Origin of the sequence: Nonomuraea sp. 10N515B, assembly GCF_052245915.1 — a bacterium.
Lineage (GTDB): Bacteria > Actinomycetota > Actinomycetes > Streptosporangiales > Streptosporangiaceae > Nonomuraea.
Genome location: NZ_JBQQBQ010000022.1, coordinates 1 through 53,946, shown reverse-complemented (window position 1 = coordinate 53,946; position 53,946 = coordinate 1). Strand labels below are relative to the sequence as shown.

At 69.8% G+C, this 53,946-nt stretch carries 56 protein-coding genes and 2 pseudogenes; 31 read left to right on the top strand and 27 right to left on the bottom strand.

The genetic code is table 11. The annotated features are described in order from the left end of the window. Positions 1 to 39: 39 nt before the first annotated feature. Positions 40 to 963 carry an AraC family transcriptional regulator gene (locus tag ACTWQA_RS29685; RefSeq protein WP_443162346.1) on the top strand — a complete coding sequence of 308 codons (924 nt, stop codon included), beginning with the start codon at positions 40 to 42 and terminating at the stop codon, positions 961 to 963. A gap of 117 nt (positions 964 to 1,080) precedes the next feature. Here ACTWQA_RS29685 and ACTWQA_RS29680 read toward each other — a convergent pair whose 3' ends face one another. Continuing rightward, a complete protein-coding gene (locus ACTWQA_RS29680; RefSeq protein ID WP_443162345.1) occupies positions 1,081 to 1,902 on the bottom strand; it encodes a class I SAM-dependent methyltransferase in 822 nt (273 codons plus the stop codon). 87 nt (positions 1,903 to 1,989) lie between these two features. On the opposite strand from ACTWQA_RS29680, the gene ACTWQA_RS29675 reads away from it, so the two are divergent. From ACTWQA_RS29675 to ACTWQA_RS29665, 3 genes are all read left to right on the top strand, one after another. Beyond that, entirely contained in the window at positions 1,990 to 2,592 is a 603-nt protein-coding gene (locus tag ACTWQA_RS29675; protein ID WP_443162344.1) for a TetR/AcrR family transcriptional regulator, read from the top strand. A gap of 292 nt (positions 2,593 to 2,884) precedes the next feature. Beyond that, positions 2,885 to 3,085 (top strand): hypothetical protein, encoded by a 201-nt coding sequence (locus ACTWQA_RS29670; protein ID WP_443162343.1) that lies wholly within the window; start codon positions 2,885 to 2,887, stop codon positions 3,083 to 3,085. Next, the gene (locus ACTWQA_RS29665) at positions 3,070 to 3,576 is read left to right on the top strand and encodes a hypothetical protein (RefSeq protein WP_443162342.1); all 507 of its coding nucleotides are present in this window, start codon (positions 3,070 to 3,072) and stop codon (positions 3,574 to 3,576) included. Before ACTWQA_RS29670 ends, ACTWQA_RS29665 begins: the two co-directional genes overlap by 16 nt. 357 nt (positions 3,577 to 3,933) lie before the next feature. Here ACTWQA_RS29665 and ACTWQA_RS29660 read toward each other — a convergent pair whose 3' ends face one another. Both ACTWQA_RS29660 and ACTWQA_RS29655 read right to left on the bottom strand, forming a co-directional pair. Then, complete coding sequence (locus ACTWQA_RS29660; RefSeq protein ID WP_305925053.1) at positions 3,934 to 4,347, bottom strand: SgcJ/EcaC family oxidoreductase; 414 nt, start codon at positions 4,345 to 4,347, stop codon at positions 3,934 to 3,936. A gap of 249 nt (positions 4,348 to 4,596) precedes the next feature. Continuing rightward, a complete protein-coding gene (locus ACTWQA_RS29655; RefSeq protein ID WP_443162341.1) occupies positions 4,597 to 5,388 on the bottom strand; it encodes an arginase family protein in 792 nt (263 codons plus the stop codon). A gap of 227 nt (positions 5,389 to 5,615) precedes the next feature. Here ACTWQA_RS29655 and ACTWQA_RS29650 point away from each other — a divergent pair, with 227 nt between their 5' ends. Together ACTWQA_RS29650 and ACTWQA_RS29645 are read left to right on the top strand one after the other, a co-directional pair. Continuing rightward, positions 5,616 to 7,046: a serine hydrolase domain-containing protein gene (locus tag ACTWQA_RS29650; RefSeq protein ID WP_443162340.1), complete on the top strand. Its 1,431-nt coding sequence runs from the start codon at positions 5,616 to 5,618 to the stop codon at positions 7,044 to 7,046. Positions 7,047 to 7,585: 539 nt separating this feature from the next. Further along, on the top strand, positions 7,586 to 8,158 hold the full coding sequence (locus ACTWQA_RS29645) for a hypothetical protein (protein ID WP_443162339.1): 573 nt from the start codon (positions 7,586 to 7,588) through the stop codon (positions 8,156 to 8,158). A 4-nt stretch (positions 8,159 to 8,162) separates the two neighbouring features. Here ACTWQA_RS29645 and ACTWQA_RS29640 read toward each other — a convergent pair whose 3' ends face one another. The 3 genes from ACTWQA_RS29640 to ACTWQA_RS29630 all read right to left on the bottom strand — a co-directional run bounded on the left by ACTWQA_RS29640 (position 8,163) and on the right by ACTWQA_RS29630 (position 10,833). Continuing rightward, complete coding sequence (locus ACTWQA_RS29640) at positions 8,163 to 8,360, bottom strand: ferredoxin (RefSeq protein WP_443162338.1); 198 nt, start codon at positions 8,358 to 8,360, stop codon at positions 8,163 to 8,165. 7 nt (positions 8,361 to 8,367) lie between these two features. Further along, positions 8,368 to 9,591 (bottom strand): cytochrome P450, encoded by a 1,224-nt coding sequence (locus ACTWQA_RS29635; RefSeq protein ID WP_443162337.1) that lies wholly within the window; start codon positions 9,589 to 9,591, stop codon positions 8,368 to 8,370. A gap of 309 nt (positions 9,592 to 9,900) precedes the next feature. After that, positions 9,901 to 10,833 carry an RNA polymerase sigma-70 factor gene (locus ACTWQA_RS29630; protein ID WP_443162336.1) on the bottom strand — a complete coding sequence of 311 codons (933 nt, stop codon included), beginning with the start codon at positions 10,831 to 10,833 and terminating at the stop codon, positions 9,901 to 9,903. A 235-nt stretch (positions 10,834 to 11,068) separates the two neighbouring features. On the opposite strand from ACTWQA_RS29630, the gene ACTWQA_RS29625 reads away from it, so the two are divergent. Continuing rightward, positions 11,069 to 11,920, top strand: coding sequence for an SDR family NAD(P)-dependent oxidoreductase (locus tag ACTWQA_RS29625; protein WP_443162335.1), 852 nt, complete (start codon positions 11,069 to 11,071; stop codon positions 11,918 to 11,920). 456 nt (positions 11,921 to 12,376) lie between these two features. On the opposite strand, the gene ACTWQA_RS29620 is transcribed toward ACTWQA_RS29625, so the two are convergent. Next, complete coding sequence (locus ACTWQA_RS29620; RefSeq protein ID WP_443162334.1) at positions 12,377 to 15,304, bottom strand: polysaccharide lyase family 8 super-sandwich domain-containing protein; 2,928 nt, start codon at positions 15,302 to 15,304, stop codon at positions 12,377 to 12,379. Between the two features lie 579 nt (positions 15,305 to 15,883). Here ACTWQA_RS29620 and ACTWQA_RS29615 point away from each other — a divergent pair. Next, the gene (locus ACTWQA_RS29615; protein WP_443162333.1) at positions 15,884 to 16,453 is read left to right on the top strand and encodes an RICIN domain-containing protein; all 570 of its coding nucleotides are present in this window, start codon (positions 15,884 to 15,886) and stop codon (positions 16,451 to 16,453) included. A 427-nt stretch (positions 16,454 to 16,880) separates the two neighbouring features. Here the strand turns inward: ACTWQA_RS29615 and ACTWQA_RS29610 are convergent, their stop codons facing one another. Further along, on the bottom strand, positions 16,881 to 17,453 hold the full coding sequence (locus tag ACTWQA_RS29610; protein WP_443162332.1) for an ArsR/SmtB family transcription factor: 573 nt from the start codon (positions 17,451 to 17,453) through the stop codon (positions 16,881 to 16,883). A 148-nt stretch (positions 17,454 to 17,601) separates the two neighbouring features. On the opposite strand from ACTWQA_RS29610, the gene ACTWQA_RS29605 reads away from it, so the two are divergent. Both ACTWQA_RS29605 and ACTWQA_RS29600 read left to right on the top strand, forming a co-directional pair. Then, positions 17,602 to 18,075, top strand: a complete 474-nt coding sequence (locus ACTWQA_RS29605) for an SRPBCC family protein (RefSeq protein ID WP_443162331.1) — start codon at positions 17,602 to 17,604, stop codon at positions 18,073 to 18,075. Positions 18,076 to 18,201: 126 nt separating this feature from the next. Continuing rightward, positions 18,202 to 18,924: a VOC family protein gene (locus ACTWQA_RS29600; protein ID WP_443162330.1), complete on the top strand. Its 723-nt coding sequence runs from the start codon at positions 18,202 to 18,204 to the stop codon at positions 18,922 to 18,924. Between the two features lie 426 nt (positions 18,925 to 19,350). On the opposite strand, the gene ACTWQA_RS29595 is transcribed toward ACTWQA_RS29600, so the two are convergent. After that, on the bottom strand, positions 19,351 to 19,764 hold the full coding sequence (locus tag ACTWQA_RS29595; protein ID WP_443162329.1) for a VOC family protein: 414 nt from the start codon (positions 19,762 to 19,764) through the stop codon (positions 19,351 to 19,353). A gap of 127 nt (positions 19,765 to 19,891) precedes the next feature. Between ACTWQA_RS29595 and ACTWQA_RS29590 the strand changes: the two genes are divergently transcribed. The 5 genes from ACTWQA_RS29590 (at position 19,892) to ACTWQA_RS29570 (ending at position 23,272) form a co-directional block, all read left to right on the top strand. Beyond that, a complete protein-coding gene (locus ACTWQA_RS29590) occupies positions 19,892 to 20,764 on the top strand; it encodes a sigma-70 family RNA polymerase sigma factor (protein WP_443162328.1) in 873 nt (290 codons plus the stop codon). Further along, the gene (locus ACTWQA_RS29585) at positions 20,761 to 21,240 is read left to right on the top strand and encodes a VOC family protein (protein ID WP_443162327.1); all 480 of its coding nucleotides are present in this window, start codon (positions 20,761 to 20,763) and stop codon (positions 21,238 to 21,240) included. The genes ACTWQA_RS29590 and ACTWQA_RS29585 overlap by 4 nt, the downstream gene beginning before the upstream one ends. 193 nt (positions 21,241 to 21,433) lie before the next feature. Continuing rightward, positions 21,434 to 21,883 (top strand): helix-turn-helix transcriptional regulator, encoded by a 450-nt coding sequence (locus ACTWQA_RS29580; RefSeq protein WP_443162326.1) that lies wholly within the window; start codon positions 21,434 to 21,436, stop codon positions 21,881 to 21,883. A 5-nt stretch (positions 21,884 to 21,888) separates the two neighbouring features. After that, complete coding sequence (locus tag ACTWQA_RS29575) at positions 21,889 to 22,299, top strand: VOC family protein (RefSeq protein WP_443162325.1); 411 nt, start codon at positions 21,889 to 21,891, stop codon at positions 22,297 to 22,299. 220 nt (positions 22,300 to 22,519) lie between these two features. Further along, positions 22,520 to 23,272 (top strand): ABC transporter permease, encoded by a 753-nt coding sequence (locus tag ACTWQA_RS29570; protein ID WP_443162324.1) that lies wholly within the window; start codon positions 22,520 to 22,522, stop codon positions 23,270 to 23,272. A 26-nt stretch (positions 23,273 to 23,298) separates the two neighbouring features. Here ACTWQA_RS29570 and ACTWQA_RS29565 read toward each other — a convergent pair whose 3' ends face one another. After that, positions 23,299 to 23,730 carry a VOC family protein gene (locus tag ACTWQA_RS29565; protein ID WP_443162323.1) on the bottom strand — a complete coding sequence of 144 codons (432 nt, stop codon included), beginning with the start codon at positions 23,728 to 23,730 and terminating at the stop codon, positions 23,299 to 23,301. A 102-nt stretch (positions 23,731 to 23,832) separates the two neighbouring features. Between ACTWQA_RS29565 and ACTWQA_RS29560 the strand changes: the two genes are divergently transcribed. Beyond that, positions 23,833 to 24,504 (top strand): GntR family transcriptional regulator, encoded by a 672-nt coding sequence (locus ACTWQA_RS29560; RefSeq protein ID WP_443162322.1) that lies wholly within the window; start codon positions 23,833 to 23,835, stop codon positions 24,502 to 24,504. Between the two features lie 25 nt (positions 24,505 to 24,529). On the opposite strand, the gene ACTWQA_RS29555 is transcribed toward ACTWQA_RS29560, so the two are convergent. The 6 genes from ACTWQA_RS29555 to ACTWQA_RS29530 form a co-directional block, all read right to left on the bottom strand. Then, complete coding sequence (locus tag ACTWQA_RS29555; protein WP_443162321.1) at positions 24,530 to 25,309, bottom strand: trypsin-like serine protease; 780 nt, start codon at positions 25,307 to 25,309, stop codon at positions 24,530 to 24,532. 65 nt (positions 25,310 to 25,374) lie between these two features. Continuing rightward, the gene (locus ACTWQA_RS29550) at positions 25,375 to 26,187 is read right to left on the bottom strand and encodes a TetR/AcrR family transcriptional regulator (protein ID WP_443162320.1); all 813 of its coding nucleotides are present in this window, start codon (positions 26,185 to 26,187) and stop codon (positions 25,375 to 25,377) included. Positions 26,188 to 26,235: 48 nt separating this feature from the next. Beyond that, the gene (locus ACTWQA_RS29545; protein WP_443162319.1) at positions 26,236 to 27,426 is read right to left on the bottom strand and encodes a DUF1266 domain-containing protein; all 1,191 of its coding nucleotides are present in this window, start codon (positions 27,424 to 27,426) and stop codon (positions 26,236 to 26,238) included. A 24-nt stretch (positions 27,427 to 27,450) separates the two neighbouring features. Next, positions 27,451 to 28,008: a dihydrofolate reductase family protein gene (locus tag ACTWQA_RS29540; protein WP_443162318.1), complete on the bottom strand. Its 558-nt coding sequence runs from the start codon at positions 28,006 to 28,008 to the stop codon at positions 27,451 to 27,453. 201 nt (positions 28,009 to 28,209) lie between these two features. After that, positions 28,210 to 28,785, bottom strand: coding sequence for a helix-turn-helix domain-containing protein (locus tag ACTWQA_RS29535; RefSeq protein WP_327581462.1), 576 nt, complete (start codon positions 28,783 to 28,785; stop codon positions 28,210 to 28,212). Continuing rightward, entirely contained in the window at positions 28,782 to 29,465 is a 684-nt protein-coding gene (locus ACTWQA_RS29530) for a hypothetical protein (protein WP_443162317.1), read from the bottom strand. Before ACTWQA_RS29530 ends, ACTWQA_RS29535 begins: the two co-directional genes overlap by 4 nt. Positions 29,466 to 29,523: 58 nt before the next feature. Here ACTWQA_RS29530 and ACTWQA_RS29525 point away from each other — a divergent pair, with 58 nt between their 5' ends. After that, positions 29,524 to 30,048: a GNAT family N-acetyltransferase gene (locus tag ACTWQA_RS29525; RefSeq protein ID WP_443162316.1), complete on the top strand. Its 525-nt coding sequence runs from the start codon at positions 29,524 to 29,526 to the stop codon at positions 30,046 to 30,048. Between the two features lie 93 nt (positions 30,049 to 30,141). On the opposite strand, the gene ACTWQA_RS29520 is transcribed toward ACTWQA_RS29525, so the two are convergent. Next, the gene (locus ACTWQA_RS29520) at positions 30,142 to 31,044 is read right to left on the bottom strand and encodes an alpha/beta fold hydrolase (protein ID WP_443162315.1); all 903 of its coding nucleotides are present in this window, start codon (positions 31,042 to 31,044) and stop codon (positions 30,142 to 30,144) included. Between ACTWQA_RS29520 and ACTWQA_RS29515 the strand changes: the two genes are divergently transcribed. Both ACTWQA_RS29515 and ACTWQA_RS29510 read left to right on the top strand, forming a co-directional pair. Further along, the gene (locus tag ACTWQA_RS29515; protein WP_443162314.1) at positions 31,007 to 33,112 is read left to right on the top strand and encodes an AfsR/SARP family transcriptional regulator; all 2,106 of its coding nucleotides are present in this window, start codon (positions 31,007 to 31,009) and stop codon (positions 33,110 to 33,112) included. The genes ACTWQA_RS29520 and ACTWQA_RS29515 overlap by 38 nt on opposite strands. A 398-nt stretch (positions 33,113 to 33,510) precedes the next feature. Further along, positions 33,511 to 33,669 carry a MerR family DNA-binding transcriptional regulator gene (locus tag ACTWQA_RS29510; protein ID WP_443162313.1) on the top strand — a complete coding sequence of 53 codons (159 nt, stop codon included), beginning with the start codon at positions 33,511 to 33,513 and terminating at the stop codon, positions 33,667 to 33,669. Between the two features lie 77 nt (positions 33,670 to 33,746). Here the strand turns inward: ACTWQA_RS29510 and ACTWQA_RS29505 are convergent. Together ACTWQA_RS29505 and ACTWQA_RS29500 are read right to left on the bottom strand one after the other, a co-directional pair. Further along, a pseudogene (locus ACTWQA_RS29505) lies at positions 33,747 to 33,875 on the bottom strand (transposase); the annotation flags it as partial. 148 nt (positions 33,876 to 34,023) lie between these two features. Next, complete coding sequence (locus ACTWQA_RS29500) at positions 34,024 to 35,223, bottom strand: pyridoxal phosphate-dependent aminotransferase (protein ID WP_443162312.1); 1,200 nt, start codon at positions 35,221 to 35,223, stop codon at positions 34,024 to 34,026. Between the two features lie 18 nt (positions 35,224 to 35,241). Between ACTWQA_RS29500 and ACTWQA_RS29495 the strand changes: the two genes are divergently transcribed. From ACTWQA_RS29495 to ACTWQA_RS29465, 7 genes and pseudogenes are all read left to right on the top strand, one after another. Then, entirely contained in the window at positions 35,242 to 35,787 is a 546-nt protein-coding gene (locus ACTWQA_RS29495) for a helix-turn-helix domain-containing protein (protein ID WP_443162311.1), read from the top strand. 82 nt (positions 35,788 to 35,869) lie between these two features. Next, on the top strand, positions 35,870 to 36,658 hold the full coding sequence (locus tag ACTWQA_RS29490; protein WP_443162310.1) for an SDR family NAD(P)-dependent oxidoreductase: 789 nt from the start codon (positions 35,870 to 35,872) through the stop codon (positions 36,656 to 36,658). Between the two features lie 225 nt (positions 36,659 to 36,883). Continuing rightward, positions 36,884 to 37,540 carry a maleylpyruvate isomerase N-terminal domain-containing protein gene (locus tag ACTWQA_RS29485; RefSeq protein WP_443162309.1) on the top strand — a complete coding sequence of 219 codons (657 nt, stop codon included), beginning with the start codon at positions 36,884 to 36,886 and terminating at the stop codon, positions 37,538 to 37,540. Between the two features lie 427 nt (positions 37,541 to 37,967). Beyond that, entirely contained in the window at positions 37,968 to 38,297 is a 330-nt protein-coding gene (locus ACTWQA_RS29480) for a hypothetical protein (protein ID WP_443162308.1), read from the top strand. Beyond that, positions 38,297 to 39,049, top strand: coding sequence for a class I SAM-dependent methyltransferase (locus ACTWQA_RS29475; RefSeq protein ID WP_443162307.1), 753 nt, complete (start codon positions 38,297 to 38,299; stop codon positions 39,047 to 39,049). Before ACTWQA_RS29480 ends, ACTWQA_RS29475 begins: the two co-directional genes overlap by 1 nt. A 187-nt stretch (positions 39,050 to 39,236) precedes the next feature. Then, a pseudogene (locus ACTWQA_RS29470) lies at positions 39,237 to 39,353 on the top strand (LuxR C-terminal-related transcriptional regulator); the annotation flags it as partial. Between the two features lie 318 nt (positions 39,354 to 39,671). Then, the gene (locus tag ACTWQA_RS29465; protein WP_443162306.1) at positions 39,672 to 40,658 is read left to right on the top strand and encodes an NAD(P)-dependent alcohol dehydrogenase; all 987 of its coding nucleotides are present in this window, start codon (positions 39,672 to 39,674) and stop codon (positions 40,656 to 40,658) included. 17 nt (positions 40,659 to 40,675) lie between these two features. Here the strand turns inward: ACTWQA_RS29465 and ACTWQA_RS29460 are convergent, their stop codons facing one another. Both ACTWQA_RS29460 and ACTWQA_RS29455 read right to left on the bottom strand, forming a co-directional pair. Further along, positions 40,676 to 41,038 carry a DUF1304 domain-containing protein gene (locus tag ACTWQA_RS29460; protein WP_443162305.1) on the bottom strand — a complete coding sequence of 121 codons (363 nt, stop codon included), beginning with the start codon at positions 41,036 to 41,038 and terminating at the stop codon, positions 40,676 to 40,678. A gap of 466 nt (positions 41,039 to 41,504) precedes the next feature. Continuing rightward, the gene (locus ACTWQA_RS29455) at positions 41,505 to 42,401 is read right to left on the bottom strand and encodes an RNA polymerase sigma-70 factor (protein ID WP_443162454.1); all 897 of its coding nucleotides are present in this window, start codon (positions 42,399 to 42,401) and stop codon (positions 41,505 to 41,507) included. A gap of 627 nt (positions 42,402 to 43,028) precedes the next feature. Here ACTWQA_RS29455 and ACTWQA_RS29450 point away from each other — a divergent pair. The 4 genes from ACTWQA_RS29450 to ACTWQA_RS29435 all read left to right on the top strand — a co-directional run bounded on the left by ACTWQA_RS29450 (position 43,029) and on the right by ACTWQA_RS29435 (position 46,327). Continuing rightward, the gene (locus ACTWQA_RS29450) at positions 43,029 to 43,850 is read left to right on the top strand and encodes an SDR family oxidoreductase (protein ID WP_443162304.1); all 822 of its coding nucleotides are present in this window, start codon (positions 43,029 to 43,031) and stop codon (positions 43,848 to 43,850) included. A gap of 67 nt (positions 43,851 to 43,917) precedes the next feature. Next, positions 43,918 to 44,907, top strand: coding sequence for a permease (locus ACTWQA_RS29445; RefSeq protein WP_443162303.1), 990 nt, complete (start codon positions 43,918 to 43,920; stop codon positions 44,905 to 44,907). After that, positions 44,904 to 45,557, top strand: coding sequence for a TIGR03943 family putative permease subunit (locus tag ACTWQA_RS29440; RefSeq protein WP_443162302.1), 654 nt, complete (start codon positions 44,904 to 44,906; stop codon positions 45,555 to 45,557). The genes ACTWQA_RS29445 and ACTWQA_RS29440 overlap by 4 nt, the downstream gene beginning before the upstream one ends. Further along, positions 45,554 to 46,327, top strand: a complete 774-nt coding sequence (locus ACTWQA_RS29435; RefSeq protein ID WP_443162301.1) for a TIGR03943 family putative permease subunit — start codon at positions 45,554 to 45,556, stop codon at positions 46,325 to 46,327. The genes ACTWQA_RS29440 and ACTWQA_RS29435 overlap by 4 nt, the downstream gene beginning before the upstream one ends. A gap of 41 nt (positions 46,328 to 46,368) precedes the next feature. Here the strand turns inward: ACTWQA_RS29435 and ACTWQA_RS29430 are convergent, their stop codons facing one another. From ACTWQA_RS29430 to ACTWQA_RS29420, 3 genes are read right to left on the bottom strand one after another with little or no spacing between them, the layout of a single operon-like run. Continuing rightward, positions 46,369 to 47,922, bottom strand: coding sequence for an AMP-binding protein (locus ACTWQA_RS29430; RefSeq protein ID WP_443162300.1), 1,554 nt, complete (start codon positions 47,920 to 47,922; stop codon positions 46,369 to 46,371). After that, the gene (locus ACTWQA_RS29425) at positions 47,919 to 48,050 is read right to left on the bottom strand and encodes a hypothetical protein (RefSeq protein ID WP_443162299.1); all 132 of its coding nucleotides are present in this window, start codon (positions 48,048 to 48,050) and stop codon (positions 47,919 to 47,921) included. The genes ACTWQA_RS29430 and ACTWQA_RS29425 overlap by 4 nt, the downstream gene beginning before the upstream one ends. Next, positions 48,047 to 48,931, bottom strand: a complete 885-nt coding sequence (locus ACTWQA_RS29420; protein ID WP_443162298.1) for a TIGR03619 family F420-dependent LLM class oxidoreductase — start codon at positions 48,929 to 48,931, stop codon at positions 48,047 to 48,049. Before ACTWQA_RS29420 ends, ACTWQA_RS29425 begins: the two co-directional genes overlap by 4 nt. A 311-nt stretch (positions 48,932 to 49,242) precedes the next feature. Here ACTWQA_RS29420 and ACTWQA_RS29415 point away from each other — a divergent pair, with 311 nt between their 5' ends. Next, positions 49,243 to 51,075 (top strand): rhamnogalacturonan lyase, encoded by a 1,833-nt coding sequence (locus ACTWQA_RS29415; protein WP_443162297.1) that lies wholly within the window; start codon positions 49,243 to 49,245, stop codon positions 51,073 to 51,075. A 223-nt stretch (positions 51,076 to 51,298) separates the two neighbouring features. On the opposite strand, the gene ACTWQA_RS29410 is transcribed toward ACTWQA_RS29415, so the two are convergent. From ACTWQA_RS29410 to ACTWQA_RS29400, 3 genes are all read right to left on the bottom strand, one after another. Continuing rightward, positions 51,299 to 51,451, bottom strand: a complete 153-nt coding sequence (locus ACTWQA_RS29410; protein ID WP_443162296.1) for a hypothetical protein — start codon at positions 51,449 to 51,451, stop codon at positions 51,299 to 51,301. An 852-nt stretch (positions 51,452 to 52,303) separates the two neighbouring features. Continuing rightward, a complete protein-coding gene (locus ACTWQA_RS29405) occupies positions 52,304 to 53,065 on the bottom strand; it encodes an alpha/beta fold hydrolase (protein WP_443162295.1) in 762 nt (253 codons plus the stop codon). Next, the gene (locus ACTWQA_RS29400) at positions 53,062 to 53,646 is read right to left on the bottom strand and encodes a TetR/AcrR family transcriptional regulator (protein ID WP_443162294.1); all 585 of its coding nucleotides are present in this window, start codon (positions 53,644 to 53,646) and stop codon (positions 53,062 to 53,064) included. Before ACTWQA_RS29400 ends, ACTWQA_RS29405 begins: the two co-directional genes overlap by 4 nt. Positions 53,647 to 53,946: the final 300 nt, after the last annotated feature.

Sequence of the window (53,946 nt, the reverse complement as noted above, 5' to 3'; positions counted from 1 at the left end):
ACATTTATACGCCAGCGTCTCAGGCGCTAGACTCCACCCATGGACATGCTGAGCGACGTGGTGGCCTTCATGCGGTGCGGGCGCCCTACCTCCACCCGCATCTCCTGGCGGGCGCCGTGGGGCGTGTCGTTCCGCCCGGCGCCCGGGTCCGCCGGTTTCCAGGTGGTGCTGCGCGGGTCCTGCTGGCTCCTTCCCCCGGATGGCGAGCCCGTTCCGCTGAGCGTGGGCGATGTGGTGTTCCTGCCACATGGCGACCCGTTCGGGCTGGCCGACGATCCCGCGCGGCCGCTGGCCGAGTCGGACTGCGATCCGCATTCCAAGCTGTTCGCCTCGGCCGGTTTCGGCGGCGCCGGGGCCGAGACGGTGATCCTTTCCGGCGGCTACCGGCTCGACCTCGACAGGACGCACCCGATCCTGGGCTCGCTGCCCGGCGTGATCCACCTTCCCTCGACGCTGGGCAACCATCCGGAGCTGCGGTCCGCGGTCGAGCTGCTGGCCGCCGAGATCGACAACCCCCGCCCCGGCACGGACACCGTCGTGTCGTCCCTCCTGGAGATGTTGCAGCTGTACGTCCTGCGGGCCTACATCGAGACCCAGGACGAGCCCTGCACCCTGTCCGGCTGGGCCGCCGCGCTGGCCGACCCCGGTGTCGGCCGCGCGCTCGACGCCATCCACCGCGACCCGGCCCGCCGCTGGACGGTCGAGTCGCTCGGCGCCCACGCGGGCATGTCACGCGCCGGCTTCGCCCGCCGCTTCACGGGGCTGGTCGGGCAGCCGCCGCTGGCCTACCTGACCTGGTGGCGGCTGGTGAGCGGGGCCCGCATGCTGCGCGAGTCCGACGCGTCGGTGGCGGAGGTGGCCGAGCGGGTGGGGTACGGGTCGGAGTTCGCCTTCGGCAACGCCTTCAAGCGGGAGTTCGGCGTGGCGCCCGGCCGGTACCGCCGCCAAGTCGCGGTGGCCTAGGCCTGGTTGGTGGCGACCTGCTGACGGTCCCGGTCATCGCCCGCGCAGGCGTGCACGCCACCACGGTCTACCGCCGTTGGGGCTCCCGGCCCGCGTGCCCTCGGAGTAGTGGGCGACTCAGGCGTTCAGTGACGCGATGATCGCCATCGTGGTGTAGGCCATGGTGAAGCGGCCTCCGATCGCATCGATGGCGGCCCCGACGGCCTCCAGCACCTCGGCCAGTTTGTCTGGTGGGAGTTGGGTGAGCGCGCCGGTGGTGGGCAGCAGGTCGAGCCAATCGTCGCGGCTGTAGTACTGCTCCCAGTCGAATCGCCACTGCTCCGGCTCGCCGAACCCGGCCGTCTTCCGGATGCCGTCGGCGAACGTGGCGAACATCGCCTGGTAGATGTCCTGGGCCGGCCTCGGCGGTCCGGCGCTGAGCGGCGAGTTGGGCGCCACCTTCCGGAAGACGGTGGCGAAAGCCTCCGCGACGAAGGGCGGCGCGTCGTAGGCGTGCGCGAACACCGCCAGCAGGCCGCCGGGACGCAGCAGCCGCGCCGCCTTGGCCGGGCCCGCGACGGGGTCCACCCAGTGCCAGGACTGCCCGGCGACGACCGCGTCGAAGGTACGACCGGCGGCGTCCCAGTCCTCGAACGTCGCCACCTCGACCTCAACCCCGGTGCGGCGGGCGAACTCGGCCATCCGGACGTCCGGCTCGACACCCAGCACCTTGCACCCGGCCGCCAGGAACTGACGGGCTTCTATGCCGGTGCCGCAGCCGACGTCGACGATGTCGGGGCCGGGGCTGGCGGTGATGATCTGCCGCACCAGGGCGTCGGGATAGTCGGGCCGGGCCCGGTCGTAGCGTTCGGCGTGGACCCCGAACGACTCCGCCATCTGCCTGGCCTTATGGGGCTCGTTCCGCGGAGGCTCTGGTTGCTCCTGCGCTATAGTGGGCATGCGCCCACCATAGTGGGCAGATGCCCACTATGCAACCCGGGCAGCAGTTCGTGGTGGGCGAAGGCGTGTGAAGAAGGAGGAACGGGGATGCCGACTGGAGTGGCCCTCCGGGATGTGCGGCAGCAGTTGTTCGACGCCGCCGAGCGCGTCCTGCTCCGGGACGGGGCGAACGGCCTGACCAGCCGGGCTGTCACGGCGGAGGCGGGCGTCGCCAAGGGTGTCCTGCACCGGCACTTCGAGGACTTCGACGCCTTCCTCGCCGAGCTCGTGCGGGACCGCATCGCCCGGCTCGAGGGCCAGGCCGACGCCCTTCGCGGCTCCGCCGGGACCGGCACCGTCGCCGGCAACCTGACCGGGGCGCTTATTGACCTGTTCGACTCGGTCGCCGTGGCGATCGTCGGTCTCGTCATCTTCCGGGACGAGTTGCGTGCCCGGCTGCGTCAGGCCCGGCCGGCTCCCGGTGTCCCGGTCCTGACGGATGCCGCGGCCATGATCGCCGCCTATCTGAACGAGGAGTGCGAGCTGGGCCGCATCGCGGCGGACGCCGATGTGGATGCGCTGGCGCTTTCCCTGATCGGGGCCGGGCACATGCTGTTCGCCGGCCGGGAGGGAGTCCCGCCCGAGCCTGAGGAAGTCGGCAAGGTCGTGAACGCCGTCATCGCCGATGTCGTGCAAAGACGACTGCTATGAGCTGGTTGGACGCCGACGCGATCTTGGCGCCGACAGTTGGATATCGCACTGCCGGGCGGCCGCGTCACAGAGGCGTGGACCGACCCGAGCGCTCGACGGCCTTCGCGCGGTCGCTCGCGGGGTCGCGGCGGACCGGCTCCTCGGCCTGGTCGTAGCGGGAGTCAGCCCTTGACCTGACCGCTTGTCCCCCGTGAGAGCCCACCGCACGGTGACGATTCCGGACCCTCGAATCCCTAGCGTTACCGGTGAAGCCGCGGCGCTCCGGCCGCGGGCAACTCGCGAAGGAGTCGTCATGGGAGTCGTCCTGCGGCTGTTGAAGCAGCTCGTGGCCGTCGGGGCAGTCGCTTTCGCCGGGGGCATGGTCGTGGGCGCCGTACAGGGGAACGCGCCTCTCACCCTGGTCCTCGGCCTCGCGACGGCCGCGCTCGCGGTGTTCGTGTACGCCAGGGTGGTGCGATGGTCCGAACGCCGCCCCCCGTGGAAGTGGCCGTGAAGGGGGCGGCGGCCGCCACCGGGCGGGGGGTGCTGATCGGTGTGGGGATGCTCGCCGCCGCCTACGCCGCCACCCGCACCCTGTGGCTGCCGATCGGTCTGCACTTCGGCTGGAACTTCGCCGCGGCCGGCATCTTCGGTACCGAGGTCTCCGGCAACGGCACGCCGCAGGGGCTGCTGGACGGGGTGACATCGGGGCCGGCCCTGCTCACCGGTGGCGCGTTCGGGCCGGAGGCGAGCCCGTACACGGTGGTGTTCGGCGTGCTGCTGACGATCGCGTTCATCTGGCTGGCCCGCCGGCGCGGCTGGTTCCGCTGCGGCGCGGCGCCCGGGCCGGCGCGACCGCTACGCTCTCCCAGTGATCGAACTCCGGCAGGTCCCGGACCTGTGGCGGCGGTCGAGCAGCTTGACGAGCCGATCGAGCTGTTCCGCCCGACCGGCTGTCGAGGTCGTGGTCGCGTTCGAAGACGGTGCCGCCGCCCGTACGTCTGAAGGGCCACCGGTATGTATGTCAGCCAAACCCGCGCCGTCGGCGTGGGCACGTGCCAGAGTGGACCGCACGGCCACCACCCTTCTCTTCGAAGCATTCCCACGACGAAGATGAGGCTGGTGGCCGGCCACAGCACGCGTCCCGGATTTTGGATAAGAACAGCTCACGGTTCTCCAGCACCCAGGTCGCGTACACCATGCGCTCGGCGGGGGTCTCGGTTCTCACCCGGGAACCTGACGCCGGTCTCACTCACCGCGACCGATGTGGCTGCGCCAGCGCGTGGAACCGTAATCGAAACGCTCAATGACCGCCCCGGGATCGAACGTCCCGGGGCTTCCTTCGCGCCGCGCAACCGCGGCTCACTGCTCAGGCGCCAGCACCGGGCTGTTGTGATAGGCGGCGATCAGCCACTGGCCGTCCCGCTTCTCGAAAACCCAGGTCGCGTTCACCTTACGCAGGTCGTCCGGAACCTCGGTCTCGCCGGCGAACAGGATGGCGGATTCGCTGACGACGATCGCGCCGTCCCTGCCGACGAAGCGGATACTGAGCTGCTTGTTGTAGGTCGAGCTGCCCTTGAGCGGCCCCTCGAAGGCCAGGGCCATGTTCTGACGGATCACGTCACGGCTGTCGCGGAGCGAGCCGGTCATGATGGCGGTCGCGTCCGCGGTGTAGTTGGCGACCATGCCGTCGGCGTCGCCGGCCTCCCACGCCTTGTAGGAATCAACCAGCACGGCCTGGATTGCGGCCTCGTCTTCCACGCGAGTGTTCGACATCAGATTCTCCCTTGTGATCGGCTCGCTCGGGTCATTCCGGCGAACTCGTCATACATACCGGCGGCGGGGTCGGAACTCATCGCGCCCGCCAAGAGATGTTGAGGCGTACTCGGCGCACAGGGCGGGCGACGTGACGAGGCCCGGTCATCGCCCGCGCAGCTGCAACGACACCGCCTCCGCGAGCAAGCCCAAAGACGTCACCTCCATCGCGGATAAGGGCCGATGGAGGCACCGAGGATGAGTCGACCGTCAGCGCGTCAGGGCGGCGCCCAGCTGGCGGATCACCTCGGCCTCGCCGGGGTTGACGTCGTCGCTGGATGGCGCGTGTTCGGTGATGGCTGCCCCGATGATGTCGTCCACCTGGGAGATGAGGTCGATCAGTCGCTGCGGCTGCACGCCGTTCGGCTCCGGGTAGCAGGTTGCGCCAAAGGCGGTGGGCTCCAGGACGTCGAGGTCGATGTGGACGTACACGGGGCCGCGCAGACCGACGAGTGCACGCTCCAGGTCGTCGACGCCGTACCTGCGCAGGCCGGTCGTCGCGAGGTACTCGTGCTCGGACGCGTCACCCGCTCGCTCTCCAGCGATGATCACCTGATGTGGTGCCAGCGGATGCTCCAGGGTGAGGCCGGTCGGTCCGTCGCCGAGCAGGGCGCGCACCACCATCCCGTGGAAGGCGCCCGATGGCAGCGTCTGCGGACTGTAGACGTCCGGGTGGGCATCGATCCACAGCACCGTCAAGGCGTCCCCATAGCGGGTGTAGGCAGCGGCGATCGGCGGGATGTCGACCGCGCAATCGCCGCCAATAGTGATCACCCGGTCGTCGATGCCGGCCAGTGCCTTCTGCGTCAGCCGCTGGTTCTCCACGAGCACGTCGTACGCGCGGATCCCGGCGGCCTTCTCCCCGCCCGCTTCAAGCACCGGCACGGTCACCACCGTGTCGGCCGGAACGAGGTCGGCGGCGCGGCGAGCGCCGGCCATCAGCTGCGGCGCCTTGCCCGACGCCGATCCTTGCCATTGGGGTACGCAGAGCACAGTCGTCATGCGGCGACGATACGAGATGCCAGAATCAAGGGTCTAGATCGATCTGTTGCTTCGTCAAGGAAATTTCCACCAGATCGGCACGATGGCAGGAAGCTATCCAGAAGGCTCTCTCATCACCGCCCCGGTGCCGGACGAATCGGCGGCCGACAACCCGGCTGAACGGCGGTCGTCTCGTCGCGGAGGAAATTCCGGAGAAATCGGGCAGTCCGCCTTGTTAGGGTGCCCGAATGAGTTCTCAGCCGGCCTTGCTGCCGCGCTCGACACCGGCGGCTTCGGGGGTCTCGTCCCGTTCGATCGCCGCGTTGCTGGACCGGCTCGAAGCACAATCCGTCGAGCTCCACTCCATCATGGTCGTACGCCACGGTCACGTCGTGGCCGAAGGCTGGTGGGCGCCGTACTCGGCCGGGCGCCCGCATCTGCTCTATTCGCTGACCAAGTCGTTCACCTCGGTCGCGGTGGGGCTCGCGATCGCCGACGGGCTGCTCTCGCTGGACGACCGGGTGGTGGACGTGTTGCCCGACCACGTTCCGGCCGACATTTCCGAGCAGGGACGCCGCCTCACCGTGCACCACCTGCTGTCCATGACGGCCGGGCACAGCGCGGACAGCCTCGCCGAGGCCTGGCAGCTGGAACCGGGCGACCTGGTGAAGGGCTTTCTACGCGTACCGTTCTCTGAGCCTGAGGGAACTCGGCACACCTACGACAATGCGACCACGTTCGTCCTGGCCCGGATGGTGGAACGGGTCACCGGCCGCGGCCTGCCGGAGCTGCTCGACGACCGCCTGTTCCAGCCGATGGGCGTCGACCACGCCGAATGGGATCGGGTGGCGAGCGGTTCCGCCTTCGGATTCCACGGGCTGCACCTCACGACCGAGGCCGTCGCCGCCTTCGGCGAGTTGCTGCTGCGCGGAGGCGTCTGGGGCGACCGCCGGCTCATCCCGGGCGAATGGGTGGAGCTCGCGACCAGGCGGCACATCGAGACCCGGCAACTCGAGGACGGCTCGGCTAACCCCGACTTTCTTTGCGGGTACGGCTACCAGTTCTGGATGTCGCGGCACGGTTACCACGGCAACGGCGCCTTCGGCCAGCAATGCGTGGTCGTCCCGTCCCACGATCTCGTGGTCGTCCTCACCGCCGCCGTCGAGCAGACACACGCCCTGCCGAGCGTCCTTTGGGACTGCCTGCTGCCCGGCCTGGATGACGCGGGAAGCCCCCGGGACGACGAGATCCTCGCTGATCGCCTGCGGCGGCTGTCACTCGCGCCGGTGCCGGGGTCGGCTGCCCCTTCCCGTTCCGGTGCGGCGAGGATCGACGCCTCCGCCGAGGATTCGGCCCTGCCTGACGGAACCACGGTGGCGGTCGAGCCGGTGGACGGCGGATGGCACCTGCAACTCGGGTCGTCCCTCAAGGTCGCCGTCGGCCACGGCACATGGTGGGAAAGCTCGCCGCTCGGCCGCCCGGTCGTTGCCGCCGGCGCCTGGCAGGGCAACACGTTCGTCGCCGACCTCTACGTCATCACCACCCCGCACCGGATCCGGCTGGTGCTCGACGCCGACGCGGGGACAGCGGCGGCGACGTGGAGCACCGTGCCCCTGACCAGCCCCAGCCTGGAGTTGCATCTGCGGTCGCCGCTGATGACCCGGCCCGACGTCGCGTAGGTGATGGTGACCGGGGCATCCCGTGATGCCCGGCGCCGGCACCTCCGCCACCCGATCCTCGGCACCTACTTCTGACCGCCTTGACCACCCTTGATTATCGCGGCACCATGCGTGGCTTGAGTGTCGGACTGATCATCGCGATGCCTCATTTGTTCACTGCGGTACGCGCCCAGGTAGGGCCGACGGCCAGGTGCTCACCCGGTCGCAGCGGCGCGATGGCGTGCGCATACGCCCAGGTCCACATACCGCGTGGGCACCCAGCAGCGCCGCCGCGCGCTGGCGCGGTGTGGCGGCTCAGGGGGTTCGGTACGCCGGTGGGTTGGTGCCGTACAGTTCCTGGTGCCACAGGTCGGCGCAGAGGCGTTTGATGCCGGCCGCCAGATGGCGGCGGTAGGTGGTGAAGGGCAGGGCGAGGTGTTCGGCGGCCGGTTCCTGGGTGGGTGTGCCGTGCAGGAACGTGACCGACAGCGCCCGGTGGAACTTGACCGAGCGGGGATCCCCACGCAGGTCGTCGATCGCCCGTCCGCGCCGGCGAACCGGTGCGCGCGGCCGCAGCGCTGGAGCGGCTCAGCCTGCGGGCCCATGCCAGCGGCACCTCGTGGGCGCTCGGACTGGAGGCTCGCTCGCGGGCGCTGATGAGCACGGGGCCGGCCGCTGAGGAGCTGTATCGCGAGGCGATCCAGCGGCTCGGCGACTGCCGGAGGGTGCCCGACCTCGCCCGCACCCACCTGGTCTATGGCGAGTGGCTGCGCCGCGAACGCCGGCGCAAGGATGCGAGCGAACAGCTCCGCACCGCCCACAAGCTGCTGTCCGAGATGGGCCTGGAGGCGTTCGCGGCGCACGCCGCCCACGAGCTGCACATCGCACGCCTGGTAGCCACTGGGGCGACCTCCAAGGAGGTCGGCGCGCAGCTGTTCCTGAGCCCGCGCACGATCGACGCACCTGCGCAGCATCTTCCGCAAGCTCGGCATCACCTCCCGCCGGCAGCTCAGGGACCTGCAGCTTCCCTGACCCGGCTCGGGCGCCGGTGGACACCTACCGCGCCACCAGCGCCCAGGCTCGATGCGACCGGTCGCCCTCTACTGGCGCGGACACGTCGTCCACCCGGGTAGGGGCCTACTCCCGCAGGATGGACAGGGCTCGGGACGGGCACAGGGTGACGGCGTCGCGTGCCTGCGCCACGGTCTCGTCGTCGGGGCGGTCGGTCAGCAGGGTCACGATGCCGTCGTCGTCTTGGCCGAAGACGGCCGGTTCGGTCAGGACGCACTGGCCGGAGCCGACGCAGAGGTCGGTGTCGGCTGTGATCCGCATCATGTCCTGCTCACCAGGTGACCGGGAGTTCGTGAACGCCGTAGATGACGGCGTCGGTCTTGAACGCCAGGTCCTCGACCGGTACGGCGGACCGCAGGGTGGGGATGCGGCGGAACAGCGTGTCGAAGACGATCTGCAGTTCCATCCGGGCCAGGTTCTGGCCGAGGCACTGGTGCGGGCCGAAGCCGAAGGCGAGGTGGTGGCGGGCCCCGCGCTCGACATCCAGGTCGGCCGGGTCCTTGAACGCCGCCGGGTCCCAGTTGGCCGACAGGCCGGAGACGATGACGCCCTCGCCGGCCTTGATGCCCACCCCGCCGATCTGCACGTCCTCGGTGGCCAGCCGGGAGGTGACCCCGTCGGCGATGGAGAAGTAGCGCAGCAGTTCCTCCACGGCCATGGGCGTCCTGCCCGGGTCGGCCTTGACCAAGGCCAGTTGCTCCGGATGGGAGAGCAGCCCGACCACGCCGAGCGAGATCATGTTCGCGGTGGTCTCGTGTCCGGCGGTCAGCAGCAGGAACGCCAGGCTCACCAGGCTCGCGTGGTCGAGGGCGCCCTGCTGGCGTTGCCGGGCGATCTGCCGGCTGAACAGGTCGTCGCCGGGTTCGGACTCCTTACGGGTGAGCAGGTCGTCGACGTAGGCGCGCAGTTCGGCGAGGGCTCGCCGGCGGTCTTCCAGCGAGGTCGGGCGCACCATCATGGTGGTGCGGCTTTGGAAGAAGTCGTGGTCGGTGTAGGGGACGCCGAGCAGTTCGCAGATCACCAGGGAGGGCACCGGCAGGGACAGCGCCTGCACCAGGTCGACCGGCCGCTGGTCGGTGGCGAGCATGTCGTCGATGAAGTGGTCGACGATGTCCTGGATCCGCGGGCGTAGCGCGGCCAGCCGCTTCACGGTGAACTCGCCGATCACCGGGCGGCGGGCCGCGGAGTGTTCCGCGCCGTCCATGCCGAGCATCAACGGCGGCTGGCTGCGGAGCTGCTGCAGGGTCGCCGCATCGAGGGTGAAGAGCGGGAAGCCCTCCTTGCGCTTGTCGGAGGAGAAGCGGCCGTCGGCGAGGACGGCACGGGCCTCCTCATGCCCGGACACCCACCACGCTTCGCCGCCGCTGGTCAGGCGGATCTTGTTGATCGGCGCCTGCTCGCGCAGCCGCTCGTAGGCGGCGGGCGGGGCGAACGGGCAGCTCCGCTCGACCGGCAGTTCCAGGCCGGCGAGTTCGCCGACGACGTTCTTCGTCATGAATGACCCCCTAGTAAGAGATCTGGTTGAGTCTGCGTGGGGCTGTTCGGGCTTGTTCTGCGGTGAACACCGGCGGCGGAACAGCCGCGGCTGACCAGGCACCGCGTCTGGCTTCCCCGAGGGTGAGCGGGGTCGCGGATTCGATGCGGGTCCGTTCGTTTGGGGTTGCGAACGTAGGGTCCGGTGATTCCGGCGTCCTCAGTAGTCCCGCCGCAACGGTGGCGGCACGGCGTGCGCAGGTCGGTGGCCAAGCGTGCCGGACCAGCCGGGCAGCATTCGGGTGCGGTCGACGGACCGGACAGGGTCTGTTCATCTCAGGGTGAGCGGGGTTTCGGCTTCGAGGTGGGTCAGCTTCTTCGGATTGCCGACGTAGTAGAGGCCGGTGATGCGGGCGTCCTCAACACGGATCGCGATGACGCCGTCGATCTCGCCGTCCACGCGGACGAGGAGGGCCGGGTTGCCGTTGATCACGATGGGGTCACTGGTGAGCGCGACCTGGGCCTTGCCGAGGCCGCCGACGATGAAGCGGGCCACCTTGTCGGCGCCGATGATCGGACGCGGCGCGGCCTGCTTGACGCCGCCGCCGTCGCTGATGACCACGACCTCGGGGGCGAGCACGTCAAGCAAGCCCTGCAGGTCCTTGGTTTGGAGCGCGCGCTGGAACGACTCCAACACCGCCCGGGCCTCGCCGGGAGAGACCGCCTCGCGAGGGCGGCGGGCTTCGACGTGGTGCCGGGCGCGGTGGGCGATCTGGCGAACGGCCGCGGGGCTCTTGCCGACGGCGGCTGCGATCTCGTTGTAACTGACATCGAAGGCTTCGCGCAGCACGAAGACGGCGCGCTCGGTCGGCGACAGCGTCTCGAGGACGAGCATGAGCGCCATCGACACGCTCTCGGCGAGCTCGACGTCCTCGGCCACGTCCGGCGTGGTGAGCAGCGGCTCGGGCAGCCAGGGGCCGACGTAGGCCTCCTTGCGGCGCTTCATGGTGCGCAGCCGGTTGAGCGACTGCCGGGTGGTGATCCGCACCAGGTAGGCGCGCTGGTCGCTCACCTGCGCCACGTCGACCTTCATCCACCGCAGCCAGGTTTCCTGCAGGACGTCTTCGGCGTCGGTGGCCGAGCCGAGCATCTCGTAGGCGACGGTGAACAGCAGGTTGCGGTAGGCGACGAACGACTCGGTGGCGCAGTCCATGCCCTCGCCGTGAGCGGGCGGCTCGGCTGGGTCCGTGGTCCGCTCGCTCATGCCTGGCTCCCGCCTGTTGGTTCTCGAGGGTGTGACACGCACAAAACACCGGTCGCCACCGCTTTGTGACACCTGCGGCCGGTGGCGTATGTCACACAGCCGCGCCGTCACAGGGGTTGGGACGCCGGTGTCTCCATGGCCGACAGGATGCCGCGCGAACCATCCGCACGGCACGCGGCCCCACGAGTGGTGTCCACCGTGGAAATCCGCCACCACAGAAAGAAGGAAAGACGTCATGAGCAAGGTCTGGTTCGTCACCGGTTCGTCCCGCGGCCTCGGCCGCAACTTCGTCGAGGCCGCCCTGTCCCGCGGCGACAAGGTGGCCGCGACCGCCCGCACGACCGGAAGCTTTGATGAGCTGGTCGCCGCCTATGGCGACGCGGTGCTCCCGCTCGAGCTGGACGTGACCGACAAGGCCGCCGTCTTCGACAGCGTCAAGCGGGCCAAGGAGCACTTCGGCCGGCTCGACGTCATCGTGAACAACGCCGGCTACGCCATGATCGGCGCAATCGAGGAGCTGACCGAGCAGCAACTGCGCGACCAGCTGGAGACCAACGTCTTCGGCGCGGTGTGGGTGATCCAGGCCGCGCTGCCCCACCTGCGCCAGCAGCGCTCGGGGCACATCATCCAGCTGTCCTCGGCCGCCGGGCTCATCGCCATGCCGCTCGGCGGCGCGTACCACGTCTCCAAGTGGGCCCTGGAAGCCCTGAACGAAAGCCTCGCCCAAGAGGTCGCCGACTTCGGCATCAAGGTGACCGTGGTCGAGCCGGGCGGCTTCGCCACCCGCTCCGGCAAGAATCCCGATCCTCTCGCCAACGGCCACCTGGCCGCGACCAACCCGATCTACGACGGTCTCCGCCGGCGCATCGCCGGGATCGCGGGAAAGCAGCCCGCCGGTGACCCGGCCGCCGCTGCCCAGGCACTCCTCAAGATCGTCGACTCCGACAACCCGCCCCTGCGGGTGCTCTTCGGGCAGGGCTTCTACCCGATGCTCCAGCAGGTCTACGCCGACCGGCTCAAGACCTGGGCCGACTGGCAGGACCTTTCGGCGGAGGCTCACGGCAATCTCGATCAAGAAAATCGGTGACCCCAGGGCGGAGTCAGCTCACCGGAGCAAGCGTTGTCTGGGGTCCGTCTGGACCGGCAGGCACGTAAGGCGAGTGGCCTTATGGGAACTTACCTGACGGATTTATCTGGGATTGTCAGGCAAGTGGGTCACGTCAGGGGACGTAGGGTTATCTTCGGGTGACTCTGGATAGTCAGCCATGTGTGGCATGTAGCGTCATCGCGTCTTGCCTCACGAGTGACTTCGGGGGTCTTCCGGCATGTCAGGCATTGAGTCCGCCGTCCGGGGGAGTCGGCCGATGCCGTGCCTGGTTACCATCAGTGGCCATGACGTGACCCGGCTGAGGGACGTCCGCCTCATTCCCCTGGTGTTCGGGCCGCTGATCGGTTTCCTGCGCTCGCCAGCGCGAGTCCTCAACCGCACAGGCGCTACGCGAAGCCGTCACCGGCGCTCAGGCGGATCGTCCCCGCGCTCCGGTCAGCCGGCCGCCAGCACCGCCTGATGGGAACGACCGGCCGAACCGGCCGCCTTGACGGTGACCACGGGCCGATTCCCGGTCGAGACGGTGACCGTCGAGTCAGCGGAGAGCACGGCCGAAGCCGGATATGGGAGGGTGACCTTGATGGTGCTCCCCGTCCGTTTCGGGTCGGACACCGCAACCCGAATCTGGCCGTCCGCGCGACGGACGACGACGGCGGCCGGGGCATCGGTGGTGAGCCCATCACCGTCGCCGGGCACCCAGAAGTTCCCGAAGAACAGAGTCCCGCCGGCTTCGTTCACCTCGATCGCCTGCAGCTCTTCGTTGTTGGCCACGATCCGTACCAGCCCCTCGGCGCGGTCCGCGGTCTGCTGGGCGGTCGCGCCGGGCAACAGGGCGTAGGCGTACGTCGCCTGGTCCGGAGCGGACCCGTGGTCGAACCACATGGTCAGGTAGCGCCGGGTGATCGGCGTCGGGTCACCGACCACGGTGCCGGTGCTGATGTCGCGCCAGCTGCCGGTGCGTTCGGCGCGCGAAGCGTGCAGCTCCGCGCCGCCGGGGAACACGTATCCGCCGACGCCTTCCAGGTGGGCCCAGCGTGCGGCCGGGAACGTCTCCGACCAGCCTTGGCGGACCGGCTGGACGGTGCCGTCTACGGTGAGCGCATTCGTGCCGGACGCGTGCAGGTTGCGATTCTCCACGATCGTCTCGACGGTTTCGACTGGCTCAGCGAGCGTGAACCTCAGCACGGGCCTGAGCGTGCGGTGCTCCCGGCTGCCGATCTGCACCGACAGTCCCTGCCCCGCAGGCTGCAGGATCGCGAAGTCCACGTGGCCCGTGCCGACGCGGCCACGTACGTAGTCGGTCACGTCAACCGACAACCAGCCGCCGGCCGCAGTCGTGCGCATCGTGGCCAGCCGTGATTCGATCGACGGCTTGGTGTCCCAGGTGATGGTGTCCTCTTCCCAGCCGTCACCGGCGCGGTGGACGTTCACGGTCGCGGTGTCGCCGCCGGAGTCGACGACCTGGGCGTGGAACACCAGCCGCGCGGACGCGACGTCCGGCCGCAGCCCGCCGAGGTCGAACCGCAGGAAGGATTCCCGGGTGAGGCTCGGGTTCGCGTGGTTCTTCACCAGCAGCCATTGGCTGTCGCCGTAGTTCGTGTCGGCATGCGCCCCGCCGTTGACTCGCGCGTCGGCGACCGGGGGACGCGAGTACTCGCCACCGCCGTTGATTCCGGCGCCGAGGGCGACCACCATGTCGTCGAGGCAGAACCAGGACTTCTTCGACTCCAGCTCGCTGCCGTCGGCCTGGTGGCTCATGCCGGCACTGACGTACCGTTCGTCGAGGGCGGCGCCACCTACCCACTGGGCGTTCGGGGTGTACAACCCCTGACCGCCGCCCATGTCGAGCCGGGGCATGGTGTCGACGGTGATGCCCGGCAGCCGGTACGGGTCGACCGTCGGCCAGAAGGCGTCGTTGAACTGCCTGAGGTCGTCGTTGTAGAGGTATGTCATGCCCTCGCCGAGATACCATCCGCGGCGGTTCTCGCCGTTGATCGATTCGTACGCGGCGATCCGCCGGGACGACATGCTGATCGCAAACGCCCAGGTCGGGCGTCGGTGCACCACCCGATCCATGCCGGCGAAGACATGGCTCGCCACCGATCCCGGGGCAGCCGGCACCGAGGAGTCCTCCAGGACCGCCTTGGCCAGCGAGATCGCCGGGATCGAGGCATAGTTCAGGAAATCCTGCGCCTTATTGCGCTCGATCCATCCCTTTGCCAGGGCCTTGTAACGATCGGCGTAGCCATCGGGCGCCCCGGCGGCCAACATCAGCACGTTCGTCGTCGTTTGCCGGCCGGTGCCGAGATCCCCGCTTCCTTGACGGGAGATCGCCCGGCCGCGTACGCAATCCATCATCAGGCCGTTCCACATCAGCGGCTCGAAGGCGGACTCGACCGCATTCAGGACGATCGTCAGGTCGGGGTCGGTGATCTCCCATCTCGAGCCGCCGAGAAGTGCCACCATGTCGGCGACGCCACCGAGCATCTCGTTCCCGTACGTTCCGGTATAGGGGATGTAGGTGTGGAAGACGTACGAGCCGTCGGCGTAGAGGCCGGCCCCGGAGGTGGTCAGCTGGAAGAGGCTGTTGGCTCCGCCGCCGGCCACGTCCGACAGCCCGTCGCGCGCGAGCTGGAGCTTTGCCGCGCTCTTGCCGAGAAATCCGCGGATCGCCACGATCAGCGCCTTGTCGGCCCGGTTGGCGCCAGTCTCCGCCATCGAGGGGTTCGCGCTCCGGTAGTCCGGGTTCGGGCAGAACGCATCGATCGCACGCAGGTATTTCGACAACTGGGTCGCACTCAGGTGGTCGTAGACGAGAGTGGCGATCCGGGCGAGCCGCCCCGGCATGCCGATCTCCCACCACCACCAGTTGCCGGCCTGCTGCTTCGCCTCGTTGAACGCCACCGCATGGAGGAAGTCCAGCCCGGAGATGATGTCGCCGACGAGGTCCGCGTTGCCGTGCTGAGCCGTGCCGGTGGTCGCCCATGCCTGAGTCATCGAGAGCAGCCGGGCATAGCTCGCCCCGGCGTTGTCCCCTTGCGGGCCGTCCAGCGGCAGGTCCGGCCAGAGCATCGTTCGTCCGTCGGACCGGATCATGCGCTGGGAAAGGTCCCAGGCGGTGGCACTCAGCTCGTCAAGCCTGGATTTATACACCGGGTCGAGGACGTCGACGTCACTGCCGATATACAGATCGCGATACCGCAGACGCAAAATGTCGTAGTCGTCCTGCTGCTGGGCCCCGGCCGGACCACCTGCAAGAAGCGTTATCCCGCTTCCCAGGAGGACCGCACCGCTTAGCCTCAGGACGGTCCGCCTGGATAATCCGCTCACGCCGGACTTGCCGACAATTCTGTGGTGACTCATGAGGCGGCATTGTTTCAGAAAGTCCGAGTTGCGGTTGAGGCCCTTGGGGCGATCGGCCCCCTGGGATAGCACCGCGCTAGCGCTGCGCTAGTACGGCGCTAGTACGGCGCTAGTACGGCGCTTGCACTGCAAGGGCTCTATACATTCGAACGGCGCCCGTCGTTACCGACCCGGACGCCTTCCGCGCGGTCTGGGACGCCGCCGCCGCCGCACCCGGCTGGGCTGGCCCGGCGCTCTGGCTGCACGGCGACCTGCATTCGGCCAACGTAGAACCGACAGGAGCGACACGTGAAGCACCGCATCGTTGTAGGATCCGCGTTTCGCTGTCGAAATCCGCGCCTCCGTGTCAGTTTGTTGTCGGATTCGACATGCCGAGGCGGACCGGCAGATAACCATCGCAGCGAGGTCACCGCCAACACGATCACCGGTAATGGATTCCGTACACGCCTGATCAATCGCTGTGCGCATAAAGGCATAGAACTCTCAGCGGCGCGACCGAAGACTGCAGATGACAAGCGGAGGCCCACTGGCGGGTAAACGGACTGGGCAGACGCACATCGGACCGTCCGCCGCCTGATCATGAACATTCTGCGCTCAATCACCACGGCGTCGGCAATAGGCGCCCTGGTCGTCGGCTTCGCCAGCCCGGCGGCCGCTCAGCCAGACTCGCCGCAGAGCGACGAACGGGCCTTCGCGCGGTCACTGGTCGCGAAGCTCGACGCCGCCGCCGGCCTCTACCTCGTGAACTACAACTCCGGACGATACCTGCAGCCCAGGCGTCATAGCACTGCCAACGCGGCCCGCATCGTCCAATGGGATTACACCCGATCCAAATTCCAGAGATGGAAGCCCGTCCTGGACGGCAAGTACACCAGCTTCGAAAACCTCGGCTCGCACAAGAACCTCGGCATCAACCACGCCAGCGGCGATCCCGGCGCCAACGCCATTCAGGCAAAACCGGCCGGCGACTGGAACCAGGACTGGCTTATGGACCCCCGCCCCTACCCGGGAGAATCGTTCGCGCTGGTGAACCGCAAGAGTGGCCTCTGCCTGGGAATCTCGCACGCCAGCATCGCGAACGGCGGACAGGCCGCTCAATTCCGCTGCGACGGGCGCGCCAACCAGCGTTGGGACTTCTCCCGCGGATAGCGCCTCCTCGAACAGGCACACCAAAGTGCGCCGCAGACGGTCCAAACGCTGCTATCCGACACAGATCTGCGGATCCTACAATCGTCGTCCTCGGCGCCGGCTATGCCGGGGCCTACGTGGCCGGGACCCTGGCCCGCCGGCTGTCCCCGGCGGACACCGAGATCATCGTGGTCAAGATCTCGCTGTGAGGCATCTGGCACCCGACCTTCGGCCTGCCCAAGCGCAAGCGCCGCCTGGCGGCCGCCGCGCCGGATGAATCCGCTGAGAAGGCGGTCGCGTAGCCGCCTCGGGTGGTCCGCGAGCAGCGATTCGCCGCGTGGATGGTGCGGCGCATCCGCTCTCGCTCCTTCAAGGCGCCCAAAGTGTTCTGCCGCGAGGCGGCCGGACACTTCCCTCGGATCTTCCCTTCATCTTGTTGCCCGCTTGGTCATTCCGGGTTGGGGAGATCGGCAGGTAGGCCAAGCGGGGGGTCGTTGGCCAGGTCGAACGCCGCGGCGAGGATGGTGAGGACCTGAATCATGGCCTGAGGTGCCAACGCGTACTCGCCGCGCCGCCGTTGTGTGATCAGCCTGGCACTCTGCAGCGCGCGTAGGTGGTGATAGAGCTGGCCGCTGGTGGTCTGCTCGCCGTCTGCGCCGAGGGACTCTTGGAGGTCGGCACTCGTGCACCCGCCCTGTCGTACGAGTGCGGCGAGCAGCGCCAGCCGCGGCCGGCTGCCCAGGGACTCCAGGATGTCGGCCACCGGCGCCCAATCGGCCGACAGCAACTCCGCGAGCGAGAGTTGCCTGTCCCAGAGGCTCTCGCCGCCGGCCAACCGTGCGGCTCCGACGTAACCCACCGTCCCGAGCTTGTCCTCCTTCTTCGCCTGGCGGAGCATGCCGGTGGCTGCTGCGGTAAGGGACGGCGACTCCGGAGGGCGTCGCGGTGGGCCAACGGTGTCGACCCGGCCCTCCAGGCGGGCGATCCGGCGCTCGAGCTCGGCGAGCCTGTCCTCGCTCATCACACTCTCCTACGTTAGTCCGTAATTACGAAGTAGCGTAGGCGGCTGACGCGGGCATGGCAACGCCATCCCATACCGGGCCCGAGCCGATCAGCAGAGCGCCGTACCCGCGCGGTGACGCCTTTCACGCGATGACTAACATCCGCGTATGTCTCGTTTTGAGGTGGCCACCTTGGTTCTCGCGCCGCCGCCGGTCGTCTTCGACGCGTCCTTGTCTGTCGAACTACACGCCTCCTCCATGCGTGGCTCACGCGAGCAAGCAGTCGCAGGGGTCACTTCCGGGCAGCTCTCCCTAGGTGATCACGTCACGTGGCGCGCGCGGCACTTCGGCTTCACCTGGCACCTGACCTCGACGATCAGTGCCTACATCCGGCCCTCGTACTTCGTCGACGAACAAATACGCGGCCCATTTCGGTATCGGCGCCACGCGCATACCTTCGAATCGACACACGTCGGTGACAGCGGTGTCGAGGCCACCCTTATGAAAGACATCGTCGACTTCGCCGCGCCCGCCGGCTCATTGGGCACCCTCGCCGAGGCTCTCGTCCTGCGGCGTTACATGACCAAGCTGATTCTGCTGCGTAACGCGCACATCAGGGAGACGACCGAGACCGCCACTTGAGGTCGCGCAGGACGGGCCCATAAAGCGTTGGCGTCGCAGTCCTCGAGCGGGCTAGCGTTGCGTCCGTCATGCGCTCGGAGGAGGTGCCCTGTCTGGGCCCGTGAGTAGGCAGATTGGAGATGCGGGATGACTTCTCAGCTCGTCGCGCTCTGCGTCGATGCGAACGACCCGCTCGGTCTCGCGCGCTTCTGGGCCGGGGTCCTGGGCTGGGAGATGGCCGGTGACTCTCGAGACGGCATCGCGCTCCTGCCGAGCGATGACACCGGGTTCCGACTCGGATTTCTTCCGACCCAGGAGAAGAAGATCGGCCCGAATCAGATGCACTTCGATCTGACGAGCGCGTCCCTCGAGGATCAGCAGCAGACGGTGGAGAGGGCGCTCGGACTCGGTGCGCGGCACATCGACGTCGGGCAACTCCCGGAAGAGGGTCATGTGGTGCTCGCCGACCCCGAAGGCAATGAGTTCTGCGTCATCGAGCCGGACAACAAATTCCTCGCCGACTGCGGATTCATCGGAGCGCTTGCGAGCGACGGTTCGCAGGAAGTCGGCTACTTCTGGAGCGAAGCGCTGGGCTGGCCGTTGGTCTGGGACCAGGACCAAGAGACCGCGATCCGCTCGCCGCACGGCGGTCCGAAGATCACCTGGGGCGGTCCGCCAGTGGCGCCGAAGACCGGGAAGAACCGGCTGCACTTCGACCTCGCTCCACCCGTCGACGGTGATCAGCAAGCGGAGGTCGACCGTCTCATCTCCCTCGGAGCGACTCGGATCGACATCGGCCAGGGCGAGGTCAGCTGGGTGGTGATGGCCGATCCCGACGGCAATGAGTTCTGTGTGTTGACTCCCCGATAGCGTGACCAGATCGGGGATGGCGCGCCTGCGTTCCACCCCGCGGCCCGGTGTGATGCCGGCGGACCGCCGGCCGTCCCAGGTCGGCTCGTGCGCCGCGGTTCGTGACTCACGCGGCCCAGTACCGGTCCCATGTTCCTCGCCGAGGCAATCGCCGTGCCCGGGATGGCTGCGGCGACAGTGATCAAGCATCGCGCGCGGTCATGGACGAGCACGGTCGCCGCGTTCCACCCACCACAGGCTGGGAGCGGCGCAAAGGCCTTGTCAAACCGATTCGGCGTCGACACGATCCCGCGTCGACGCCGAACCTAGTCCTCGGTGCCGGTCACGTCGTCAGTCATGGTGAGGGACCATCCGTGCAGAGGAGTCCGGCGAGCGTGCCGGGCGATGGCCGCCTCACCCGCGCTCGCCGGAGGGTTTCCTCGGCGGCTATTCCGCGTAGGGCTGGTCGGTTGCCTGGGCGCTGTAGGCGAGACTCCAGATGTAGCCGTCGGGGTCGGCGAAGGAGCCGCCGTACCCGCCCCACGGCAGGGCGCCGGCGGGCTTGAGGATCGTGGCGCCGGCCTTCCCGGCCTCGGCGATGATCTCGTCGACCCGCGCCTCACTGCGGACGACGTAGGTCAGGACCAGCCCGCTGAAGCCGCTGCCTTCCGGGCTCGTGCCCACCTGGTCGGCCAGGCCTTCGCGGCGGTAGAAGCCGACGAGTGAGCCTGCGTCCGATGCGAAGAACACCGAGACGCCGTAGTCATGCTTGACCGTCCAGCCGAGCCCTTCGGTGTAGAACTGCTTGGCCCGGTCCATGTCCCGGACGCCGAGGAGGATCGAGCTCACGTGCGCTTTCACGCCTTGTCTCCTTTGTACTTAAGGTGGCTGAACCGGCAGGCCGGACGTCCGGGCCGGGCCCGGATGTCACATCGGCGCGGGTTCGCCGGTCAATCGATATGACCGGCGAAACGGAGGAATGTGACAGATGGCCGAGCACGACTGGCTGAGCGAGCGGTTCGCCGAGCACCAGGACCGCTTGCACGCGGTGGCCTACCGGATGCTCGGCTCACCCGGCGAGGCCGAGGACGCGGTGCAGGAGGCGTGGCTGCGGGTCAGCCGCGCCGACACCGGCCAGGTCGAGAACCCGGGCGGGTGGCTGACCACGGTCGTGGCCCGGGTCTGCCTGAACATGCTCGAGGCACGCCGCAACCGGCGCGAGGACTCGGCCGGGGCGCTGCCGCCCGAGCCGGCCGCGCCGCACGCCACCCTCCACCCCACCGGCCAGGCCGGGCCCGAGGACGAGGCATTGCTGGCCGATTCGGTCGGTGTCGCCCTGATGGTGGTGCTGGACACCCTGACCCCCGCCGAGCGGCTCGCGTTCGTCCTGCACGACGTCTTCGCGGTGTCGTTCGGCGAGATCGGCACCATCATCGACCGCTCCCCGGCGGCGGCCCGGCAGCTCGCCAGCCGGGCCCGGCGCCGGCTGCAAGGAGCGGCCTGCGCATCCGACGCCGCGCGATCGGCGAAGCGGGACATCGTCGCGGCCTTCCTGGCCGCCTCCCGGGGCGGGGATTTCGCCGCCCTGCTGGAACTGCTCGATCCGGACGTCGTGGTCGGCGAGGTCCGGGGCGGCCACGCGGTGGCGGCCTTCTTCGCCGGACGGGCTCAGGCCGCCCGGCTCGCTCTGGTCGACGGCGTTCCGGCGGCCGTCTGGTCGCACCGCGGCCGGCCGATGGCCGTCTTCACGTTCGCCGTCAATGACGAGAAGATCACCCGCATCACCATCGACACGGACCCGGACCGGCTCCGCGACCTCGACATCGTCTTTCTTCCCGCCGGCGACAAGGAGCGGCGTTGACCCCCGCGGATCTCAAGCTCTCGTCCTGCACTCTCGCTGTCCACGACGTTGACGAGGCGCTCGGCTTCTACCGTGACGTGCTCGGCTTCGAGATACGCGACGACGTCGGAACCGAGCGGATGCGACGGGTGAGCATCGGCCCGCCGTCGCAGCCGGAGGTGCAGATCGTCCTCACCACCCCCGGCGCGGACCCGGGTGCCTCGCCGGCCGACCGGCAGGCGATCGCCGACCTGATGGCCAAGGGCCTGCTGGGCAGGCTTGTCTTCGTGACCGGCAACTGCGATGCCACCTTCGCGCACATCGAGGCCGCGGGCGCTGAGGTGATGCAAGAACCGATCAACCAGCCCGACGGCGTCCGCGACTGTGCCTTCCTCGACCCCTCCGGCAACATGCTGCGATTCACCCAGCCGCGGCAGGTAGTCCAGGCACTCCCGTCGCGGCAGGCACACGCCGCGCCGGGCCGCCAGGCACCCTGAACGCGCTCCAGCGCGACGTTGACCGGATCGGCGGGGTTGTCCTGTCCGGCCTGCGCCGCCTTGCGGATCGCCCGGTCGCGTCGTGGTCCACGCCCATGCGCGGACGAAGCCGAGATGGCCGCGGATCCGAGGGATACTGGGGCATGGGACGCTGGGGGCGGTAGGCGACTCCGGCGCGGCGTACGATTCTGATGTGACCAGCAGTTCCGCCGCGACGCAGCGCCTGCGCGACCTCGCGCTGCTGCGCCGCGTCCGCGATCGGATCGACCGGGAGTACGCGCAGCCGCTGGACGTGGAGGCGCTCGCCCGGGGCGTGAACATGTCGGCCGGGCACCTCAGCCGCCAGTTCCGGCTCGCCTATGGCGAGTCGCCGTACTCCTATCTGATGACGCGGCGCATCGAGCGTGCGATGGCGCTGCTGCGGCGTGGCGACCTCAGTGTCACCGAGGTCTGTTTCGCGGTCGGCTGCTCGTCGCTGGGCACGTTCAGCACGCGCTTCACCGAGTTGGTCGGTGTGCCGCCGAGCGTCTATCGGCGCGAGGCGGCGCGCGCGACGGCGGGGATACCGTCGTGCGTGGCGAAACAGGTGACCAGACCGATCAGGAATCGAGAAGCGCCGACGAGCGAGCCGCACCTAGCGTGACGAGCATGGACATCACCATTCACTCGAGCTTCCTCCCGCACGACCACCCGGAGGTCTCCCTGGCCTTCTACCGTGACACCCTCGGCTTCGAGGTCCGCAGCGACGTGGGATACGAGGGGATGCGCTGGATCACGGTCGGCCCCGCCGGCCAGCCCGGCACGTCCATCGTCCTGGAGCCGCCGGCCGCCGATCCCGGCGTCACCGACGACGAGCGCCGCACCATCGTCGAGATGATGGCCAAGGGCACCTACGCCGGCATCGTCCTGGCCACCGCCGACCTCGACGGCACCTTCGAGCGGGTGCAGGCCAGCGGCGCCGAGGTCATCCAGGAGCCGACCAAGCAGCCGTACGGGGTTCGCGACTGCGCTTTCCGCGATCCCGCGGGCAACATGATCCGCATCCAGGAACGGCGCTGAGCCGTCCGGCTGACCGGACGTTCGGGCCGACTCCCAGCAGGAGACCAGACCCATGCCCACCGAAGCGTCCCGCGAGGCCAGCCGGTCCTACCGCGAGGTGCTGCGTGACCGGCGGCTGGCTGGTCTGAGCGCCGACGCCTTTGACAAGAGCTGCACTGCCTGATGTCCCGTGCGCGTACGAGCGGCCCGGATCCGTCACCGAAGCGGGAGACTGATTGCCGTGCGCAGCTCATCATTGATCTCCCTCACACCGTGGTTGCCGGTCGTGCTGGTCCTGCTGGTCGCGCTGGGCGCTCTGGTGGCCTGGGCCGGGCGACTGGGCCATGGCAACGCCGTGGTGACCGCGTGTCTCAGGGCGGCGCTGCAACTCGGCGCGGTGTCGGCGGTGATCGCCTGGGTCGTCGCCTCTTCCCTGGCCGTCGCGGCATTCATTCTGCTGATGTACGGCGTCGCCACGTTCACCGCGGGCAAGCGCGTCGCGGGCGGCAGGCGGCTGTGGTGGGCCGGTGTGCCGATCGCGGCCGGGACCGTGCCGGTGCTGGCCATCCTGCTGGTGACCGGGGCGATCTCCACGGAGGGGATCGTCGTCATCCCCATCGCCGGAATCCTGCTGGGCGGCTGCCTGACGGCCACGACCCTGGCCGGCAGGCGGGCGATGGACGAGCTGGTCCAGCGTAAAGGGGAGGTGGAGGCGGCCCTGGCTCTGGGGTTCTCGCCTCGCGAGGCCGCGCTGGAGATCTGCCGTCCCGCGGCCGCTCAAGCGCTGGTGCCGGCCCTGGACCAGACCAGGACGGTGGGGCTGGTCACCTTGCCCGGGGCGTTCGTGGGCATGCTGATCGGCGGGGCGAGCCCGATCGAGGCGGGGATCGTCCAGCTCGTGGTTCTGGTGGCGCTGCTGGCGGCCGAGGCCACGGCGATCCTGGTGACGGTGGAACTGGCCGCCCGTGGGTGCCTGGCCCGCCGGCCCACCTGACGGCGGCGATGCGGGCATCGCCGCCGTCAGGTGGCGAAAACCTGGGAGTCGTCGGCGAACGCCTTGAACTCCAGGGCGTTGCCCGCCGGGTCGAGCAGGAACATCGTCCACTGCTCCCCCGCCTGGCCGGCGAAGCGCACGTAGGGCTCGATGACGAACGGGACGCCCGCCGTACGCAGCCGCTCGGTGAGCTTGTGGAACTCCTCGATCGTGAGGATCAGGCCGAAGTGGGGCACCGGAACGTCATGGCCGTCGACCGGATTGTGGATGTGCTGCGTCCGGGCCGGCGCCAGGTGTGTGACGACCTGGTGTCCGTACATGTTCCAGTCGATCCAGGTCTCGGCGCTGCGGCCGTTCTGCAGGCCGAGCACCTCGCCGTAGAAGCGGCGCGCGGCCGTCAGGTCGTCGACCGGCATGGCCAGGTGGAAGCGCGGAATCGGGGAGTCCAGAACGCTCATGACGGGTGGGCTGCCTTTCTGGAGCATCGGGATGTCGTAATGTTGACATTACCTCAACGATCGTAGCTTGTTAACATTAAGACAAGGATGGAGGTGGAGATCATGAGTGAACCGGGCAGAGTGGCCCCCGCCCGCCGGCGAGGGCTGGCCGATGAGGTCGCCGACCGCATCCGCGAGGCCATCTTCAGCGGCGTCTACGCCCCGGGCGCCCAGCTGCGCGAGGTGGAGCTGTCGCAGGCGCTGGACGTCAGCCGCGGCCCGGTGCGGGAGGCACTGCTCCGGCTGGAACGCGAGGGCCTGGTTCGCAGCGCATGGCATCGCGGCGCCACGGTGATCACCTTGGCCCCGCAGGACATCGCCGAATTGGACAGCTTGCGCGGCGCCCTGGAGCACCTGGCCGTCCAGCGCGTGGTCGCCCACGCCTCCGACGAGGACCTCGCAGAGATCGGCAAGACGGTCGAGCTGATGAAGCGCGCCGAGGACGCGCACGCGATGGTGCGCTGCGACATCGCCTTCCATGACGCCGTCTACGCCGCCGCCCACCATCAGCGCCTGGACGAGGCCTGGCGGGCGCTGCGTTCCCAGATCCACCTGTTCCTGCTGACCCGGATCGGCCTCAGCTCCGACGGCTACCTGGCCCATATCCCCGACGAGCATCGCCGGCTCGTCGCCGCGCTGCAGGCCCGCGACACCGCGGCGGCCCTGGAGCTGTTCGCCGAACACCGCCGCCACGCTCTGGACGTGCTCATCACGGAAGAGGGGCAGCGTCCATGACGAAGCGGGAGGCCTCGCCGGGGATTTAGGGAAGCGTGACGTACTTGCCGAGGAACGACCGGGCGGTGGCCGTGTCCAGGCGGTAGTCGTAGTTGGTCCCCTTGCAGGCGTCGTCGGCCCCGCTGATCGACGTGGCGATGAGGAGGTGCGAGGTCGGGCCGCCCAGGAAGTTGGGGCCGCCCGAGTCGCCGAAGCACGTGCTGCCGTCGGTCTTGGCGCTCAGCGACAGGTCGAGCCACCTGTGGGAGAGGCCTTCGAAGGAGATGGACGTCTGGTTACGCGTGTCCGTGTAGTGGAAACGCCGTCCGTTGCCCTTCTTGGTCTTGGTGGGGTCCACGGAGCCGTACCCGACCGGGGTGAAGCGCGTGGTCTTCAGGCGCTTGTCGGCCTTGAGCTTGTCGAGCAGGCCGGCGGCCGGCAGCTGGGCGGGCTTGATGCCCGCGATGGGCGCGTCGAAGACGACCACGGCCATGTCGTGGAGGTCGGACTTGTCCTTGTAGCGCGGGTCCGGGACGTAGCGGCCGCTGTAGAGCTTGGCCCCGGGTTCGTAGCGGCTGGCGAAGGAGACGCGGGCGGTCTTCTGCTTGCGTTCACCGCAGTGGGCGGCGGTGAGGAAGACGGTCGGCGAGATGAGCGTGCCCGTGCAGTAGGACCACGTTCCGTCGGGATTGGCCTTGTCGCCGATGAGGGCTCCAACCTCGGGGTGGGAGCCTCCGTCAGCCGTGCCGTTGGTGATGGCCGACGCAGGCGTGGCGACACCGATGGTCACCGCGGCAACAATCACGACAAAAGGGACGAAACGCATTCGAGAAGTGTATGCGTTTGTGGCCGTATGGTGACAAATCGGACAAAAGATCTACCGAAGCGGTCTCACGATTCTCGGCGGGCGGATGCGACCGGAAGGGCGGCGGCACGCAGGAACGCGTCGGTGAACACCGCGCACGTCTCCTCCACCGAGGGCGTCTCCGCTCCCATCGCGGCCTCCAGGGTGGGACGGAGCAGCAGGTGCGCCACCATCGGGCCGAGCATGAGCTGCACGAGGAGTGGGAACGGCAGCGGCCGCAGCCGGCCCGCCTGCACCTGATCCATCAGCAGGGTGCGCAGGGTGGCCGCCAGCCGGGGAAGGGTCGCCTGCAGCATCCGGCTCGCCGGGCCGTCGGGGCGGCCGAACATGTCGGCGAACACGGCAGGCAACACGCGGGGCTCCTGCCCGAACGCGACGATCATCGTGCTGTAGATCTCGCGGACCAGCTTGGCGATGTTGTCGGGGGGATCGGCGGCCAGCGCCTCCAGGTCGGGCACCGGGCCGTAGCGGTCGAAGACGGCGGCCAGCAGGCCGTCGCGGCCTTCGAAGATCGCGTGCAGGCTCGGCAGCGAGCAACCGGCCGCGGCGGCGACGGCGTCGAGGGTGACCGAGCCGAGCCCGCGCTCGGCGATGAGCGCGGCGGCAGCGCCGATGGCCCGTTCGCGCACGGGGCGCCGCCCGCCGGGGTCGATGCCCGCCTGCCGCACGGCCTCGTGCAGTGCCGCTCGCGTGCCGCCCAGCCTGCGCAGCAGCGTGCTGCGCGAGATGCCGGCCGCCGCGGCGATCGCGCCGATGGGCACCTCCGCCACGTCCTGGCCCCGCTCGCGGGCCGCCGCCAGGGCGGCCGCCACCAGGGCGGCCGCCACCAGGTCTTCCATACGGAGCATGCTACCGACACCGTGTTGGACGTTACCTCTATGAAGATTTCAGTTGGCCGTGAAAGGGATGTTGCGCCACGGGCTGCCGGGATCCTGAGCGAGTATCCGGTGCGGGACGAGCGCGGAGTCGTACATGTGGCCGAACGCCTCCTCATCGAAACGCAACACCCGCCCCAGGATGTAGCCCGCCGAATACTCCTCCCACGTCCGATACACCCGCCGGGCCAGCTCGCCGGCCTGGATGACCACGTGCTCGGTCTCGTACGGCTCGGCGAACCGGGCGCTCAGGCCCCACCGCGCGAAGTTCACCGCCCGCCCGAAGTCGTAGCCGAGGGCCGAGGTGACGAAGGCGTCGGGCGCCAGGAGGCCGTCGGCGCGGAAGCGCTCTTCGTACCGCATGATCGTCCCGATCAGCTGCATCACCACGTCGATGCCGGGCCGGCTCACGCCCCGCTGGGTGAGCATGCCGGCCGTCGCCCGCTGCCATGTGGACAGGTCCCGGTGCGAGCCCGGGTACTGGCGGGCGAGATCGTTGCGCACCTGCAGCACGAACTCCGGTTCGGCCGGGCTGTTGCGCCCCTCCAGCAGCGCCGTCACCTGCGTCTGCCAGCCGTGCCGATCCGTGACGCCCCACGACTCGCGCAGGGTTTCCACGTCATCGGCATAGCTGCTGTAGACGTCGCCGATCTCGTTCCAGATCACCCCGTTGTGCACGGCCAGCTGCCCGCCGCAGGCCAGCCCGTGCGCGAGGGGCCCGTGCAGCGGCCCGGTGTATTTCGTGAGCATCTGGTCGGCGTCGTGGCCCTTGTCCTGGACGCTCTTCTTCAGCGACTTCCAGTGCCGGCGGCTGCGTTTGGCGTCGGGAAAGTACGTCCCTGACGGGCTCCCGGGATTGACCAGCATCCCCTGCACCTCCGACCCCCACCATTCCTCGGGCGGGAAGGGCAACGAGACCGGGCAGGCGACGAGGTCGGGCCGCCTCCCGGGCAACTCCCCCCGGGTGTAGACGACCAGGCACTGCTTGCCCTCGGGGCCCTGCTCCGTCTGCCAGTCCACGCCCAGCTTGCGGCTGTCGACCTGCTCCTTCGGCTTGTAGGAGAACGTGTCGGCCCCCAGCAGGACGCGCACGTACGCATCCCAGTCGCCCCGGGACTTGGCCTCGGCCAGCGCCCGCTCGACATCGGTGGGCGGCACCCATGCCGGCCCCTGACCTGCCACGTTCCTCTTCGGCATACCCATGCCGACAAACCCTAGCGAAACCGATCAGGAGCGCTCCGGCTCGTAGTGCAGCGCGGTGATCCCGCACGCGAACGGCCGCGCGGTGACCAGGCGCAGCCGCCGGCGCGCCTCGGGGAACACCGGCATTCCGGCGCCGAGCGCGGTCGGGTTGACGAACAGGTGGAGTTCGTCGATCAGTTCCTTGGCGATCAGCTCTCGCACGAGAGTGCCGCCTCCGTACGTGATGATGTCCCCACCCGGCTGCGATTTGAGCTTGGTGACGATCTCGGTGAGGTCCCCGCCGGCGACGGTGGCGTTCTCCCAGGGCGACTCGGTGAGGCTGTTGGAGATCACGACCTTGGGCGTGTTGTTCATCCAGTCGATCGTCTCCTGAGTCTCGCCCGCCGGGCCGGACGCCCAGGCCGGGATGAAACCCTCGGCGAGGTGGCGGCCCAGCACGATGCAGTCGACCGGTTCGGTCATCGCGTCGATGTAGGCGTTGATGTCGTCGGTCCACGGGAACGTCATCCAGTCCATCTCGCCGTTCGGGCCGGCCATGTAGCCGTCGGCGGAGGTCTGGACCTGGAGCTTGAACGTGCGCATGAGAGGTCTTTCCTTCGAAGTCGCTTGTGGTTCGGTACTGGCTCAACGCTGCCGTCAGGACCTTACGGTCTTCTTCCGATGAGGTTAAGGCGCTGGCCGGGGGCCATGTTCGGCAGGCCGCCGGGTCCCTACACCGCCCTTGCCGCCTGGACTCACCTCGCCCGGGCATGACGCGGCCGGCGAGTGAGGCGGACGGGACGGTCAGCCCGCGGCGGGAGAGGCGATGACGACGGTGACGTCGGCGGGCACCTCGCCAGTGCGGTAGTGGTGCGGGGCGTCTCCGGCGAAGGCCAGCATGTCTCCGGGCTCCAGCCGGCGCAGATCGTCGGCGGGGCCGGCGACGAGGCGGCCGGAGGCGAGCAGGAGATGCTCGGTCGTGCCGGGCGCGTGGGGCACGCCGTCGACGGCGGTGTCCGGTGGCAGGCGCAGCCGCCAGATCTCCAGGCTGTGGCCGCCGCTGATGCGGCGCAGCAGTTCACGCGTGGGACCGTCGCCGGCGGCGGCGGTCGCCGGCAGGTGCACGACGCCCGGGTCGTTCGCCCGGGTCAGCAGGTCGGTGAGCGGGACGGCCAAGGCGACGGCGATGGCGTCCAGGGTGTCGAGGGTGGGGTTGCCCATACCGGCCTCCAGCTGCGACAGCGTCGCCTTGCTCAGGCCGGTGCGGCGGGCCAGCTCGGCCTGGCTCATGCCTCGCTGCCGGCGGCGGCGCTGGATCTGGGCGCCGGCCGCGGCGGCCGCGCTGCTGGCGGGACGGCGGTCCCGGTCGGCGGTGCTCACCGCGCCGGCCTGTGGGAGGCGGTGTAGGAGACGCGTACGCGGCCCTTTTTGAGTTTGACGGCGGAGATCGTCACCTGCGCCAGGTCGGCGAGACTGCGGACGTGCGTGCCGCCGCAGGGGGCGGCGTGCAGATCGCCGAGCCGGACGATCCGGCGGCCGGCGGCGTCGCGCTCGGCGACGACCGGCAGGTCGTCGGCCACGGCCGCGGCCACGAACGCGCGCAGCCGGTCGGCGGCCTTGTCCCGGTCCTCGGCGTCGGCCAGGCGCGTGCCCGTCTCGGACGGGGTGAGCTCGATGCGGGCCTGGCCGGGGAAGTGGTTGCTGCCGGCCAGGGTCCAGCCCTCGGCCCTGCTCGCCGCTTCGACGAGGTGGCCGGCGGTGTGCAGAGCCGCGTGCAGCAGCCGCGCATCGGCGTCGACGCGGGTGTGGACGACGTCGCCGTCGACCGGTCCAGGCTCGCCCCCGGTGAGCACCACCAAGCCGGTGGGGGCATGGCGGACGGGGACGACCTCCCGCTCCCCCACCCAGCCGCGGTCGGCGGGCTGTCCGCCGCCTTGGGGGTGGAAGAGGTTGTCGCGCACCGCGACCCACGCGCCACTGGCCTTGTCCCGCCCGGCCGCGATCACGGTGGTGGTGATCTCAGTGAGGTAGGCGTCGTCGAGGTAGAGGGCATGCTGCAACGCACTATTTTGGTGAACCATGCGTTCATCTTATCAAACGAACTGGTAGGATCGACGCATGCCGACACCCGCGAACCTCTCCTTCCACCGCGCCTCACCGGCCCACACGGAAGAGGTCCTGAGCGTGCTGAACGAGGCGGCGGACTGGCTCAGGCGGCGCGAGGTCACCCAGTGGCCGGACCGTTTCGAGCCCTCCTGGATCGACGAGGCGATCACACGGGGAGAGACGTGGCTGGTCCGCGCCGGCGACACGGCCGTCGGCACGCTCACCCTGGACTGGTCCGACCCCCTGTGGTCGGATGCGGCCGGTTCGGCCGGCTACGTGCACCGGATGGCGGTCCGCCGCCGGGCGGCCGGTCTGGGTGCGGTCATCCTCGATTGGGCGGCCGACACCGTTCGCCGCAACCGGCGGGAGATGCTGCGGCTGGACTGCGTGGCCTCCAACAGCAGGCTGCGGGCTTACTACGAGGCACGCGGCTTCGTCCACCGCGGCGACGTGCCCGTGGGCGGCGCTCCCGGCCAGCGCCGCGACGACGGCCCCCGCACCTGGGTCAGCCGCTACGAACTCCCGCTTCCCGTCTGACGCCCGCCCCGTCGTCTAACCGACCGGGTCTAACCGACCGGCGGCCGCGTACGTCCCGGTCGGCGCCGCACGAATCGGCCCTGCTCGCGCCCGTCAGCGGGTGAGCAGGGCACGCAGCGCCTTGACGACGTCGGCGGGCGCCTCCTCCGCCATGAAATGTCCGCAGGTGACGGTCTCGTGCCGCAGGTCGGGCGCCCAGGCACGCCACAGCGCCGCCGCGTCGTAGCCGAGCGCCGCCCCCCAGTCCTGCTGCAGCACGGTGACCGGCATCCGCAGCCGGTGGCCCGCCTCCCGGTCGGCCCGGTCGTGTTCGGCGTCGATCCCGGCGGAGGCACGGCAGTCGGCGACGATCGAGGGGATCGCCTGGCGGCAGGCCCGCAGGTACGCGGCGCGCACGCCGTCCGGGATCGCCCGCGGGTCGCCGGCCCACAGGTCGAGGAAGTGGCCGAAGAACGTGTCCGCACTGGCGGCGATCATCTCCTCGGGCAGGCCCGGAGGCTGGGCCATCGGGTACAGGTGAAAGCCGACGGCCGCGCCCGCGCCGCGCATCACCTGCCACATGTCCAGGGTCGGCAGCACGTCCAGGCAGGCCAGGTGGGTGATCGCCGCCGGGTGGTCGAGTCCGGCGCGGAAGGCGACCAGGGCGCCCCGGTCGTGCCCGGCCAGTGCGAACCGCTCATGGCCCAGCGCACGGGCCAGCGCCACGACGTCGGCGGCCATGGTGCGCTTGGCGTAAGTGGCGGTGCCGTTCTCGGCGGGTTTGTCGCTGGCGCCGTACCCGCGCAGGTCGGGACAGATGACGGTGTGGTCGGCGGCCAGGTCGGCGGCGACGTGCCGCCACATCAGGTGCGTCTGGGGGAAGCCGTGCAGCAGCACGATGGGGCTGCCCTTACCCGCGACGGCCACGTTGAGTGACACGTCTTCGGCGACGGGGACGCGCCGGTAGTCGAAGCCGGCGATGGCGCCGCTGCTGGTGTCGCTGCTGGGGGTCGTCATGATGGTGGGCTCCTTTGCCGAAGGTGACCCGTTCAGCGTGCCGGGCGCGAATGAGCATCCGATCAGCGCGCTACCGTGGCTGGCTGAGGAGGGTGGTCGAACGGTGCGGTTCGGGGTGCTGGGGCCGGTGACGGCCTGGGACGAGGCCGGTGGCGTGGTCGACGTCAAAGGGCCGCGGCACCGCGCGGTGCTGGCCCGTCTCATCGTCGCCCGCCGCCGCGTCGTACCGGTGACGCGCCTGGCCGGGGACCTGTGGCAGGACGAGCCGCCGCCGGGTGCGGTGGCGGCGTTGCGCACGTTCGTGGCGGCGCTGCGCCGCGCGCTGGAGCCGGAGCGGCCGCCGCGCGCCGCGCCGCGGTTGCTGGTGACCGAAGGTCCGGGGTACGCGCTGCGCGCCGCCCCGGACGCGGTGGACGCCTGGCGGTTCGAGCAGGCGGTCACCGCCGCCGCGGCGCTGCCGCCGCGGCCGGCTCTCGAGCGGCTGGAGGAGGCTCTGGGCTGGTGGCGCGGGCCTTCGTACGCCGAGTTCGCCGGCCAGGACTGGGCGCGGGCGGAGCGTTCGCGCCTGGCCGAGCTGCGCCTGCACGCGATTGAGCGGCGGGCCGAGGCGCTGCTGGTTCTGGGGCTGGCCGGCGAGGCGGTGCCGGACCTGGACGCACACGTGGCCGAGAATCCCTGGCGGGAGGACGGCTGGCGGCTGCTGGCCCTGGCGCTGTACCGTACCGGCCGGCAAGGCGACGCGCTGGCGGTGCTGCGCCGGGCGCGCGGCCTGCTGGCTGAGCAGCTGGGGGTGGATCCGGGGCCGCGGCTGCGCGGGCTGGAGGCCGACATCCTGCGTCATGCCCCGCATCTTGACCCACTGCCGGGTACGGCGGGCTCGGTGTGGGCGCAGGCGGCGGCCGCCTACGACCGCAGTGTGCCGGCGGGCGCCAGGGCGCGGCTGGAGTCGACGGTGACGTTGATGCGCGATCTGGCCGTGACCGGCGGTGCGGGCCTGGAGGCGGCACGCCGGCACCGGGTGGCGGCGATCGCGGCGGCCGAGGAGCTGGGCGAGGCGGAGCTGGCGGCGCGGGTGATCGGCTCCTACGACGTGCCGGCGGTCTGGACCCGTTCGGATGACGCGCAGCAGGCGGCGCAGGTCGTGGCGGCGGCTGAACGCGCCCTGGCCGCACTCCCGCCGGGCACGCCGGACGCGGTACGGGCACGGCTGCTGGCCACGATCGCGCTGGAGTCGCGCGGCACGCATGCCGCGCGTGGGGGTGCGGCGGCCCGGCAGGCGGAGGAGATCGCGCGCCGGCTGGACGATCCCGCGTTGCTGGCCTTCGCGCTCAACGGCGTGTTCATGCAGAGCTTCTCGCGTGCGGGGCTGGCCGGTCGCCGGGACGAGGTCGGCGCGGAGCTGGTGGCGTTGTCGGCCCGGCACGGGCTGGTCACCTTCGAGGTGCTCGGGCATCTCATCCGCTTGCAGGCACGGTGCGCGCGGGCCGACTTCGCGGTCGCCGAGGAGCATGCCGCCGCCGCGGAACGGCTGGCCGAGCGGCATGAGCTGCCGCTGGTGAGCGTGTTCACCGCCTGGTACCGGGCACTTCGCCTCGACGTGACCGGGTCGGCGCCGGCGGTTGAGGAGGTGGAGGCGGCCTACCGCCGGGCGGCCGCGCGGCTGGACGGCGCCGGCATGCCGGGACTGGAGCGCGGGTTGCTGCCGCTGGCGTCGCTCTGCGCGCGCGTGCGCCGCGGCCTGCCGCCCGGGACCGGCGAGGCGGACTGGGGACCGTACGAGCCGTGGGTCCGCCCCCTGCTGCTGGCCGCCGACCGCCGCGACGAGGCCGCGGCGGCACTGGCGGCCCTGCCGGAACCGCCGGGAGACCTGCTGATGGAGGCGATGTGGTGCCTGGTGGCGCGGGCTGCGGTGGCCGTCGGCGACCGGGAGGCGATGCGCCGCGCCCGCACCGCGCTGGCCCCGGCGGCCGGGGAGCTGGCGGGCGCGGGCAGCGGCCTGCTCACGCTGGGCCCGGTCTCCGACCACCTCGCCGCCCTCGCCGCCGCGCTCCGCGACACCTCCACGTAGCCGCCGTCCTGCGTCACCGGGGCACGACACGAGCGAGGGCTGTATGCGGCGCACCGGCGGCCGCGATGCCGAACGGTCTCCACCTGCTACGGTCGCGGCCTCCGTGGCCGCTCGGAGTTGCCGTCGAGGGGGAGGCGTCGAAGCCTTTCGTCTCCGGCGACGCGGTCGCGCAGCCCGTCAACGGCGGGCTCAACGCCGTCGTCGGCTCGCGGGAAGCTCGCAAGGAGTCACTGCCCGGCGCGACCGTGACTCCGGGTGGATAGCGGCCACCCACGCGCACCGGTGACCTCTAGTCTCCCAGGCGGGGAGGCGCGGGCCGGGTCCGTTGTTGACCTTCCCCTTGGGTGAAGCAGCAGTTTCCTCGGCACCGGCCGCGGTGGCCTGCAGGAGGAGGAGTGGTGCGGCTGCTGACGATCGGGGCGTTCGCCCGGGCCGCCCGGCTGTCGCCGAAGGCGCTGCGGCTGTATGACGAGCTTGGGTTGCTGCGGCCGGCGGCGGTGGACGGCGGGTCCGGATATCGGTTCTACCGAGGTGCGGGTCAGTGCTCCCGCCTTTAGGCGGAGGGAAAAGACCGGCGGGGGAAGGCCCTCAGGGCCTGGGGCGTGCCCAAACCCGCACTCTTTGCGGCCGAGCGTCACCACGCCCGCCGGCCTCGTTGTTGAGGTGGGTTGTGGGACTGGAGGTAGGTGCGGACTGTGTCCGGGTTCGCACCGCCGGTTGAGCCTGCGTAATAGGAGCGGGACCAGAGGTGGCCGTCCTGCGGGTATGTGCGGAGGTGGTCGCTTGGCGCAGTTCAGCGACGCTGCGCAAGCCGGTCAGCTCGGTCACCAGCGGTTCGTCGTAGGGCTCGTAGTCGCGGACTCGGTCTGCCCAACGCAGGTGGAGGTCCAGGTACTCCTCGTGCTGGCCTGTCATCGGATGGCCAGGCGGAAGCGGTCGCCGAGGCTGGTGAGGCGTTCGACGGGTTCGTTGGCGAACACCATCCGCAGGTAATGCCTTCCGCTGGGGCCCCAGCCGTCCATGGGGGTGGCTGCGATCTTCGCCCGGTCGAACAGGCGTTGGGATAGTTCGACAGCGGTGAGCTCCAGGGGTCTGGTGTCGATGAGGAGCGACCAGCCGCCGTGCGGTCGGATGACCGGGTAGGCGGCGAGCTGGTGCAGGACCGTCTCGCAGCGCCGTTGCCATTCGGCGGTGGCGGCGGCGACGTCGGCATCGGCGTCGGGGGCGTCCAGTGCGGCGGCCACGGCGTCTTGGGCCAGGCCGACCTGGCAGACGACGTTGGTCAAGCCGACGAGGCGGACGTCGGCGATGATGGGGGCAGGGCCGACGACCCAGCCGACGCGCCAGCCGATGAGCCGCAGCTCCTTGGAGGCCGAACCGACGGTGATGGTGCGCCGTACCAGACCCTCGTGGGTCGCCGGGTGGCTGGGTGGGCGGCCGTCGAAGCGGATGCGTTCCATGGCCGCGTCGTAGATCAGCCAAGCGTTGTGGCGTTCGCAGGCGTCGGCGAGGGCGGACCAGTGGCGGTCGTCCAGGACGAGGCCGGTCGGCATCGCCGGCCCCATCATCAGGACCGCCGCCGTATTGGGCCCGACCGCGTCGGCGAGTCGTTCGGCGTCGACGGTCCAGCCGTCCGCGGTGGGCTGTGCGGGGACGAAGCGGGGGGTGCCGCCGGCGAGCCGGACCCGGTTGACCAGGCCGGCGTAGATGGGGTCGCAGAGCACGACCTCCTGCCCGGGTTCCACGGTTGCGAGCAGCGTGTTGAGGATGCCGTTGAGCCCGCCGGCCACGCTGACGCATTCGGTGTCGCCGTCGTAGCGGCGCCCTGAGATGCGCCCGACATGCGCCGCAGCGGCCTCGCGTAGGGAGCGACGCCCCTGGAACGGCAGATAGCTGTTGGCCGCGTCGTCGTCGATGGCGGTATGCGTGGCGGCGATGGCAACGGCTGGCGGCCGCAGGTCGGTGTCGAGATTCTCCAGTCGCAAGAACTCTGGGTCGCTCACCGCATCGGCCGCGTCGCCAATCGTGTCCACGCCGATGCCTGGGATGTCGCGCAGCCGCGTCACCGTCATGCCGCCTCCAAGATCGAACCATTTTGCTGGTATGGTCATATCACTATGCTGATACGCATGGATCTTACGCAAGTGGTAGGGCAGAACGTGCACCGGCTGCGCACGGCGGCCGGGATATCGCTGGCCGACCTGGCGTCCGCCAGCGGCATCAGCAAGACCACGCTGCATGGCATCGAACAGGGCCAGGGCAACCCGACCCTGAGCACCCTGTGGGCTTTGGCCACCGCGCTGAAGGCGTCCCTCGGTGAGCTGCTCGAGACGCCCGCCCCGATGGTCGAGGTGGTACGCGTCAGCGATAGGCGGCCGCAGGTCGAAGGCGACGCGGTCGGCGCGCGTCTCCTCCACCGCATCAGGTTGCGCGGCACCGTGGAGGTCTACGACATCGCCATTGCCCAGAGCACCCAGCACTCCGACGCTCACCTGGCCGGCGTCGAGGAATGCCTCGTGCTCACCCACGGACGTGTCACCACCGGCCCGGCCGATTCCCCCACCGACCTCGCCGAAGGCGATTCCATCCGGTTCAATGCCGCTCGCCCGCACCTGTACCGAGGTCAGGCCGCGCACAACCGCGCTGTCCTCCTCATGGTGCACCCGGAGAGCTGACCGGAGCATCGGCAGGACGAAAGGTCACCAGAAGAGTCATTCATTTCCGCCGACCCACCGGCGCAAGATGAGGGGTACCGACATGCCTGAACCGACGCGCGCCAGAACCTTCCCCGACGCCGATCTCACCGACCAGGTGGCGCTGGTCACCGGCGGGTCCTCCGGACTGGGCAAGGCCATCGCCGTCGCGCTGTCCCACGCGGGCTGCACCGTGGTGGTCTGTGGCCGACGCCGACAGGCCTGCGAGCAGACCGCGGCAGAGATCACGGCCGCCACCGGCCGGCACGCCGCTGGCGTGGTCTGTGACGTCACCGACGAAGGCGGCGTTCGCGACCTCATCGACACGGTCGTCGCCCGCCATGGTCGCCTCGACGTCCTGGTCGCCAGCGCGGGCGTCCAGGCCCGCGGCGCCATCGAAGACCTCGACGTGACCACCCTGCGGCGCTGCCTGGAGGTCAACGTCGTCGGTATGTTCCTGACCTGCCAAGCAGCCGTACCGGTGATGCGCGCCGCCGGATACGGGCGCATCATCACCCTCGCCAGTGCCCTCGGTCTCGTCGGCGCCGCCGGCCGCACCGGCTACGCCGCGAGCAAGGGGGCCGTCGTCCAGTTCACACGCAGTCTCGCGGTCGAGCTGGCAGGCACGGGCATTTGCGTCAATGCCCTGGCCCCGGGCCCGTTCCGCACCCCGCTCAACGTGCGGGTCGATGACGACCCGCACGTGCGCGAGTTCCTCGAGCACCAAGTGCCCGCCGGCCGCTGGGCCGACCCGGCCGAACTCACCGGGGCGGCCCTCCTGCTGGCCAGTCCCGCCGCCTCCTACATCACCGGTGCCATCGTGCCGGTCGACGGCGGCTGGACCGCTCACTGACCGTGGAGCTCTATGTGGCAGCGATCGCATGGGCAGTGCCCGAGCTGCGCACCTACACCCCTCGAGCACCACGCCCTCTGAAGGAGACGATGGTGGTGACATCCCCTCGGTGGCCAGGACGCGGTGGACACCGGCCGCCAACAGATGCTTGCCCGTGTTCTCACCGGTGGGATGACCGTCCCCATGTGTTTGTCCGCCCTTGCGGCACCGCACTACCGTGCCGGTGTGCATCTCTTCTCACGCTCGTGGACGGCGTTGCGCACGGCGGTCGCCGAGCTCCCGGACGAGGACTTCGCGCAGCCGTCCGGCTGTGCCGGCTGGCTCGTGCGGGACCTGGTGTGCCATCTGGTCATCGACGCTCAGGACGTCCTGATCACCCTGGTGACCCCCGCCGCAACGGAACCGACCCGCGACGCGGTGACCTACTGGCACGTCGCCGAAACGCCGCCGACCGGGGACGACCCGCTGGACGCGCTGATCGTCCGGCTGGCCGCCGCGTATGAGGAGCCTCGGCTGCTCAAGTTCCACCTCGACGACGTCGGCTCCGCCGCCGGCCGCGCCGCCGAACTCGCCGACCCGGGCCTGCGGGTCGCCACCCGCGATGAGGTCCTCACCGCGGGCGACTATCTCTCCGCGTACGTCCTGGAGTGGACGCTGCACCACCTCGACCTGGTCGCGCACCTGCCGGAGGTGGCGGGACCGCCCGCGGAGGGGCTCGCGCGGTCCCGCGAGATGCTGGAGAAGATCGCCGGGGCCGCGTTCCCCGCGTCGTTCTCCGACAAGGACGCGCTGCTGGTCGGCACCGGACGGCGTGCCGCGAGCGACGCGGAGAAGGCCGCACTGGGCGAGCTGGCCGCGAAACTCCCGCTCGTCCTCGGATGACCGTCTGCCCGAACGGGATCTTCGGGCCTGGCCCCTCTTGCGAACCTGCCGCGCCCGCAGCCATGCTCGATTCCAGGACGAGCCGATCTCGGGAGGCGCGCGGTGCTCGTCGGTTGCGCCGGTCCAGATCCTCAATGTCGAGGCCGAGTACCTCGCTGGCGCGAGCGGCCGTCTCGTAGAGCATCGTCCATAGCGTCTTCTCTCGGAGCGGCACCTCCAGGTCGAGCAATACTTCGATGTCGGCGACCGTCAGTGCATGAGTTCGATCATGGGCGCGCCCCCGCCGCTGTAGCCGCCGGGTCGGATCGGTCGTCAGCCATCCCTGGTCCATCCAGAAGGTCACCGCGGAACGGAGCGCGTCCAGGTGCCGGTTGAAGGTAGCGGCAGCCCGGCCGCTCCACTGGTGGGCGAACCGTGTGGTGGGTCGGTGGACGTTCTCTTCATCATCGAGCTCGGCGAGCGGGACATGGGTGCCGGGCGGGGCGAATTCGGCGGTCAGAGCGCGAAGGGTGGAGCGGTAGGCACGGTGGGTGTTGCGTTGCTCGGGGCCCATCAGGATGGCCAGGTAGGCCCGCCCGTAGCTTCCAGCAAAAACCAACGATTAGCTTTTGATCTTGGTGTGGCGGGTCATCACCGCGGCGAAGCCGAGGTTGGCGCGGATGACGGTAAAGCTGTTGTCGCGGCTGTGGCACACACGCTTGAATCAGCAGGCCACCACGGTCAGCTGCGGATGAGTCGGAAAGGAGGAGGCGCTTGATGAGTGAAGCGTTCTACTCGCACGCGAGGCTGTACGACCTGATGTTCCCGGGCGGCGGGCCCGCAGTCGACTTCTACCGGGCCGAGGCCAATCGGCAAGGCGGGCGCGTATTGGAACTCGGGTGCGGCACCGGGCACAAGCTGATCCCCATCGCGTCCGACGGGCATCCGTGCGCCGGCCTGGACTTCTCGTCAGACATGCTGGCTGAGGCTCAGCGTAAGGCGAATGAGCGCGGTGTGGCGGTGGAATGGACGCAGGGCGACATGCGGGCCTTCGATCTGGGCCGCACATTCGACTTCGTGTTCATCACAGCCAATTCCCTGCTGCATCTGCATGAGGCTGAGGATCTGGTGAGCTGCTTCCGGTCGGTTCGAAGACACTTGGCGCCTGGAGCACGGCTCGTCTTCGATGTGTTCAACCCGAGCGTGCGCCTCCTTGCCGAAGCCGATGGCGTGCGACGCGCCCGGGAGTCGTTGTCGTTCATGGATCCTGACCGTGGCAACGTCAGCGTCGATGTCGCCGAGATCTACGATGCGCCCGCGCAAGTCACACGCGGGACGTGGCACCTCTCGACTGACTCCGAGCCCGACTTCGTCGTCGCCCCGCTCGAAATCAGGAGCATCTTCCCGCAGGAGCTGCCGCTGCTCGTCTCGCTCGGCGGCCTTCGGCTCGTCGAGCGCTTCGGCGACTGGTCCGGCCGGCCATTTGCCGTGGACACGCCGCTTCAACTCTGCGTCTGCGAGTCCGCGTGATCGAAGGCGAGAGCACCGTCTCGCTCAAGCAAAACTCGCCCTGGCGAACGACACGCATCCCGCACCGGCGACAGACACGTCCACAGCCCGCGTCGTACCGGGGGTCCGCCGCAAGAAGGCAGGCGCGGTCGTGAGGGACAACGTGTCTACCCGTACCCATCCACGACTGACCGCACCCGCAATTGAGTTGTTCATGAGCATCGCGACCGTGAAGGCCCACGTCTCGCGCATTCTCGACAAGCTCGACCTCAACAACCGCACCCAGATCGCCCTGCTCGCCCACGACGCCGGCCTGACCGGCTGAACCTCACCCCGGCGACACCCTGACCCGGATGCCCGCCGTCTCGCCTCCCGGGCACTGGTCGAGCTGAGGACCTGACGTGGATCGCCCCTCTCGACCAGGATAGAGGCGAAGGGATCTTGTTGAAGTGGGCAATCTCGTCCCTAGCGGCATGGCGATCCGCCGGATGCCTCTTGATCTCCAGAGACGCCTTCCGGCCGGCGACTGATGTTAAGAGTTATTGACACGATGTCTGCTGCGCTTTACATTAGACCGTGTTAAAGGTTCTTTACATGGAGCGATCCGGCGCCCACCGCACCTCCACTCGAGAAGGGACACCCCATGAGAGCAGTGACTTACTACAAGTACGGCGCCCCCGACGTTCTGGGCATCGAAGAGGTCCAAACCCCCGCCCCCCGCGACAAGGACGTGCTGGTGAGAATTCACGCCGCCCTGGTGACCGCGACGGACGCCATCTTCCGCGTAGGTAGCCCGTTCTTAGCGCGGATGTTCACCGGTCCCATCAAGCCGAAGGCCAAGACGCTGGGCAGCGAATTCGCCGGCGAGGTCGTGGCGGTCGGCAAGGACGTGACCCGCTTCAGCGTGGGCGATCAGGTCTTCGGGGACACCGGTCCGGCATTGGGCGCCCACGCCGAGTATGTGTGCGTGCCCGAGGATGGAGCACTGGCCGCTATGCCGGCCGGCCTGGACTACGCTCAGGCCGTCGCCGTCCTGGACGGCGTACTGACCGCCCTGCCGTTCCTCCGGGACAACGCACATCTGCGCGAGGGGCAGGAGATCCTCATCAACGGCGCCGCCGGCAGCGTGGGCGCGGCGGCGGTGCGACTTGCCAAGCACTTTGGAGCGCGGGTCACCGGAGTGTGCAGCACCGCCAAGCTGGAGCTGGTGAAATCGCTGGGCGCCGACGAAATCGTCGACTACACCCAAGAGGACTTCACCCGCCTCAACCGCACCTATGACGTGGTCTTCGACGCCGCCGGCAAGAGCTCGTTCTCGCGGAGCAGGCGCGTGCTGAACAGTGGCGGCGTCTACCTGTCGACCGTCCCCTCCCCGGGGATCCTCCTGCAGTCGTTCTGGACGCGGAAGTTCGGCGACAAGCGGGCGATCATCGCCTTCACCGGCCTGCGTCCCACCACTGACAAGGCCGAAGACCTGCGCTTCCTCACTCAGATCACCGAAGCAGGGCAGATGAGGCCGGCCATCGACAGGCGCTACCCGCTGGCAGAGGCCGCCGAGGCGCACCGGCGCGTCGAGTCCGGCCGCAGGCAGGGCAGCGTCCTGATCACCATGGAGCACAACGGCAACTGACCGAGGTCCGGAAGGCTTCAGCGGGTCAGCAGAACCAGGGCCAGCCCGATCAGCGCGGGAACCGTCTGCACGAACAAGATCCTCCTGCTGGCCGTGGCGGCCCCATAGAGGCCGGCCACACCGACGCAGACCAAGAAGAAGATCTTCACCTGGAACCCGACCGGGTCGTCGGCGATCAGACCCCACGTCAACCCTGCTGCGAGGAAGCCGTTGTAGAGGCCTTGGTTCGCGGCCAGCGTCTTGGTCTGCTCGGCGAAATCCCGGTCCGTTCCGAAGGCCTTCAGCGCTCGAGGCGTCGTCCAGAGGAACATCTCCAACACCAGGATGTAGGCGTGCAGGAACGCCACCGCCGCCACCACGACATCCGCAAACACCTTCACGGTGGGCTCTCCTCAATAGCTCGTGCCCGAGAATGGAAGCATAGAGTCACACCAAAGTGAGCGCGGGCCGGCCCCTCGTGCGAAGGGAACGCGACCCGGCTCGCAGACGCGCTGACATACGCCCCGACCCGGGTGTGCGGCTTCCTCCTCAACACGAGGAACAACACCACGCCCACGATCAATGCAATGACGGCGAGTGTCCCGAAGACGATCGATGCCATCGTCCATCCCCACGCTGATACGCGAAGCCTGACAGGCCCGCCTTGTCCGTTCCGATGCCCATAGCTGATCACGTGCCGCTTGCACGGCGACTGCAGCCCACATGATCGCGCCGCTCTCTCACGTATGCGGCACCCGTGCAACATTCCAGCAAGCGGGCCGCAGCAAGCCCAGTCCTGGTACGACGACGGATCGGGCGGCGAACGTCATCACCCGCGATGCCAGCGGACCCGACCACATCCCGGAGTCAGCGACTCACAGCAATCTCCCGCTCCACCCGCGACAGCTTCTCAGGATTGCGCACATAGTAGAGCCCAGTGACCAAACCGTCCTCGACCCGCACAGCCAAGACACCGTCGATCTCCCCATTGAGCCGGACGAGCAACGCCGGACCGCCATTGACCTGCACCAGCTCAAGCGACATCGCGGCACCGACCCTGCCCAGGCCGACCGCCCACAAGCGACCCACCTTGCCGGCCCCCACAATCGGCCGCGGCACCGCCTGCTTGACCCCACCACCATCACTCAGGAGAACAACGTCGGGGGCGAGGATCTCCAGCAGACTCTGCAGATCACCCGTTTCGACCGCCCGCTGGAACGCCTCCAGCGCACCACGCGTCTCGGCCGAGGAGACCACACCACGCGGCCGACGCGCCGCCACGTGAGCCCGCGCCCGGTGAGCGATCTGCCGGACCGCGGACGCGCTCTTGCCGACGGCTTCCGCGATCTCGTCATAACCCAGATCGAACACCTCGCGCAGCACGAACACCGCCCGCTCAGCCGGCGTGAGCGTCTCCAACACCAGCAGCATCGCCATCGAGACGCTCTCGGCCAACTCGACATCCTCGGCCACATCCGGCGCGGTCAGCAACGGCTCCGGCAGCCAAGGACCGACGTAGGACTCCTTGCGCCGGCCCAGCGTACGCAGCCGCGTCAGCGCCTGCCGAGTGGCGATCTTGACCAGATACGCCCGCTGATCCCGCACCGTGTCCAGGTCGACGTCCGCCCACCGCAGCCACGTCTCCTGCAGGACATCCTCGGCGTCGGCGGCCGAGCCCAGCATCTCGTAGGCGACGGTGAACAGCAGGCTGCGGTAGGCGACGAACGCGTCAGTAGCGGGGTCCGAGCTGCCTTCCTCGCTCATGTCCCCGCCGCGACCTCCGGCGCTGTCGGCCACGCTGGCCATGGGTGGCTCCTGTCTGCCGGCTCTCAACTGTGTCACCCACAAGACGCCGGACCCTGCCCTGTTGTGACACCAAAACGGCAAAGAGCGTAGTGCACTCCCTCCGCACACCGAGCCCGCTCAACGCCTTCGCGCTCCTGATCAGCATCGTCATCTTCGCCCCCCGTGGCGAAACGGATACGAGGGCTCTTTCAGGTTCGCTGCTTTTGTGATGGCCCTGTCAGCCCGAGCCATCGGCATCGGGCATTCGTTGCTGCCCTCGTTGGGGTTTCTATTTATGAAGGTTGCGCACCAAGCGGCTGCCTTTACAATGTAGATTTATAAGTGGACGAGCTGCCTGGTCGACCCGTTGCGAGCCGTGACCGCCCCACCTCCAACAGATCGGCGCGCACTCCCCCGATCCGCCCTGGCCCCGCCGCCAGTAGGTCGGCCAGGCCCGCGCGGGATCCTCGCCGGCGACATCGCGCTGCTCATCGTGGACTGGTCGATGCGCGGCACCGCCTGCGACAGGGCCTAGGACGGAAGTCCGCCCGGAGCCTCCGGCCAAAGGCCGAGGCGGCGGGCGGAAGCCTGCCTAGCGTCGGCGGCATGAGGTTCCTCGTGACCGGAGCGACCGGCAAGGCCGGTCGGCATGTCGTCGAAGAGTTGCTCCGCCTGGGCCACCGAGTGCGGGCCCTGACCCGCCACCCGGCCAGAGCTCGCCTCCCCGGCCAGGTCGAGGTGGCCGAAGGCGATCTGACAGACCCCGACAGCGTACGGCCCGCGCTGCGCGGCGTCACCGGCGTGCACCTGCTGACCGTGGGCGGCGACGACTACGCCACGCTGCGCACCGGCCCCCAGCTGGCCACGATGACCGCCGAGGCCGGGGTGCGGCGCGTGACACTGCTCTGGAACGGGCGGCCTGGCCCCGTGGAGGAGGCGTTCGAACGCGGCGACGTCGAATGGACGCGCCTGCAGCCGGTGGACTTCATGAGCAACACACTCGGCTGGGCGCCGGACATCCGCGCAGAAGGGCGGGTGTCCGAGCCGTTCGGCGACGTCCCCATGGCCGTGATCCACGAGGCCGACGTAGGCGCGGTGGCCGCCGCGGTGCTAGCCCAGGGCGAGCATGGCGGCAAGGCGTACACCCTGACCGGGCCGCAGCCGTACACGGCCCGGCAGAGGCTGGCCACGATCGGCAAGGTGCTCGGCAGCGAGCTCCACTTCGACGAGCTGACCGAGCAGCAGGCGCGCGAGCGGTGGCGGCGCGCCGGCCTCGACGAGGAGCTGATCGAGCTCCTGGCCTCCTGGCAGGGCGACCCGCCCCCGGAGGCCTACACGGTCGTGCCGACGGTGCGGGAGATCACCGGCCGGGAGCCGCGCACGTTCGAGCAGTGGGTACGGGAGCACGCCCGACACTTCACACCCTGAAAACGGTTGTCACCCCCGCATGCCATACTGAACCCTCCGAAAACCGGCCACGGAGGGCGACCATCAGATGACCGCGGCAACCGACCGGCCGGCCCGCGAACGCTCCAGCCCGGCCTTCGGGCTCCCCTGGGCGTTTCTCGTGCTGGTGGGACTGTTGGTGGCCGGCAGGTTCCTGCTCGCGCCACACCTGAGCGACCCGGCGCTGCAAACGTGGGCGACGGTGTTCGTGGCGGTCTGCGTGCAGGCGATCCCGTTCCTGGTGTTCGGGGTGGCGCTGTCGGCGGCGATCACGGCGTTCGTGCCCCCGTCGTTCTGGACACGGGCACTGCCGCGCCGCCCCTACGCGGCGGTGCCGGTGGCGGGCATCGCCGGGGCGGTGCTGCCGGGCTGCGAATGCGCGTCGGTGCCGGTGGCCTCCGGGCTCATGGCGCGGGGTGTGGCGGCGCCGGCGGCGCTGGCGTTCCTGCTGGCCTCCCCCGCGATCAACCCCGTGGTGCTCGTGGCCACCGCCGTCGCCTTCCCCGGAGACCCGTCGATGGTCGTGGCCCGCTTCGCCGCCTCGCTGGTGGTGGCCGTGCTGGCGGGCTGGATCTGGGCGCGGCTCGGTCGCGCCGCCTGGCTGCCCGCCCCACGCCGCCACGCCGAACCAGGACAGGGCCGGTGGGGCGCCTTCCTCGACGCCATGTGCCACGACCTGCTGCACGCCGGCGGCTACCTGGTCATCGGCGCCCTCGCCGCGGCGACGCTGAACGTGGTGATCCCCCGCGAATGGCTCACCGCGCTCGGCGGAGTACCCGTGGTGTCCGTGCTGGTGCTGGCGTTCCTGGCGGTGCTGCTGTCGATCTGCTCCGAGGCGGACGCGTTCGTGGCGGCCTCGCTCACGACGTTCTCACCGACGGCGAAGCTGGCGTTCCTGGTGGTCGGGCCGATCGTGGACCTGAAGCTGATCGCGCTGCACGCCGGCACCTTCGGCCGGGCCTTCGCCTGGCGGTTCCTGCCGCTCACGCTCGCCCTGGCGATCATCGTCAGCTTCGCCACGGGCTGGGCACTGCTGTGAGCCGCCAGACCCAGGGGTGGCTGCTCGTGGTGCTCGGCGCGACCCTGCTGAGCGTGTCGGCGTTCTCGGCGATGTACGCCAACTACGTCAGAACCGGCTTCCGGCCCGCGCTCGTCGCGACCGGCGCGGTGCTGGTCGCACTCGGTCTGGCGACCGCCTTCCGGCGGCGGCCCGGCAGCCACGCCCCCGGGGTGGCATGGCTGCTCGCGGCGCCGGTCTTCGCGATCGTGCTGGGCGCGCCGCCCCCGCTCGGCTCGTACGCGGCCCGCCGCCACACCGGCGCTCCCCCACCCGCGACCGCCTACGCCGGGCCGCCGGCCGCCGACCTGACACTCGGCGAGTTCATCGGCCGCGCCCACGGCACCTCCCTGACCGGCCGGCGGGTCCGGCTGACCGGCTTCGTCGTGACATCCGGACGCGGCTGGCAGCTGACCAGGATGCGGATCAACTGCTGCGCCGCGGACGCGCTCGCCCTGGAGGTGACCGTCAACGGCGCGCCCGCCCCGCCCGAGGACTCCTGGGTACGCGTCACCGGCACGTGGGTGCCGCGGAAAGACGGGATCCCCTCCGACTACGTGCCGCCTGCCATCGCCGCGACCGAGGTCGTCAGGATCGAACCACCCGCCGAACCGTACGAGGAGCCCACGTGAACCGCTCCTCCCAGAGTTCGCTCCTGCTCCTGCTCGGCGGGGCGCTGCTGTGGATCTCCGTCTTCTCGGCCGACTTCGCCAACTACGTCAAGCCGGGCTTCCGGCCACTGTTGATCGCCGCCGGCGCCGTGCTCGCCGTCCTCGGCGTAGCGGTCCCGGCCGCGGAACGGCGGCGCCGACGCCGGACGGCGATCGCTCCGGCCCTGTTCGAGGAAGAGCTGCACCTGGCACGACTGCTCGGCCGCGAGCCTGCGATCCCCAGCTCGCCGGCGGCCCACGCGGAACACCACGAACAGATCCGGGTGGCATGGCTGCTGGCCCTCCCCGTGGCCGTGATCTTCCTCATCGCACCACCCGCGCTCGGCTCGTACGCCGTCCAGCGGACCGAGCACGCCCCCGCCCCTCCCCCGCCGTCCGTCGTGGACGCCGAACTGCCACCGCTGAAAACCGGCCGGGTCAACGACGTGACCATCAGCGAGTTCGCCGGCCGCGCCTGGTCCGCGCCTGCCTCACTGAAGGGCAAAAACGTGCGGCTGACCGGCTTCGCCGTGCCGTCGGCCGGCGGATGGCACCTCGCCCGCCTGCGCATCGCCTGCTGCGCCGCCGATGCCCAGACGATGAAGGTCACCGTCAAAGGCGCGCCCGCACCCGCGGCCGACACCTGGGTACGCGTCACGGGGACCTGGATCCCCGCCGCCCGGACGGCCGTCCCTGTACTGGCTGCCACCGAGGTGGAGCCGGTCGACGCCCCGGGCGCACCGTACGAGTAACGACACTCAGGTGAGCGCCTTTACATTGTAGATTTCTTGCGTCAGGCGCGAGAGACGAGTTTGAGCCGGTCCACCTTGCCGGTCAGGTTGCGCGGCACGGAGTCCACGAACGTGATGTCGCGTGGCACCTTGTACCCGGCCAGTTCCGCCTTGACCGCCTGCCTGAGCTCCTCGGCCGACAGTGCCGCCCCCTCCTCCGGGACCACGAACGCCGCCAGGCGCTGGCCGTACTCCTCGTCCGGCACGCCGAGCACGGCCACATCCGCGACGCCGGGCCGGCGGGCCAGGAGGTTCTCGACCTCCTGCGGGAAGACGTTCTCACCGCCGGAGACGATCATGTCGTCGTCGCGGCCGTCGATGAACAGCAGCCCGCTGTCGTCGCGGTGCCCCAGGTCGCCGGTGATCAGCAGACCGTCCGCGGCGCCGGTGAACGTCAGGCCGCCGGCCACGAGCACCCTGCCCACCTCGCCCGGTGGCTGCTCGGCGCCGTCCGGGCCCGCCACGCGGACCGTGGCGCCGCGGGGCGGCCGGCCGACGGTGCCGGGGGCGGCACGCAAGTCGGCCGGCGTGGCCAGGGAGGCCCAGCCGGCCTCGGTCGAGCCGTACAGGTTGTAAAGCACCTCACCATAGGCGTCCATGAAGGCGGTGCCCAGGGCAGGCGGGAGCGCCGAACCACCGCAGAGCACCACCCGCAGGTCTGGCAGCGGGCGGGGCGCGCAGGCCAGCAGCCGCTTCAGCATGATCGGCACGGCCACCAGCGCACCGGCCCGCTCGGCGGCGAGTGCGTCGAGCACGGCCCCGGCGTCGAAGCGGCGCAGCAGGACGACCGGGCAGCCGAGCACCAGCGCGGCCCCGTACCAGAGCAGGCCGAGACCGTGGAACAGCGGCGGCGCGATGAGCAGGGGCTCACCGCTGCGCAGCGGAACAGTGGCGAGCATGGAGATGAACGGCTCGGCCAGCCCGGCCGGCGACAACGAGCGCGGCGCGCCCTTCGGCGTGCCGGTGGTGCCAGAGGTGAGCAGCACCAGCCGCCCGGCCCGGCGCGGCGGCTCCTGCGGGCCGGCGCCGCTCAGGCCGCCCTCGCGGGTGAGCTCGTCGAGGTCGGTGACGCGTGGGCCGGCGACGTCGACCGGCGGCAGGTCCGGCGCCGCGATGAGCGCGTGCGCGCCTTCGCGCCGCAGCACCTCCCGCAGCCGCGGCCCGGCCAGCCCGGTGTTGAGCAGCAGCAGGTCCGCGCCCAGCCGCGACACCGCGGCGACCGCGGTCAGGAAGCCGCGATCGTTGGGCCACATGACCGCCACCGTCCGCCCAGGACCCACGCCATGCCGCCTGCGCAGGCCCGCGGCCAGCGCCGCCGCCCGCTCGTTCAGCTCGGCGAACGTGAGCGACCCCGCCTCATCCACGACGGCCCGCCGCTCCGGCCAGCGCGCCGCCGCCATGGCCACGCCCGCGGCGGGGCTCACATGGAAGTGCCGGTACGCCTCCACCATGCGCGCCAGCGCGGCAGGCGGCACCGGCGCCAAGAGCCCGTTGCGGGTGAGCGTGACCACGGCCTCAATGCCGAAGCCGCCCAGCTCCGCCAGCCTTCCGATCATCGGCGCACCCGGCCCTTCTCACGCAGGCCGTACGTGTACCCGCCCGCGCCGCCCTGGAACCCCTCCCCGGGCAGGGGGTCACCGGGCACCCGCCGCCCGGACGTGGCCGCGCTCTGCCCGGTCGTCACCCGGTGACGGCCGCGGCGGCGGCGCGTAGGCCGAAGCGCTCGGCGAACGCCGACAGCTCATCACGTCGCGCCTGCGGCTCCGCGGCGGCAGGACTCACCACGATCCGGGTCACGCCCTGCCCCGCCAGCCTCTCGACATCCTCCTCGGTCATGTCGATCGCCCCCCACCGCGTGTACTCCAGCGCCTGCGGATCCCGCCCGGCCTCGACGGCGGCCGACCGGGCGAGTTCCCACTGCGCGGCCCGTTCCCTGGCGTCCAGCGCCCCGCCGGGAAAGTAGCCGTCGCCGCGGCGCCCGGCCCGGCGCGCCGCCGCCCGGCTCGATCCGCCCACATGGATCGGCAACCGGGCGACCCCGTCCGGCTTGGGGAAGCTGCACAGGTCGTCGAAGGCGAAGAACTCCCCCGCGAAGCCCACGCCGTCCTCGCCGCCGCCCCACAGCAGCCGCAGCACGTCGATCGCCTCGTCGGCGCGCCGCCCCCGCGTGGCGAAATCCACCCCCACCGCCCGGGCCTCCCCCGGCAGGGCGCCCAGCCCCACGGTCAGCAGCCGCATCCGCCCCTTGGACAGCACGTCGACGGTGGCCAGGCGCTTGGCGAGGGGCACCGGATGGTGGTACGGCAGCAGCAGTACCGCCGTCCCGAGCAGGATCCGCCGGGTGGCCGCGGCGACGAAGCTCAGGCAGTCGAGCGGATCCACGTACGGCAGCGAGGGCGGGAGCACGAAGGGCCCGACCTTGGCACCCGGATACAGGACCACGTGCTCGGGCAGGTACAGCGACTCGAAGCCGCACTCCTCGGCATGCCGGGCGAACTCCACGATCCCCTCGGGATCGGCGCCGAAGTGGGCCGTGTTGTAGTTCGTCCCGAACGTCATCCTCATGCGCGCCTCCGGCGTTCCGGCAGTCAGGTCCCGACCACGCTAGAACCCTGCCACCGGCGTCAAGGCAACCCTCCGGCCTCGTCTTCACAGACGCTTGCGGCCCGGGAGTGAGGAGGGCTTTAATACGCCGAGCCCCGGCTGCCCGAAACCCCGTCGCCGATGAGGAGGCCACATGACCATCCCCGCAGGTCAACCCCGCCTCCAAGGCGTCGGCGCAGCGACGTTAACGCTAACACCCGTCCACTCGACCCCATGAAACTTTCTTTTTGCCCAATGGGAAAGCGCTTACCACCTAAGGAGAGGATCACGCGATGCGCTTAAGAAAGGCCGGCGCGGCCGTCGTGCTCGCCCTCGCAGCGGCGACCGCCACGACCGCAGCCCCCGCTCATGCGGCCCCGCCCACCAAGCAGATGGAGGACCTCGACCGCGGGCTGATCAGCGTGCGGTCGGGCTCAGGCAACCTCGTCTCCTGGCGGCTGCTCGGCACCGACCCCGACGGCGTCTCGTTCAACCTGTACCGCGGCTCCACCAGGGTCGCCACCGGACTCACCACGTCCACCAACTACCTCGACAACGGCGCCGCGGCCGAGGCCTCGTACACGGTCCGGGCGGTGGTCGGCGGTGTCGAGCAGGCCGCCTCACCCGCCTCGCTCCGCTTCACCGGCGGCTCGTACCTCGACGTGCCGATCCAGCCGCCCTCGGGCGGCACGACGCCGGACGGGGTCGCGTACACCTACAGCGCCAACGACGCCAGTGTGGGCGACCTCGACGGCGACGGCCAGTATGAGTTCGTCCTGAAATGGAACCCCTCCAACGCCAAGGACAACTCCCAGTCCGGCTACACCGGCAACGTGTACGTCGACGCCTACCGGCTCAACGGCACCCGCCTGTGGCGCATCGACCTGGGCCGCAACATCCGCGCCGGCGCGCACTACACCCAGTTCCAGGTGTACGACTACGACGGCGACGGCCGGGCGGAGGTCGCGATGAAGACCGCCGACGGCACCAGGGACGGCGCCGGCACGGTCATCGGCAGTTCGAGCGCCGATCATCGCAACTCCAGCGGCTATATCCTGGCCGGCCCTGAGTACCTGACCATGTTCAACGGCCTGACCGGCGCCGCCATGTCCACGGTCGGCTACGACCCGCCGCGCGGCACGGTCTCCTCCTGGGGCGACAACTACGGCAACCGGGTGGACCGCTTCCTGGCCGGCACGGCGTACCTGGACGGCGAGCGCCCATCGCTGATCATGGCCCGCGGCTACTACACCCGCTCGGTCATCGCCGCCTGGGACTTCCGCAACGGCACGCTGACCAAGCGCTGGACCTTCGACAGCAACTCCGCCGGCTCGCAGTGGGCCGGCCAGGGCAGCCACAGCCTGTCCGTCGGCGACATCGACGCCGACGGCCGCGACGAGATCGTGTACGGCGCCATGGCCGTGAACGACAACGGCACCGGCATGTGGACGACGCGCACCGGCCACGGCGACGCCCAGCACCTGGGCGACTTCGACCCGGCCCGGGCCGGCCTGGAGTACTTCAAGGTCAGCGAGTCCACCTCTCAGCCTGGCTCCCTCTACATCGACCCGCGCAACGGCCAGATCCTGTGGTCCACCCCGACCGGCAGCGACAACGGCCGCGGCGTGGCGGGCGACATCTCGACCGTCAGGGTCGCGAGCGAGTTCTGGTCGGCCGCGGACGCGAACCTGCGCAGCGTCACCGGCAACACCGCCGGCCGCAAGCCCTCCTCCATCAACTTCCTCGCCTGGTGGGACGGCGACCCCGTCCGGGAGCTGCTCGACCAGACCAGGATCGACAAGTACGGCACCAGCGCCGACACCCGCCTGCTGACCGCGTCGGGCGTGCACTCCAACAACGGCACCAAGGCCACGCCGTCGCTGTCGGGAGACCTGTTCGGCGACTGGCGCGAGGAGGTCGTCTGGCCCACCAGCGACAACCGCGCGCTGCGCATCTACGCCACGCCCACGCCGACCGACCGGCGCATCTACACCCTGATGCACGACCCCCTCTACCGGGTCTCCATCGCCTGGCAGAACACCGCCTACAACCAGCCGCCGCACACGAGCTTCTTCATCGGTGACCGCATGCCCACCCCGACCAGGCCAGACATTTACGTGAGGTGAGCTCACCAAACCCGAAATGATCTCCTGGGCCGTCTGTGGGCCGTCAGGCGAGATGGGCGGGCCGTCGCAGCGCCGCATCGACGGCCCGCCGCATCCGCTGTTCAGACGTCGCCATGAGATGGGCATAGACCTTCAACAGCAGAGCGCCCCCGTCGGTGTGCCCCCTCCAGCAGATCACCTGGGACCAGCACTCCCGCAATCTGATGTCCGCCGCGGATACGCCTCAGCAGCTCGGCCACTGGCCGTCCGGCATCCGGCTGACAAAGGCCCGCAAGGGCCGCGGCCGGCACTCACTGTGGATGAACGCCACGATCTGCTTGGCCTCATCCAGGCTCGCGCCCGCGGCGATGAGCAGCCGCTCAGGAAGCGGCGGCACGATGCCAAGGTCGCGGAGCGCATCGCAGACGCCCAGCTCGGCAGTGAGATCGAGGCAGAGCCGGCCCGGAAGTGACCGCCTGGTGCCGCCGGGCCGTCGCCGAGTACATCGCGCCCGCCCCCGACCCGGTCGCGGCCGGCATCGACGGGTTCCGCCCTCAGGACAGCTTTTTCAAGGTCGTTTGAGGCGCGTGAGGGCCGTCCCGAAACGGGGGTACGTTGCGGGACAGCACAGCCGTGCCGGATAGGCCGTGTCGAATTCCGAAGTCGCCTGCACGGATTTCCGTACTCGTGTGCACGCTGACGGGAACGGTGGGGATTTCGCAGCTGGTTATGCTCTGCAGGACAGTGGTGACGGCTCCAGCAGTGATATTGGTGTTGATGGCTGGCTGCGGGATGTCGCGGCGCCACAGCAGCCGGTGGATCGTGATCTTGGCGACCGCGCTGTCTCGGCGGCAGTTTCCTCACGGCGTTCTGCGTCGGCCGGACCCGACGGCGCGGCTCAATGCCTCTTGACGCGGCACCAGATCAGCCAGGAGGCGACGGCAGCGCGACTGCGGTTCTACGTCGCCGGCGCGCTTGCCCCTACCGCTCGGCGAGCACTTGGCCGATCTTGACATCGGCGATCTCGACCAGCCGCCGATCGCGGCCAAGGCGGGGTGCAGGCGCGGTGGGTGTCGGGGTCGGCCGTGTGTGGGGTGGTCAGGAAGGCGCCGGCTGCCTCAGCGAGGGTGGCGTGCCCATCGCGCAGGTCGGCGACTTTCGGCGCAGGCGCTCATGCCGGTTGCCAGGAGACTTGGTTGCGCCGGTGTGGATGATGTATCCGGCGCACCCAGGCGGCCGCTGAGTTTGATCACGCGCCTGTCAGGAAGGCCAGTGCGTCGGAGGTGAAGCGCTTGTCGGTGAATGTGCCGCTGTGGCTGCGGCCTGGGTAGACGACGACTTGGGCGTCGGGGATGCCCTCGACCGTGTACCGGGCCAGTTCCAGCGGGTAGACGAGGTCCTTGCCCCCCTGGATCAGCAGCGTGGCCGCCGTGATGTTGTGCAGCCGGCCGCGCAGGTCGAAGCCGTCTTCGGCGTTGAGCACGGTGACGGCGTCGCTGTGGTCCTTGTGGCCGCTGTCCGACAGCCACAGCAGGCAGCGGAGCAGTCTCTGGCCGATCGCTGATTCGGTAACGATCTCGGCCAGTGCGGGGCTGGGCCGCCTGCGTTGGCGTGCGCGTTCGATGTAGTTACGTTGGGCTCGCTTGCCGACAGGGCCGAGAGTGCAGGCCGTGCCCGCCAGGACCAGACGGTTGACCAGGCCGGGATGGTCGGCGGCAAGTTGCAGGGCGATGGAGCCGCCGGTGGAGATGGCCAGGATGTTCACCGGGCCCTCGAAGGTGGTTTTGATCGCTTGCGCGTAGACGGCGGCGAGGTCGGCCATCGTCGTGGTTGACGGCAGCCCGGGTGGCCGGTTGACGACATAGACGGTGAAGTGTTTGGTGAACGGTCGCACCATCCGCATCGTGGACCAGCGTGCCAGGCCCGTCGGGTTGGCCGCTTGCGGGGTGTAGAGCAGGACGACCAAGGGTGCTCCCGCGCCGGCCGACAGGTACGGCAGGCCGTTCATCATGGGGTGATCCCTTCTGTGACCGCGTCGATCAGACGGTTCATCACGGCCGGGTAGATCTCGGTGCCTAGGTGTTCGGCGTGCAGCGGGGTCAGCAGGACCGCGCGCAGCACGCCGAGCAGGACCTGCGGATCGTCTTTCAGATGGGTGCTGAGGAACTGGAGCACATCGGCCATCGGGCCGTCCGTCGCTGCGGCCATGCGCTCGGGGGTGAGCTTGGCGGCGACCGCGGCCATCTCCTGGGGGTGGGACATCAGCCGCTGGTAGAGCGGATTGCTGTCGAGTTCGGCGATCGTGGCGCGCAAGAAGCGGCGCAGCGCGTCGCGGGTGTCGGCGCCACGGTTGAGGCCCTCGTCGATCACCCGGCGCCGGACCTGTTCGCTCTGGCGCGGCATCGCCTCGAAGTACAGGTCCTCCTTGGAGTCGAAGAAGGCATACAGCGAGGACTTGGCGATGCCCGCGGGAGCAGTCGACTCTTCCAGGGACGTCTTGCGCAGCCCCTGGGGCGAGAAGAGGTGGGTGGCGGTGTCGAGCAACTGCTCGGTGATTCGCAACCGCTCTTCCTCGGAGAACGCCGACCGCATGTTGTCTCCATTTGAACAGATTGGTTTATTGTTCACAGCATAGCTCTCGATAGGCAAGCGATGTCGTCCGCCCCCGATCCAGATGGATGGAGTCCAAGAGAGGAACCATGCCGAGATGGGTGCGGCGTCCTGTTTCGCAAGCGAGCATTATCTTGAGCTCCTGATTGTCACGAGTGACGGCGGTCATGAGAAGCTCCCCATAGGCGGCCAGATACCGCCCCAGTGATGGCCACGGGATTCCCCACGTGCGGCCAGATACCTCCCCGCTTGATCGCGATCATTCCCGGTCGGCGAGAGTCG

Bases quoted from the DNA above. Each gene is read 5' to 3' on its own strand.
- ACTWQA_RS29685 (WP_443162346.1), top strand. From the start codon at position 40: ATGGACATGCTGAGCGACGTGGTGGCCTTCATGCGGTGCGGGCGCCCT.
- ACTWQA_RS29680 (WP_443162345.1), bottom strand. From the start codon at position 1,902: ATGCCCACTATAGCGCAGGAGCAACCAGAGCCTCCGCGGAACGAGCCC.
- ACTWQA_RS29675 (WP_443162344.1), top strand. From the start codon at position 1,990: ATGCCGACTGGAGTGGCCCTCCGGGATGTGCGGCAGCAGTTGTTCGAC.
- ACTWQA_RS29670 (WP_443162343.1), top strand. From the start codon at position 2,885: ATGGGAGTCGTCCTGCGGCTGTTGAAGCAGCTCGTGGCCGTCGGGGCA.
- ACTWQA_RS29660 (WP_305925053.1), bottom strand. From the start codon at position 4,347: ATGTCGAACACTCGCGTGGAAGACGAGGCCGCAATCCAGGCCGTGCTG.
- ACTWQA_RS29655 (WP_443162341.1), bottom strand. From the start codon at position 5,388: ATGACGACTGTGCTCTGCGTACCCCAATGGCAAGGATCGGCGTCGGGC.
- ACTWQA_RS29650 (WP_443162340.1), top strand. From the start codon at position 5,616: ATGAGTTCTCAGCCGGCCTTGCTGCCGCGCTCGACACCGGCGGCTTCG.
- ACTWQA_RS29640 (WP_443162338.1), bottom strand. From the start codon at position 8,360: ATGATGCGGATCACAGCCGACACCGACCTCTGCGTCGGCTCCGGCCAG.
- ACTWQA_RS29635 (WP_443162337.1), bottom strand. From the start codon at position 9,591: ATGACGAAGAACGTCGTCGGCGAACTCGCCGGCCTGGAACTGCCGGTC.
- ACTWQA_RS29630 (WP_443162336.1), bottom strand. From the start codon at position 10,833: ATGAGCGAGCGGACCACGGACCCAGCCGAGCCGCCCGCTCACGGCGAG.
- ACTWQA_RS29625 (WP_443162335.1), top strand. From the start codon at position 11,069: ATGAGCAAGGTCTGGTTCGTCACCGGTTCGTCCCGCGGCCTCGGCCGC.
- ACTWQA_RS29620 (WP_443162334.1), bottom strand. From the start codon at position 15,304: ATGAGTCACCACAGAATTGTCGGCAAGTCCGGCGTGAGCGGATTATCC.
- ACTWQA_RS29615 (WP_443162333.1), top strand. From the start codon at position 15,884: ATGAACATTCTGCGCTCAATCACCACGGCGTCGGCAATAGGCGCCCTG.
- ACTWQA_RS29610 (WP_443162332.1), bottom strand. From the start codon at position 17,453: ATGAGCGAGGACAGGCTCGCCGAGCTCGAGCGCCGGATCGCCCGCCTG.
- ACTWQA_RS29605 (WP_443162331.1), top strand. From the start codon at position 17,602: ATGTCTCGTTTTGAGGTGGCCACCTTGGTTCTCGCGCCGCCGCCGGTC.
- ACTWQA_RS29600 (WP_443162330.1), top strand. From the start codon at position 18,202: ATGACTTCTCAGCTCGTCGCGCTCTGCGTCGATGCGAACGACCCGCTC.
- ACTWQA_RS29590 (WP_443162328.1), top strand. From the start codon at position 19,892: ATGGCCGAGCACGACTGGCTGAGCGAGCGGTTCGCCGAGCACCAGGAC.
- ACTWQA_RS29575 (WP_443162325.1), top strand. From the start codon at position 21,889: ATGGACATCACCATTCACTCGAGCTTCCTCCCGCACGACCACCCGGAG.
- ACTWQA_RS29565 (WP_443162323.1), bottom strand. From the start codon at position 23,730: ATGAGCGTTCTGGACTCCCCGATTCCGCGCTTCCACCTGGCCATGCCG.
- ACTWQA_RS29560 (WP_443162322.1), top strand. From the start codon at position 23,833: ATGAGTGAACCGGGCAGAGTGGCCCCCGCCCGCCGGCGAGGGCTGGCC.
- ACTWQA_RS29555 (WP_443162321.1), bottom strand. From the start codon at position 25,309: ATGCGTTTCGTCCCTTTTGTCGTGATTGTTGCCGCGGTGACCATCGGT.
- ACTWQA_RS29550 (WP_443162320.1), bottom strand. From the start codon at position 26,187: ATGGAAGACCTGGTGGCGGCCGCCCTGGTGGCGGCCGCCCTGGCGGCG.
- ACTWQA_RS29545 (WP_443162319.1), bottom strand. From the start codon at position 27,426: ATGGGTATGCCGAAGAGGAACGTGGCAGGTCAGGGGCCGGCATGGGTG.
- ACTWQA_RS29540 (WP_443162318.1), bottom strand. From the start codon at position 28,008: ATGCGCACGTTCAAGCTCCAGGTCCAGACCTCCGCCGACGGCTACATG.
- ACTWQA_RS29525 (WP_443162316.1), top strand. From the start codon at position 29,524: ATGCCGACACCCGCGAACCTCTCCTTCCACCGCGCCTCACCGGCCCAC.
- ACTWQA_RS29515 (WP_443162314.1), top strand. From the start codon at position 31,007: ATGGCGCCGCTGCTGGTGTCGCTGCTGGGGGTCGTCATGATGGTGGGC.
- ACTWQA_RS29520 (WP_443162315.1), bottom strand. From the start codon at position 31,044: ATGACGACCCCCAGCAGCGACACCAGCAGCGGCGCCATCGCCGGCTTC.
- ACTWQA_RS29500 (WP_443162312.1), bottom strand. From the start codon at position 35,223: ATGACCATACCAGCAAAATGGTTCGATCTTGGAGGCGGCATGACGGTG.
- ACTWQA_RS29495 (WP_443162311.1), top strand. From the start codon at position 35,242: ATGGATCTTACGCAAGTGGTAGGGCAGAACGTGCACCGGCTGCGCACG.
- ACTWQA_RS29490 (WP_443162310.1), top strand. From the start codon at position 35,870: ATGCCTGAACCGACGCGCGCCAGAACCTTCCCCGACGCCGATCTCACC.
- ACTWQA_RS29475 (WP_443162307.1), top strand. From the start codon at position 38,297: ATGAGTGAAGCGTTCTACTCGCACGCGAGGCTGTACGACCTGATGTTC.
- ACTWQA_RS29465 (WP_443162306.1), top strand. From the start codon at position 39,672: ATGAGAGCAGTGACTTACTACAAGTACGGCGCCCCCGACGTTCTGGGC.
- ACTWQA_RS29455 (WP_443162454.1), bottom strand. From the start codon at position 42,401: ATGAGCGAGGAAGGCAGCTCGGACCCCGCTACTGACGCGTTCGTCGCC.
- ACTWQA_RS29450 (WP_443162304.1), top strand. From the start codon at position 43,029: ATGAGGTTCCTCGTGACCGGAGCGACCGGCAAGGCCGGTCGGCATGTC.
- ACTWQA_RS29445 (WP_443162303.1), top strand. From the start codon at position 43,918: ATGACCGCGGCAACCGACCGGCCGGCCCGCGAACGCTCCAGCCCGGCC.
- ACTWQA_RS29430 (WP_443162300.1), bottom strand. From the start codon at position 47,922: ATGATCGGAAGGCTGGCGGAGCTGGGCGGCTTCGGCATTGAGGCCGTG.
- ACTWQA_RS29420 (WP_443162298.1), bottom strand. From the start codon at position 48,931: ATGAGGATGACGTTCGGGACGAACTACAACACGGCCCACTTCGGCGCC.
- ACTWQA_RS29415 (WP_443162297.1), top strand. From the start codon at position 49,243: ATGCGCTTAAGAAAGGCCGGCGCGGCCGTCGTGCTCGCCCTCGCAGCG.
- ACTWQA_RS29405 (WP_443162295.1), bottom strand. From the start codon at position 53,065: ATGATGAACGGCCTGCCGTACCTGTCGGCCGGCGCGGGAGCACCCTTG.
- ACTWQA_RS29400 (WP_443162294.1), bottom strand. From the start codon at position 53,646: ATGCGGTCGGCGTTCTCCGAGGAAGAGCGGTTGCGAATCACCGAGCAG.